We start from the raw sequence: 56,382 nt of genomic DNA, 5'->3' as shown, positions 1-56,382 counted from the left end.
ACTACTGGCCGTACTGGGCGATCCTCAATGGCAACCTTATCTCGTATTTCCGGCCGAGTATTCGACGCCTGAGCGAGTCGTGCAAACAGTGGAGCCCATTCAGGGCAAGCGACCTTTATTCGTCCTGCTGGATGCTACCTGGACGGAGGCACGAAAGATGTTTCGCAAAAGTCCTTATTTGGATAGCCTGCCAGTACTCAGCCTAAGCCCTGAAGAGCTTTCCCGGTATCGGCTGCGACGCTCCACACGAGGCGAGCACCTCTGTACGGCAGAAGTGGCTGCGCTTTGTCTGGAGCTGGCGGGTGAGAATAGGGCGGCGGCGGCGCTTGATGCGTATCTGGATGTATTCAGCGAGCGTTATCTCAATGCCAAACAGAATCGCCAGACGGATCCGCTCAGCCTGGCTCATCAACGGCTGCAGCCCTTCGTTGCCGCATTCTTCTGATCAGTTGGTCACCTTGGGCTCGACCACGGCCTTTCTGGGCCAGAGCTGCGCAACCAGCATGCCGGCAAACATGAGCGCACAGCCCAGATAGCCGCGGACGGTAAGCGACTCGTCCAGCAGCCAGGCGCCAAAAAAGGCCGCAAAGACGGCTTCAAGTGAGAAAATGATAGCCGCATGGGAGGCAATGGCGTCGCGCTGTGCAACAACCTGCAGCGTATAACCGATGCCGGCAGCTATGATGCCACCATACAGCAGCGTGGGAGCAGCCTGAAGAATACCCTGGGTCTGAATCGGCTCGAACAGCAATGCCAGCGTCAGGCTGACCGCTGCACAGAATGCGAACTGAAGGATAGACAGTAGCATCGGATCATGGCGGCTCGCAAAATGCCCTACGACCAGCACATGCGCTCCCCAGGCAAAGGCGCCGGCCAGTTGCAGCCAATCGCCGGAAGCTACCTTAAAATTCTCGCCTATGCTAAGCAGGCACATGCCTGCCACAGCCAGGCAGGCGCCTAGCCAGGTGCCTCTGCCGGTGCGTTCGCCAAACAGCAAACCCAGAATGGGGACTACAATCACATAGAGTCCGGTGATGAAACCGGAGTTGGTCACGGATGTGAATAGCAGGCCCACTTGTTGGAAGTTGATGCCAATGGAAAGCAGCAGACCCATCAGGCAGCCGCCGACCACTACGCGACGGTCGAGGCTAATCGGTGTTCTGGCGCGGCGATGCAGCACCAGCAGGACTGGAATCAGAGTCAGTGCACCCAATGCAAAGCGAAGTCCCGTAAAGAGGAACGGACCGATGGAGTCCATGCCGGCGCGCTGTGCAATAAAGGCGCTCCCCCAAATCATGGCTGTGATCAGCATGAGAACATCGGCACGCAGGGCTTGGGTACGCATGACAGGCTCGCTTGGCAAAAGCCGCCACTCTGCCGGATGGCTGTGACTTTGGGAACCCTGTGATTATGGTCGCAAAGTGCCTTGACCCGTCGTCGGACGCTCGGCATTCTGAGCCGCTGAAATTACAGAATCATAATAAGGACCAATTTACCGATGGCCGCCTATCAGATCCTCATCGCGGATGATCATCCGCTGTTCCGTAGCGCCCTGCAGCAAGCCTTGACGCTTGGCTTGGGGCAGCAGGCACAGCTGGTGGAAGCGGCAAGTATCGCCGAACTCGAGGCTCAGCTGGCGCACAAGACTGACTGGGATCTGGTCCTGCTCGACCTCAACATGCCGGGCGCCTATGGTTTTTCCGGACTGGTGCTGCTGCGCGGGCAATACCCACAGATTCCGGTGGTCATGGTCTCTGCTCAGGAAGACGCCGCTGTAGTGCAGCGCGCACGGGAGTTCGGTGCCAGTGGTTTCATACCTAAATCCAGCGATCTGGAAACGATCCAGCAAGCCGTACGCCTTGTGCTGGATGGTGATACCTGGTGGCCGGCCCAAGGAGAGGGTGCTGCGAACCTCAGCGAAGAAGCCAAGGCTGCGAAGGCCGGATTATCCAGCCTGACGCCCCAGCAGTTCAGGGTGCTGACCATGGTATGCGATGGCCTGTTGAACAAGCAGATTGCCTATGAACTCAGCGTGTCGGAAGCCACAGTAAAAGCGCATGTAACGGCGATCTTCCGTAAATTGGGTGTGAGAACCCGAACGCAGGCTGCCCTGTTGCTGCAACAGCTCGAATCAACTCCAGGCTGATGAGTTTTCACGCTTTTTCGACACGCTACAGGCTAGTCTTCTATCGAGTCACTGCATGGAGCCTGGTGTGATTTCTCCCTATAAAGGCAAGACCGGCCTTAAACGTGTCATCAAGGCTACAGGCTATTCCCTGGCCGGTCTGAAGGTGGCTTTCAAAGGGGAGGCTGCCTTCCGCTCGCTGGTGCTGATGAGCTGCATCCTGATCCCGCTGGCCTTTTGGTTGGATGTATCGCGAGGCGAGCGGGCGATCATGGTGGGGGTCTGCCTGCTTTCGCTGATTGTCGAGCTGTTCAATGCTGCTATCGAAGCCGTGGTGGACCGCGTCTCGCTGGAGTGGCATGAGTTGTCCAAGAACGCCAAGGACTTGGGCAGTGCGGCTCAATTCGTGGCAATGTGGATGATTGCAGCCGTCTGGTCGATCATTCTGCTGGGGTAGCACGCTCCTTGAAGGGGGCCAGCAAGATCTGGTCGCTACGTGCAATACCCTCGGTAAGCTTGCGACACAGTGCCAGGAATTCGGTCATGGCTGCCGTCTGGTATTTCTGGCGGTGCCAGATAAAACAGAACTGACGACGCAAATCCAGGCTGGGAGTTTCGATTGGGACAAGACTGCCGCGCTCGAAGGCATCGCGCAGGGCAAGCCTCGAGATGCAACCAATACCTAGACCTGATTCCACTGCCCGAATAATGGCCTCTGTATGCTCCAGTTCCAGGCGAATATTCAGGGGCGCCGCATGATGACGCATGGCCTGATCAAACGTCAGGCGGGTACCGGAGCCTTGCTCCCGAAGAATCCAGGCCTGATCAATCAGCTCTTCCAGACCTACCGTTGGATGGTTGGCTAAAGAATGTTGCGGAGCACAAAAGATTACCAGCTCATCTTCAATCCAAGGGTGGACTTCAATATCCGCGTCCTGGCAATCCCCCTCAATCAGCCCTAGATCAATATCATGGTTAGCCACGCGCTGTACGATATGCGCCGTGTTGTGAACATGCAGGCGCACCCGGCAATCGGGATGACGTTGCATGAAATCACCCAGCAGAAGCGTAGCCAGATAGTTACCAATGGTGAGCGTGGCGCCAACCTCCAGTGAGCCGAATCCGGTCTTGCCCCGTAGCAGGTTCTCGATTTCATCGCTGCGGTCGAGCAAGGCAACTGCCTTGGGCAATAACTGGCGGCCCAAGGCATTGAGGGTCAGCCGTTTGCCTGCACGGTCAAAGAGTTTGCAGTCGAACTGACGCTCTAGCTCTCCCAAGGCCGTGCTGGTTGCCGATTGTGAGAGCGCAAGCGTCTCTGCCGCGCGGGAAACACTTTCCAGGCGGGCGACGCCGACGAAGACTTCGAGTTGACGCAACGTGAATCTCATATCTGCTCACTGGATAACCGATATCCGAATTATTCATTTTACGGATATTCTTGCGTTATATAAAATGCCGCGCAAATGCGCTTGGTCGCGTCCTTTTGTCAAACCCGATCCAGAGCGGTCACACGTGCAGGTAGTCCCGCCTCCGCGAGACAGAGCCGGGCATCAGCGTCTTTGGGCAGGTGATTAGGAGTTTTTCATGAGTAATCTGTACACCGAGCGCGTCCTGAGCGTTCACCACTGGAACGATACACTGTTCAGCTTCAAGACGACCCGTAATCCGGGGCTGCGTTTCGAGAATGGCCAGTTCGTCATGATCGGACTGGAAACCGAAGGCGGCCGTCCGCTGATGCGCGCCTACAGTATCGCCAGCCCCAACTATGAAGAGCACCTGGAATTTTTCAGCATCAAGGTTCCGGATGGTCCGCTGACCTCCCGCCTGCAGCACCTGAAGGAAGGCGATAACCTCATGGTTAGCCGCAAGCCTACCGGTACGCTGATTCTGAGCGACCTGAAGCCTGGCAAGCACCTTTATCTGCTATCCACCGGCACCGGCATGGCGCCGTTCCTGAGCACCATTCAGGATCCGGAAACCTATGAGCGTTTCGATAAGGTGATTCTGGTTCACGGTGTACGTTATGTAAATGAACTGGCCTATGCCGACTTCATCACCAACGTACTGCCTGAGCATGAATACTTTGGCGATATGGTTCGCGAAAAGCTGATCTATTATCCGCTGGTGACGCGTGAAGAATTCCGCAACATGGGCCGTCAGACCGACCTGATGCGCAGCGGCAAGTTATTTGAAGATATCGGCCTGCCTCCGATCAATCCTCAGGACGACCGTGCGATGATTTGCGGCAGCCCTAGCATGCTGGACGAAACCAGCGAAGTACTGAACGAGTTTGGTCTGACCATCTCTCCACGTATGGGTGATCCGGGTGACTACCTGATCGAGCGCGCGTTCGTCGAGAAGTAAGCGTTACCCGCGTTATCGAAACCCGCCCTGGAGGCGGGTTTTTTGTGTCTACGGTAAGGGCTGATCAGGCGCAGAAAAGCTGTTTGACCCAGACTCAGTCATTATCTGCACGCTCGATATCCAGAATACGGATGACATTGGGCTCCGGATAATGCCAATGGACGTCTACATCCCATAGGCGAACACCATAACGGCGGTCAGGCGGCGGGATTTGATAAGCCGGGCGAGGGTCCTGAGTCAGGCATTGCTCAATCAGAGCGGCCAATGGCTCGTTCAGACGCTTTCCATGCTGCTCCGCCTGCACGCGGGCTTCGTGTGTCCAGAGGACCGGAATCCCATCGGGAGGTGCACTGGCTATGGTATTAAAGGCAGTTGGAATTGCATCGGCGTAGGGCACGTAAGGCTTGATGTCCAGCACCGGGGTACCGTCCAGTAGATCGATACCTGACAGCATGAGCCGGCCCGGCTCGATAGCGTCCAGTGTTACCACAGATTGCCCAATACCATTGGGACGGTGAGTGGCACGCGTCGCAAAGACACCCAGGGAACGGTTCCCGCCCAGGCGGGGAGGACGTACTTTAAGACGCGGTTTCTCTTCCAATGTCTGGTGAAAGAGGAACAGCAGCCAGACATGACTGACGTATTCCAGCCCCTGTACAGCATCCGGGTGGTCGAACGGCGGCACAAACTCCAATACACCTCGGGCAGCCGGAGCCAAATGGGGCTGGCGAGGGATGGCGAACTTCTCCTTGAAACAAGAGCGGATATAGCCGATAGGGGAAACGCTATAAGTCATGGGGAGCGTCATAAGGGAGACAGGCTGGCTATTTTAGCCTGTCTGCCTCAAGTATGACTCTCACGCATAGCCTTTGAAGTATTAAGCTGGTTACGGCGAACACCACGGATATTCATGAATGCCAGCCCCAGTTGCAAAACGATCAAGGCATACGCCTGTGTATGCAGGCCCCAGGTGATCCATAATCCATTGCTGGCAAGAAAGCACCAGAATCCAAGGTTTCGGCGGTTTTCACGTTGGGAAGCAACCAGCCACGCCGCGATCAGGGTCACGGCCATGGCTGGCCATTGCAATAAATCGATGTAATCCATGAAACATTCCTGCTGATAGACCTTATGCAGAGCGCTCTTCGGCAGGTGAGTTCCAACAGCGTGTCGGCGGTCATCCATCAATGATGTCGAATCAGTCGCAGGCCGTTTGCAACCACAAGCAGGCTGGTACCCATGTCGGCGAAGACAGCCATCCAGAGCGTGGCCTCGCCCATGATCGTCAACGCCAAGAATATCGCCTTGATTCCCAAGGCTAGTGCAATATTCTGCATGAGAATGCGGTGCGTGCTACGGGAGAGGCGAATGAAGTCCGGTAGTTTGCGCAAATCGTCATCCATCAGTGCCACGTCTGCCGTTTCGATAGCCGTATCGGTACCGGCGGCGCCCATGGCAAAACCAATGTTAGCCCGAGCCAGAGCAGGGGCGTCGTTGATGCCATCGCCAACCATACCGATCACAGCACCGCTCCGTTGTTTTTGCTCCAAAATCGAAAGCTTGTCTTCGGGCAGTAACGAGCCATGCGCTTCATCGATGCCTACCTGACCGGCAATACGGTCTACGCTGTGAGGATTATCGCCACTGAGCACCAGGGTTTTTATGCCTAACGCATGAAGTGCTGCGACAGCGCTCTGGCTGGTTTCCTTTACTTGATCAGCAATGATGAATAGCGCCAGTACCTCCTGTTGATGGGCAAGCGCCACCACACTTTGACCTGTCTGCTCAAGCGATTCGATACGGTGCCGTAGATTCTCGGAGGCCAGCCCTTCGCGCTCCAGCAGGCGGCGATTACCCAGAAAGTAGAGCTGATCCTCTATACGGCCTTGCACGCCTTGTCCTGCCCAGGCCGAGAAATCCTGTACGTCCTTTAAGGCAGTACCTTCTTGCAAAAGAGCATGGCTCAGAGCCTGTGAAGCGGGATGGTCTGAGCGCGAGGACAAACTGGCCGCCCATTCCAATGCCTGACTCTTCAGTCCGGTGAGTACGATGCGGTCGACCAACTGCGGCTTACCCTCAGTAAGCGTGCCGGTCTTGTCGAGGGCAATCCACTCAAGCTGGCGGCCTTGCTCAAGAAATGTCCCACCTTTCACCAAGATGCCACGTCGTGCGGCAGCCGAAAGCCCGCTGACAATTGTGACCGGTGTTGAGATGACCAAGGCGCATGGGCAGGCAATAACAAGCAATACCAGCCCTTTATATAGCCACTCCAGCCAACCTCCCCAACCCAGCAGGGGAGGCAACAGGGCAACCGCAACGGCAATGAGAACAACCGCTGGCGTATACAAGCGAGAAAAGTGATCTACAAATCGTTGAGTAGGTGCACGGGCGCTTTGAGCCTGCTCTACGGCGTGGATAATGCGAGCCAGGGTACTTTCGTTGGCTCGATGGGTAACACGATACTCCAGGCTGCCCTCACCATTGATGGTGCCGGCAAACACGGTATCGCCGGGAGTCTTGTCGACTGGCAGGCTTTCGCCTGTAATAGGCGCCTGGTTGACACCTGACTGACCGGATTCCACCTCTCCATCCAATGCAATTCGCTCACCCGGTCTTACCCGGATGAGCGCGCCGGGTTGGACCTGTTTGGCTGGCAGTGTTGCCCAAGTACCATCTGCCTGTCGTACGGTTGCGTTTTCTGGTGTCAGTGCCAGTAATCCCTGGATGGCATTGCGGGCACGGTCCAATGAGCGTGCCTCGATCACTTCAGCGATGGCAAACAGTACGCTGACCATGGCCGCTTCAGGCCAGTGGCCAATTAACAGGGCGCCGGTCACCGCAATGCTCATCAATGCATTGATGTTAAGAGTGCGCTGCCTGATAGCGATCCAACCTTTGCGATACGCCGGTAGACCAGCTAGGGCAATGGCGGCCAATGCCAGGAATGCTATGACGAACTCAGGCACAATACCCAGCCACTCACAAACTTCGGCTGCCAGGGCGGTAGCCAAGCCCAGGCCCAGCGGCCACCAGGGTTTTGCCGCTGGTACTGCAGGGGCTTGCTCATCACCTTTCAGTTCAACAGCCTGCATGCCCAGCCGATTGATCTGGGTCTTTAGCGGTTCAGCATCGGGGTAGCGGTGGCGAACACGTAGGCTGCGCTGAATCAGGTTGAATTCCAATGCCTCGACCGCCTTCAGCTTGGCGAATGCATCACGGATCAGCTTCTCTTCAGTCGGACAATCCATGGCATCGATACGCAGGCTTGTCCACTTGGAGTGATCAAGCACCTCGGGCTCGGTAATATCCGGTAGAAGGTCGGACTCAAGCAAAGTCTTTGAGTGGCTGCTGCAGCAGGTCTTTGCCTGAGGCTTATAGCAGGACGATGGTTTGGGTCCGCAACAGGATGAATCATGCGCCATGACAACCTCCATTGACGTTAGGGTTGTCATTGCACACCCTGTAGCTACTACAGGGTCAAGGAGGCGTTATGAAAATAGGTGAATTGGCCAGCCGAACGGGATGTTCCGTGGAAACCATTCGGTATTACGAGCGTGAGGGACTGCTGCCAGCGCCTGTTCGCAGCGCGGGAAACTACCGTCAATACAGCGAGGCCCATCTGGAGCGATTGACCTTTGTTCGGCATTGCCGCTCTTTGGACATGACACAGGACGAGATCCGTTCCCTGTTACAATTGCGGGATCAGCCTGAGCCGGACTGCTGTCGGGTCAATGATCTGATCGAGGACCATATTCATCATGTGGAGGTACGCATTCGAGAGTTGACCGAACTGCGCAGACAGCTCATGGCGTTGCGTCAGCAATGCTCAGGCAAGGTATCCAGCGATGTATGCGGCATCATTCGGGAGCTGCAACAACCCGCCGGACCTTCAGCGATCGAGGAGGCCTGTAGCCATGCGGGGCATGACCATGTGCCAGGAGTGCACAGACGATAGGGTAGGCCGGTCGGCATAGGGCACCCATAAAAAAAGCCCTGCAATCGCAGGGCTTTTCGGGGTTATGGCTGCGTTACAGCGTCTCGGCCCACAGGTCGTATTCGTCTGCGTCGGTTACGCGTACCCATACCTTGTCGCCTGGCTTCAGGTCGTGTTCGCTATTGACATACACATTGCCGTCGATCTCCGGGGCATCGGCATATGAGCGGCCAATGGCGCCTTGTTCGTCGACTTCGTCGATCAATACTTCAATATCCTTTCCAACCTTCAATTGCAGGCGAGCCGCAGAAATGGCCTGCTGATGCGCCATGAAGCGCTCCCAGCGATCCTGCTTCACGTCATCCGGTACGGCACCTTCCAACTCATTGGCCGGTGCGCCTTCCACAGGGGAATACTGGAAGCAGCCCACACGATCCAACTGAGCTTCGGTCAGCCAGTTCAGCAGGTACTGGAAATCTTCCTCCGTCTCACCAGGGAAGCCCACAATGAATGTGGAGCGAATGGTCAGTTCCGGACAGATCTCACGCCACTTCTTGATACGGGCCAGGGTGCGGTCCTCGAAGGCAGGACGCTTCATGGCCTTGAGAACTTTGGGGCTGGCATGCTGGAAGGGGATATCCAGGTAGGGCAGGATCTTGCCCTCGGCCATCAGCGGAATGATGTCGTCCACGTTCGGGTAGGGGTAGACGTAGTGCATACGTACCCAGACGCCCATGCTGCTCAACGCCTCGCATAGTTCCAGCATGCGAGTCTTGACCGGCTGGCCATTCCAAAAGCCGGTACGGTACTTGAGGTCGACGCCATATGCACTGGTGTCCTGGGAGATGACCAACAGCTCCTTGACTCCGGCCTTGACCAAACGCTGAGCCTCATCGAGCACATCGCCGATCGGGCGGCTGACCAAATCGCCACGCATGGACGGGATGATGCAAAAGCTGCAGCGATGGTTGCAGCCTTCGGAAATCTTGAGATAGGCGTAGTGGCGGGGGGTGAGCTTGATGCCCTGCGGCGGTACCAGGTCGACCAACGGATTATGCTCGCGCTTTGGCGGCACTACCTCATGGACTGCGGTCACCACTTGCTCATACTGCTGCGGACCCGTTACCGCCAGTACGCTCGGATGTACATCACGAATCGCAGATTCTTCCACCCCCATGCAGCCGGTCACGATGACCCGGCCATTTTCAGCCAGGGCTTCGCCGATCACTTCCAGAGACTCGGCCTTGGCGCTGTCAATGAAACCACAGGTATTGACCACCACCACGTCGGCGTCCTCGTACGTGGGAACAACCTCGTAACCTTCCATGCGAAGCTGGGTCAGGATGCGTTCGGAGTCGACCAGAGCTTTAGGGCAGCCGAGGCTGACAAAGCCGACTTTGGGCGTGGCGGGGGTGGACATGGCTAACCTCAGGAGGTGCGCAGAACGCGCTGATGATCAAAAAACGCGCGATTTTAGCGGTGCGCGCCCGGACTGAGAAGAGGCATTTGGCGCTTTTACTCGGATTAACCTGCGCTTCGTCAGTTATCGGGTTTGGCTTGCCCGAGGCTGAACCGCTAGACAGGCATAACTAGTGATAGGGCGTTTATTATGTTATAAAGTAACAATAACGAGGTGGTTTATATGTCATCGAATTCTTCCCTTACGTTTAAGACGTCCTTTCTGACCCAGTCTGCCTGGGCCCGTTTAGGGGTGTCGATCGTGCTGCTTCTACTGCTATGGGCTGCTATCCACTGGGCGGTATCCATCCCATGAGTGCCTGTATTTCATTAAATGACTTAACGGTTGCCTACGAGCGTCATCCCGCCGTACATCATGTGTCGGGTTGCTTTGAAGCGGGCAGCCTCACCGCTATTGTGGGCCCTAACGGCGCAGGCAAGTCGACTCTGATTAAGGCCATGGTCGGCATGCTGCGACCAGTAGGGGGCGGCGTCGACCGAAAGGCCTTGTCTGCCTCGGCCATCGGCTATCTGCCCCAAGCGGCTGAAATTGACCGAACCTTTCCGCTGACGGTTCTCGACACGGTTGCCATGGGCGCCTGGAGACGTATCGGCATATTAGGTGGAATGAGCCGGGGCCAGCTGCAGCAAGCCCATGAGGCGCTGATTGCCGTCGGGCTGGAAGGTTTTGGGCACCGCCTGATCGGTTCCCTGTCGGCAGGCCAGTTCCAGCGCGTACTGTTCGCACGGCTCCTACTGCAGGATGCGTCAGTCATCCTTCTGGATGAGCCGTTCAATGCCATCGATGCACGCACGACCCGCGATCTGCTTGATCTGGTCCGGCGCTGGCATGGTGAGGGGCGCACCGTCATCGCTGTTCTGCATGATCTTGAGCAGGTAAAGCAGCATTTTCCCCGCACCTTACTGTTGGCTCGTGAAGCCATTGCCTGGGGTGACACCCGTACTGTGCTGACCCAGGAGAACCTGCGGCGTGCCCGGAATATGGCTGAGGACTGGGATGAACAGGCCGACGTCTGTGATGAGAGGCGCCGCGCATGATGTTGTATCACGCCTTGTTCGAGCCGTTTATCGAGTTCGGATTCATGCGTCGCGCCTTGGTCGCCTGCATGGCGCTAGGGCTGGGCTCAGGTCCGGTCGGTGTATTGCTCATGCTCAGGCGCATGAGTCTGGTAGGGGACGCCATGAGTCATGCGGTCCTGCCGGGGGCTGCTATCGGTTTTCTGGTCGCTGGGCTTTCCTTGCCAGCCATGGGCCTGGGTGGGTTGGTAGCCGGCTTGGCCGTAGCCCTGTTGTCTGGGTTGGTCAGTCGTTTTACTTCGCAGCGTGAAGATGCCAGTTTTGCGAGTTTCTACCTGACTTCTCTCGCCGCGGGTGTCTTGATCGTCTCGCTAAGAGGCTCGAATATCGACCTCTTGCACGTCCTGTTCGGTACGATCCTGGCAATTGATGATGCAGCGCTCTATCTCGTGGGCGGCATCGCCTCTGTGACGCTTCTCCTGCTGGCCATTATCTATCGTCCGCTGGTGCTTGAGTGTTTCGATCCTGGATTCCTGCGGGCCGTAGGTGGCAAGGGCTCGCTTTATCACTTCCTGTTTCTGCTGCTGGTCGTGCTCAACCTGGTCGCAGGCTTTCAGGCGCTTGGAACACTTATGGCGGTCGGCCTGATGATGTTGCCCGCCACCGTAGCGCGCTTCTGGGCTCGCTCGTTGCCTGGACTGATGCTGGTAGCGAGTCTGGTTGCCATACTGTCCGGCTTTATCGGCTTGGTTGTTTCGTACCACCTGGGCGTGGCCTCGGGTCCGTCCATTGTTCTGACGGCCAGTACGCTTTACATCTTCTCGTTAATTTTCAGCCCTCTGGGCGTCGTTCGCCGTTTCTTCCCTAAACCCCACCTATCCCGTTGAAAGGAGTCATGTCATGCGTCTCACGTTGTGGAGCGGGGCTGCTGCCTTGCTGTTGTCAGCGCTTTCCACTTTTGCCCAAGCCAAGCCGGTAGAAGCCGTTGCGTCATTCACGATCCTGGCCGATATGGTTCACCAGGTAGGAGGCGAGCGGGTTCATGTCATTTCATTGATCGGGCCCAACGGCGATCCTCATGCGTATGAGCCGACGCCTGACGATGCCAAAGCGCTCAAGGCCGCCGATGTGGTATTTATCAATGGACTTCATCTAGAAGGCTGGATGGATCGTCTGATCCAGGCATCAGGGTATAACGGTACCTCTGTCGAGCTGTCGGACGGTATCAAGACCCGTATGCGGCAGAAGAACGGCAAGACTGTAGTAGATCCCCACAGCTGGAACAGCGCTGCCAACGGTATTGTTTATGTTCAAAACATCATCAAGGCCCTCAAGCGCATAGACCCCGAAGGCGCTGATCAATACGAAGCCAATGGTCAACGCTACATCGATCAGCTAAAGGCGCTGGATGCGTATACCAAGCAGCAGATCGAAGCCGTGCCGAAGGCGCAGCGTAAGGTGCTTACCTCCCATAACGCGTTTGGCTATTTCGGTGATGAATACGGTGTGACATTCCTGTCTCCCCTGGATCTTTCTACCGAATCTGAGGCGTCTGCCCAAAAAGTGGCCAATCTGATCCGTCAGATCAAGGAGGAGCACATCACGGCTTATTTCATCGAGAACTCGAACGATCCGCGTCTGGTGCAGCAGATTGCCCAGGCAACCGGGGCTCGTGCCGGTGGCGAGTTATATGTCGAGTCGCTGTCCAAGGCGGACGGGCCTGCGCCTACCTACCTGAAGATGTTCCGTTACAACGTCAATAAGATGGTTGCAGCCATGAAAGGTGAGTAACGGGCTTCGTTTCATTCAGCCACGTAACAAGGCGTGGCAGATGGAACTCCTGAATCACAAGAGCCGTCCCTTTAGGACGGCTCTTGCTTGAATCCGGAGAAAACAATGACGACTCGCCGCCGCTTCATGCAATATTCTCTGTGCGCCTCGTCGGCGCTGCTCATGGAAGCCATTTTGCCTCGTCTTGTGCTTGCACAGGCTGGCATGCTGAGGCGGCAGATTCCCTCTACCGGCGAGCAACTCCCTGTCATTGGCCTTGGAACCGCCGATTCCTTCAATGTCGAAAGCACTCCACAAGCCTTAAAGCCGTTGGCTGACGTGCTTGACCGTCTATTTCAGGCGGGAGGCACTGTTATCGATACGGCGCCGAGTTACGAGAAATCCCAGGGTGTCATTGGTACGTTGCTGGCGCAGCAGGGACGTGCTGAAAAGGCGTTTCTGGCTACCAAGGTAGAAGGGCGCGAGAGCAGTATCGAAGAGATCCAGCAGGAAATGGCGGACCTCAAGGGCGCTCCTATTGATCTGCTGCAAGTGCATAGCATGATCAATTACAAGACGCTGCTCCCGTTGCTACGAGAGATGAAGCAGCAGAAAATGATTCGATATGTAGGGATTACCCATCACTCAGAAATGGCTCAGGATCAGATGATGGACCTGGTCGCTTCGGAGCCGATGGACTTCATTCAGATCAACCTCAATCCCCAAGATACCAAAGCCGAAGAAAGGCTCTTGCCTCTGTGTCAGGACAAGGGGGTGGCGGTCATGATCAATCGCCCGTTCCTGGACGGCCGTCTGTTCAACCAGGTAGCAGGCAAGCAGCTTCCAGCATTCGCGTCCGATATCGGCTGTGCTTCCTGGGCGCAGCTGATGATCAAGTACTCAATTTCGCATCCTGCAGTTACCTGCATTATTCCGGCTACTTCAAACCCGGCCCATATGGCGGAAAATGCACTGGCTGGAACTGGTGAGCTGCCCGATGAGTCCATGCGCAAGCGCATCGCGGAATATTTCCAGTAAAGTGTTAGGTAATCGCTGGACACTTTTAAGCAGGATTCAATACGCCGAGTAGGGTAATAACCATGCCTTGGTTGCGTTGTGCACACATATTCTTGGCAATCCGTACTTGATCCTGCCGCCACATCGGAGCAGGATGCGCCCGTTTCGATAAACCCGGAGTCTTGCATGAGTCAAGCTGCTTCCCAGGCCCATGGTGAAAAGGGAGCCTCGGCCATAGGTATGGCCATCGCGGCCGCGGGTATCGTCTATGGCGATATTGGTACCAGCCCGCTATATACCCTCAAGGAGGTATTTTCTCCTACGTATGGCCTGGTGCCTACCCACGATAGCGTTCTGGGTATCCTGTCCCTGATCTTCTGGTCGTTGATCTGGGTCGTGACGATCAAGTATGTCTTTTTTGTTCTGAGGGCGGATAACCAGGGCGAGGGCGGCATCATGGCCTTGACTGCATTGGCAAGGCGGGCGTCCGCACCGTTTCCAAAATTGCAAATGGTGTTGGTGCTGCTGGGGTTATTTGGTGCCTCGCTGTTTTACGGCGAAAGCATGATTACACCGGCCATTTCGGTACTGTCTGCTGTAGAAGGCCTGGAAGTAGCCTTTTCTGGGCTTGATCATATTGTGGTGCCAGCGGCAATCGTTATCCTGGTCGGACTCTTCATGTTACAGCGGGGCGGTACTGCCAAGATTGGCAAGCTGTTCGGTCCGGTTATGGTCCTCTGGTTCACCGTGCTAGGCGCATTGGGTATTTATGGCATTCTGCAGGCGCCTGAAGTCCTCAAGGCTTTGAACCCATGGTGGGCATTTAACTTTTTCATCGTACACCCCGGACTTGGCATCGCTATTCTAGGCGCTGTTGTGCTGGCGCTGACAGGGGCTGAGGCGCTGTATGCCGACATGGGCCACTTCGGCCGCAAACCTGTCGCGCGCGCCTGGCTCTTCCTGGTGCTGCCCGGATTGGTGCTCAATTACTACGGACAAGGTGCCCTGGTTCTGATCGACCCAGAGTCCGTACGCAATCCTTTCTACCTGCTCGCACCTGAATGGGCGTTAATCCCAATGGTTGTCCTGGCGACTTTTGCCACGGTCATTGCCTCACAGGCAGTCATCTCAGGTGCGTTCTCCATTACCCGTCAGGCAATCCAGCTGGGGTATGTACCGCGTATGCAAATCCTGCATACCTCAAGTCATGAACAGGGCCAGATTTATATTCCTGCCATGAACTGGGCCCTTTTGACAGGCGTTATCCTGTTGATTATCGGGTTCGAATCTTCTGGCAACCTGGCCGAGGCCTACGGCATCGCCGTCACGGGAACGATGCTGATCACGACCTGCCTGGTGTCCTCGGTAGCGCTGCTGCTATGGAAATGGCCTCGCTGGTTTGCCATTCCGATGCTCATTGGATTCTTCATTGTCGACTCGCTGTATTTTGCAGCCAATGTTCCAAAAATCGTGGCAGGCGGTGCATTTCCTGTCATTGCGGGCATCATCCTGTTCACGTTGATGACCACATGGAAGCGTGGTCGGCAGATTCTGGCTGAACGGCTGGATGAAGGGGCACTACCGCTACCGATCTTTATCGGCAGCATCCGTTCCAATCCGCCTTTCCGTGCCAAGGGGACAGCTGTCTTTCTAACGGCTCGACAGGATGCCGTTCCACACGCTTTGCTTCATAACATGCTGCACAATCAGGTACTGCATGAGCAGGTAGTGCTACTGACTGTTATCTATGAAGATACGCCGCGGGTTCCCGTCAGTCGCCGTTTTGAGGTGGACAGCTACGGGGATGGGTTCTACCGTGTTCTCTTGCATTACGGCTTTATGGACGAGCCCGACGTGCCGGCTGCGCTCGCACTGTGTCACCTGGAGGACCTCGACTTCACGCCCATGCGGACGACGTACTTCCTTAGCCGTGAAACGGTCATTGCCTCGAATAATCGTTTGGGAATGGCTCGCTGGCGAGAGAATCTATTTGCCTTCCTTATGAAGAATGCCAGCGGCAGCCTGCGTTTCTTCAATCTGCCGGTTAACCGGGTAATCGAGCTGGGTACTCAGATCGAGATCTAGCGGCCAAGTCTGCAGATGTAAAAAAGCCGCCTTGGGGCGGCTTTTTTATTGGGATCAGTTGAATACAGGTGGAGGCAGGGCATCCGGGTCGGTAATGAACGGCATCTCCCATGGGTCCAGCGATTGACCCTGCTGGGAAAGCTCTTGCCGAACATTCTCGATAAAGCCTTTAAGCTGCAGCGGATCGCTGTACTGTGCAGCAGTCACCTCAGGGACTGCCAAGACCTCCTCTCCTTCTTGCCCGATTACGCTGAAGCCAAAGCTGTCAGCCTGGGGGTTGGCTGAAATAACACAGCCCAGCGGAGTAAAAGCATCTACAACCAGTTTTTCAGCAGCATCTAGCGAAAGGGGAGTGGTCATGGGCGTCCTCGTTCAAAGGTTGAGAGCCGGTAGACTATTGATCGCACGCGTTCTTTCCAGCCATTCGTCTCCAGCCGCGGAGGTTATCCATCGGCTGGGCGTCCTGGTTACGGTGTGCGTGTACGAGCCTCGATGGCGTTTATCATGTGGCGTGCAAGCTTGTCGTAGTCATTATCGAAATGGTGACCACCGGGTAACTCAAGCTTTTCGAAATTGGCTCCAGGCTGCGTGCAACCGCTCTCGTCCTTTTCTTCCGCACCGTAAATGCAGTAGATCTTGCTGGCAGGCACCTTGACCATCTCCGGTCCGGTTTGCATCTCGTCACCAGCCTTGCCCAGCCAGCCCTCAACCTGGATTTCAAAATCACCGCTACGGGCAAAGGCCAGCAGCACCATGGCCGATACTTGTTCCTGATCTGTTGCAGGTAAACGGTTATAGACCGCCGGAAGCAGATCCGCGCCAAATGAGTAGCCGGCCAGGACGAAGCGTTTCGCGCCCCAACGCTCACGGTATGTCTGCATCAGATGGGACAAGTCTGTCGCTACCTGTTCCGGGCTTTTGTGTTCCCAGAAATAGCGCAAGGTATCGATACCTACAACTGGCCACCCGTTTTCTGCCATGGTCTGTGCCGAATCACGGTCAAGATCACGCCAGCCACCATCGCCAGAATAAAAAAACGTCACTGTATCCTTGTGCGCAGCCGGCTCTTCAGCCGGGACTTCTACAACAGGGACATCGCCACCCTGGCCGAGCAGCTGACGTTGAAGCTGAGTACGTAAAAGCGTAACCAGCGGTGTGCCGTAATCACTGATAGTGGTATCGGCATTATCCTGGCCGCGAACAAAACGAGCAGTTTCATCGCCTGGGTTATCGTTCCAGGCCAGATGCCATTTACCGTGTTCGGCTTTCTGCGGCAGCGGATCAGAGCAGTCGGGCTCGTCGAGCTTTGTACCGACCGACAGGGCGCTGACCTTGTCATCCTGTTGCCCGGCCAGCCAGCGCCAGGCCAATGATCCACCCGCATCGATGCCTGCCACCATGGTGGGTGCTCCGCCAAGATGGCTGATGGCGTCTTCCAGGCTGGCGCGTTGCGCGGCACATGCCTTGCTCTCGGGCAGCTCATACTGGACCAGCATGGCCTTGGTGTTTTTGGCCAGGGTTAGCAGGTCAGCATCGGATAGCTGCTGTTCAGCAGGGTTCGCAACAACGACTCGGGCCAGTGGCTTGCCGGCAGGCCTTGCGACGGTTACGACATTCTGATCGGCTTGTACGCGCACCTCAAGGCTGGCGGTACTGGGCCAGCGATGAAACCACCACCACAGTGCCGCTGCGGCAATGACAATGATCAACAGAAGAAAAAGCAACCCGCGTTTACGTCTAGTCATCAACGTTTTACCAGTCCTGTAATACCGCCCGCGATCAACGCAGCGGTGTCAGCCAAGGCGACCAAGGGATCAAGTCCTGCTGGAACGGCCAGATAGCGAGGCTCCCATTCCGGATCGAACTTATCTTTGAACCGTCTCAGGCCCTGAAAGTTATAGAACTGCTCACCACGTCGGAACACCATAGCCCCTAGACGCTGGGTCAGAGGAGCACCACGGCGTGGATGCAGTCCCGCCAATGGCACCATCCCCAAGCTGAAGCGTTCCAGGCCTCGCTCCTTGAAGTGCAGGATAAGGCCGAGCATGAGGAATTCCATGGTCAGTTTGGGCGCATCAGCTGTAACTCGCATCAGGTCGATACTGGCCAACTCAGGCCGATCGGTTTCCAGAAGATTAGCAAACGCTACCGCCTTCCCCTGAAACCGGACGACGGCAATGCGGAAGTGCTGCAAGTACTCCGGGTCAAAACGGCCAAGCGAAAAGCCCTTCTCGCGGACATGTTTACTCTCCAGCCAGATATCGGAGATAACTTTTAGCTCTTCGAGAGGTGCCTGACCCGGCTCATGGAACTCGATGAGCAGCCCATCCCGCTGGCCTCGGTTCCAGGTGTAGCGCAGGTCTTTCTTACCCTTGCTGTCCAGATCGAATGTCTTGAGATTGACGCGGGCTTCCTCACCCAACTTCAGCGCGGTGAGACCGATGTCCATGTAGAAAGGCAGGTTCTCGGCACGAACCTGATAGAACACAGGTCGTGCATGGTGCATGTCGCACAGATCGCGGAATTTCCAGATCAACTCGGCTCGTGTCTGAGCGGAGCCGATGGGATCAAACAGGGCGATCATGCTACGGCCACGACGGCCATACATCAGGAAAGCATTTTCCGTTTCATGAAACAGCAAGGCCTTGTCGCCTGTCATGGCCAAGCCGCCATCAGGCTGCTCAGATGCTTTGACGGCGTCCAATGCCTTTTGCAGATCTTCTGTGGTAGGCAGCGTAATTTCTGGCGGTGCAGCCCGCAAGAGCCAGCCGAGTGACAGGGCCAGTAGTAGCACCACGCTGCCCATGGCTGCTCGTGCACCTCGCGGGGCGCCTTCCTCCAGCGTAAATTGCCACCAGAGCTGGTTGTCGTAGGACGCATCCTGGTAAACAAACAGGAGCAACCAGATAGATGCCGCCACGACGCACAGGCTTGCAACGACGTACAGGGGTGAAAAGGGCAGCTCTAGCAGGCGGCTCCGGCGGTAGAAGGAGCGGCGGAACGTAGCCAGGAGGGCAGCCGTAATCGCCAGAATCGATGCTTCCTCCCAGTCAAAGCCCTTCAGTAGAGAAAGCAGGGAGCCTACCAGCAGCAGCACCAGGGTCAGTACCCAGGCGGCCGAGAGCCGCCGCCGCAGGCCTTGAGCCAAGAGTAGGCAGACCACTCCGATCAGACTGGCTCCCAGATGCGAGGCTTCAATAAGACGCTGTGGCAGCAGGAATCCGATACCCTTCAGACGCGTATCGATCTCTGGCGTAACGCCTGAAAAGAGCAGTACGACCCCTGAGAAAAATACCAGGACTGACAGAACGGGGGCTGCAAGGCCAGAGGCAACGCGGATGGCCGAGCTGCCAGATAGAAAGCGCTTTCCCTCGGTCAGCAGCAGGACAAGGCAAGCGATGACCAGGGGAAGCAATACATAAATGATCCGGTACAGCAGCAGGGCCGCTGCCAGGGGAGCTGTCCCGATCTTGTCCGAAAAAGCGGCTAGCAGAACGGCTTCAAATACCCCAACGCCGCCCGGAACATGACTAAGGACGCCTGCTGCGAGTGCCAGCAGGTACACCAGCATGAATGCACCCAGCGGTGGTGCCTCGGGCAGTAATAGATACAGCACTGTGGCGGCAGCCATGACGTCCAGGGCTGTGATCACCAACTGCAGGGCGCTTAGCTTGAAGGTGGGTAAGCGCAGGGTCTTACGGCCCAGGCGGAACAGGCGACTATCAGGCGAAGGCTGCTCGTCCAGGGCTCGCTTGCGAAGGAATACAATGCCTATGGCATAGATCGAGAGAATGGCAATCGCAATGCCAGCTACCAGAGTAGGTGAAAGACGCAGGGCTGTGGAGGCCGAAGGCAAATCACTTAATGCTGCAACCGCAGCCAGAGGGGGCAGTGCCGTTCCCAGCGACAGGCTGGCAAAAAAAGTCATCTGGGCCACTTCAATGGCGCTCAGGCCTTGGCGGGCATAGAGACGATAACGAACCGAGCCGCCAGACAGCATGGACAGGCCAACTGCATTACCAATGGCGAAGGCGGTAAGTCCACCCAGCGCCAGGGTCTTGCCTGGTAGATGAACGCCGGCGAAGCGACTGGCAGACCATTCGTAGCCAAGCAGAATGAGAAAGCCCACAGCCGTTGCCGTGACGGCCCCCATAATAGCGTGCGAGGGGATACCCAGCAGTGCAGTGTGGAGAGAGGGTAGATCAATACTGCTGACCAGATGCCAGCACACAAGCAGGGCGACGCCAAACAGGAACAGTGTTAGGCCCAGCTCAAGAGGTTCTTTATAGGCCGTAATGCGCTCTAGCAGGCGCCAAGGCAATGCTTGCGGAGGAGAAGAAGGTGAAGATGAAGACGAAGAATCGGATGAAGAAACAGCAGATTTGTTTACAGGATCGTTGGCGCTCATGAAAGCCCCTCAGGGAAACTGCGCGTCAGATTAGTCACATACAGACTTTTGCCAAGCCCCATGTATCAAAAAAATGGAAACTCTTTGAATATTGAAGGCTAAAAGGAATAAAAATTCGACACAAACAAAAAAGCCACTCGATTGAGTGGCTTTTTAAATTTGGTTGCGGGGGCAGGATTTGAACCTACGACCTTCGGGTTATGAGCCCGACGAGCTACCAGACTGCTCCACCCCGCTTCTGATGTGGCCAGTATACGGGTTTAAAAAATGATGTCAACAAAAAATTCAATGCTGACAATGATTTGCTGAAAGCCTTATCACGAGGACTTATGAATGCACCTTTATAGGTAGCGCATTGCCTAAAGAGGGTATCCCTTCATCGGAGTGCCGAAATGAAACCGCAATGGCTGATAAATACCTCTATGGCACTGGCTTTACTGTCACCGCTAGCCATGGCCCAAACGGCTGAATCAGGCCGTACCCCTCAGGACACCGAGCATGATCCACAGCATGTCGAAGTTATTTCACCAGATGCGCAGGAGGCCGAGCAAAACCAGCGGGGCGTTGAGCTGCCGGAAAACAGGGTCAATCAAGGAGCTACTCGAAGCGATCCGCTCGCTCGAGAACGGCAAAAAATCGACAGCGATATGGAGCTTGATCGCAAGCAGCCGCTGAACAACTGAAATGAGGCCTGTATCCCGTTGCCTGGACGAGCGCGATGAACGGCGGCCAAAAAAGGATTTTTTGCATTGCTAAGGTGGTCATTTGAATAGGCTCTGGTTATTCCAGTGTCTCCCTGGCGGTTTCAACGTCGCTGTCGGCCGCCAGGGCTTACCTCTGCTCTAAAGCATAGGCGCATTTGGTAACCTTTTTACCATTAAAGTTATCACGATAACGGTCGATAAGATCTGGACCTTCATGCCATTTCAACGGCTTGCCGAAATTGTTGTCCAGAGGCTGCGCTATGCTCCAACGTTTGAAATTTAGCCATAAGATATTGGCGACGGCCTCTATTATGCTGATCGTCGCCTTCTCATTATTCATGAGCTATAACGATTACCTGCAGCGAAAGACGATTACGCAGGACCTGTCGTCCCGCCTGGACGAGCTGGGCACCAGTGCATCAGCAAATATCGTTAACTGGCTCAATGGGCGAATCACTCTGCTTGAAGGTGAAGCCCAGGCTATCCAGAGCAATACCTCTCCTGAAGGAGTGTTTTCCATCCTTGAGCAGAAGGCCTATCTCTCCAGCTTCGAGTTCACCTATCTGGGACATACCGATGGTCAGTTTTCCATCCGTCCTTACGATGAAATGCCTGCCGGTTACGATCCCCGTACCCGTGATTGGTATGTTGCCGCTCAGTCGCAGGGCCGCTCCTTGTTGACGGAGCCTTATGTTGATGTAGGTAATGGAAAGCTGGTCATGACGCTGGCTACGCCTGTCATGAAGAACGGCGCCTTGGCGGGTGTTCTGGGAGGCGATCTGAGTCTGCAGACGATGGTGGGTATCGTCAATTCGCTCGACCTGGGCGGTATCGGTCATGCAATTCTGGTGAATAGCGAAGGCAAGGTACTGGTCAGCCCCAGAAAAGAGGAGGTGATGAAAAGCCTCGCTGAGCTGTTTCCCGCCGGTGCGCCTGCACTGGATGGCGCGCTCAAGCGGGTCGAGCTGGACGGCAAGCCTCAGCTTATGGTCTTCAAGCCGGTCACCGGTCTGCCATCGGTCAACTGGTACCTGGGCCTGATGGTTGATGAAGAGAAAGCCTACGCCCCGCTCAAGGAGTTCAGAACCTCGGCCGTGCTCGCCATGGTGATTGGCGTTGTGCTGATCATGCTGCTCCTGGGCGTGCTGATTCGTGTACTGATGCGTCCGCTCACGACTATGAGCCAGGCGATGCAGGATATTGCACAAGGAGAGGGCGACCTGACCCGGCGTCTGGCCATCAATAGCCAAGACGAGTTTGGTGTGCTGGCCGCTGCCTTCAACCGCTTTGTCGAGCGTATCCATGGCTCGATCAGCGAAGTATCGGCCAGTACCCGCCAGCTCAACGAGGTCTCCCGTCAGGTGCTGGCGGCCTCCAACTCCTCGCTGCACAACTCGGACAATCAGGCCGGACGTACTGGAAGCGTGGCGGCAGCTATCAACCAGCTGGGGGCCGCCACACAGGAGATCGCCCGCAACGCTGCCGATGCGTCCGTACAGGCTACCAGTGCCCGGCAGCAGGCCGAGGAGGGTCGCCGCGTACTGGGCCAGACCCTGACGGCAATGGAAACCCTGTCCGCCAACATCAGCGCCTCCTGCGGCCGTATCGATGAGCTGAACCAGAAGACCACCCGCATCGGACATATCCTGGAAGTGATCCAGGGCATTTCCGAGCAGACCAACCTGCTGGCGCTCAACGCTGCGATCGAAGCTGCACGGGCAGGCGATGCTGGGCGTGGTTTTGCGGTGGTAGCGGACGAGGTGCGTGGTCTGGCACATCGTACCCAGAGTTCGGCCCGAGAGATCCAGAGCATGATTCAGGAGCTGCAAACCGGGGCGAGCGAAGCGGTTTCCACCATGACCGAAAGTCAGCGCTTCAGCGAGGACAGCATGACCATCGCGCAAAAGGCCAACGAGCGGTTGGGCTCGGTAGCCGAGCGCATTACCGATATCGATGGCATGACCCAGTCGGTGGCGGCCGCTACGGAAGAGCAAAGCGCGGTGGTGGAGTCGCTTAATGTCGACATTACCGAGATCAACTCGCTCAACCAGCAGGGCGTGGAAAACCTGAACGCGACCCTGGGCGCTTGCCATGCCCTGGAGCAACAGGCCAATCGCCTCGATCAACTCGTTTCAAGCTTCAGAATCTAACGATAGAGAAGCGGGCAGGTTTCCTTGCCTGTCTCTGATCGTTATTGCGACGCCTCGACTATTGAGGCGCTGCTATTTATATGTGCCGATTCAAACCGTTCATGGTCTTAGCTTTCAAGACGCTCTATGCCGCTACATTCATCTATTCGAGAGGCTGACCATGTACCTGATCCAATTGCTGCTGCCCCTTTATGACAACGATGGCCGCGATCTCCCTAAAACGCTATTTAGTGAGGTGCGCAATGAGCTTGTTGAAAAGTTTGGCGGGTTGACGGCATTCAGCCAGGCACCGGCGAAAGGACTATGGCAGGAGGACGAAAGCCATACGGTACGGGATGAATTGATCATTTATGAGGTGATGGCCGACGCGCTGGAGCAGGTGTGGTGGCAGCAGTACCGGGCCTCGCTCGAGACCCGGTTTCGTCAGGAGACGGTGGTGGTCAGGGCCCACACTATCAGCCTATTGTAAAGTTTATTTATCCAGCTTTTTCTCGACCTCGTCCAGCTTACGGTTCAACTCACCGACCTGGCTGTCCAGCTCCTTGTTCGATACCGGAGTGATGACCTTATCGATGGTATGAGTGCCAGGCTCAGGACTTTCCAGATCGCTTACCGCCTCTTCGGGTAGCTTGCGCTGTGCATGAGCTTCGTCGCGTTTAGCGACCTGATCATGGTCATGGGACTTGTCGAGTTTATCCGTACGATCAGTCATGGCGGCTCCTGGTTATCGTAATGTTCTAGAATTCCGAGTGTCGCGAGGCCGCTAAAGTTTCGGAGAACTGCTGGGTGGGTAAGGGCGTATAGCGCATAATACAGGCGCAGCGGTGTTAGCGAACCTGTCGAGCATGAGGGTATGACGCAGAGAAAAATCATCCATATCGATTGCGACTGTTTTTATGCCGCTGTCGAGATGCGTGACGACCCTCGCCTGGTAGGCCGGCCAATCGCCGTGGGTGGTACTCCCGATCGGCGAGGCGTGGTCGCAACCTGCAATTATGAGGCGCGCGCATACGGGGTGCGTTCGGCAATGGCCTCCCATCAAGCCCAGCGGCTGTGCCCCGACATCATCTTTGTGCGCCCGCGCTTTGATGTCTACAAGGCGGTATCGCGTCAGATCCATACGATATTTCGTGATTTTACCGACTTGATCGAACCGCTTTCCCTGGATGAGGCCTATCTCGACGTTTCGGACAGTCCGCATTTTTCCGGCAGCGCAACCCGAATTGCGCAGGAGATTCGCCGACGTGTGTGGGAAGAGCTTCATATCACTGTTTCAGCTGGTGTGGCGCCAAACAAGTTTCTGGCCAAGATTGCGAGCGACTGGCGCAAGCCGAACGGGCTGTTTGTTATTACCCCACCGGAAGTGGCCGCGTTTGTGGCTACTCTGCCTGTTGCCCGGTTGCATGGCGTAGGCAAGGTGACGGCTGAAAAGCTGACGCGCCTGGGGATCGAGCGGTGCGAGCAGTTGCTCGAGTGGGGACGCCTTGCATTGATCAAGGAGTTTGGTCTGTTTGGCGAGCGGCTGTGGAATCTGGCTCAGGGAATTGACGAACGATCGGTCCAGGTGGATAGCCGACGTCAGTCGGTCAGTGTTGAAAACACCTTCGAGCATGACCTGCCTGATCTGGCGGCCTGTACGGCCCAGCTGCCCGCTTTGCTTGAAGAGCTGGCCGGGCGGCTTGGCCGACTGGATACCCATTACCGGCCGGAAAAACCTTTCGTCAAGGTCAAGTTTCACGACTTTACCCAAACCACCCTTGAGCAGGCCGGGGCTGGGCGGGATATCGATAGTTATCGACGGCTTTTGACCCAGGCTTTCATGCGGGGAGGCAAGCCGGTTCGCCTGTTGGGCGTAGGGGTAAGACTGATCGATCTGCGGGAGGGCGCTCGGCAATTGTCACTCTTTGAAGAGTAACCCGGGCGCCAAATACCGCTCGGTCAACGTGGACGCATCGACCGGACGGGAGAACAGGTAACCCTGGTAGAGATCGCATCCCAGGCTATCCAGGAGCGCCAGTTGTTCATTGGTTTCCACCCCTTCGGCAACGACTTTTAGATCCATCAGGCGCGCCAGGGCGATCAAGGTCTTGATCAGCGTTTCCTGGCGCTCGCTGCCAGGAACGTCGGCCAGGAAGGATCGATCAATCTTCAGGCTCGAAATAGGCAAGTGGGTCAGGCGGCTGAGTGACGAATAGCCAGTGCCAAAGTCATCCATGGTGAGTCGATAGCCGCTGGTTTCGAGGGTCTTGAGGTTGGTCAGCGTGGTTTCGTTTTCATGAAGCAGGCTGCTTTCAGTGATTTCGATTTCCAGGTCATGAGGGGTCAGCCCGTATCGTTGCAGGCAGCCGGAAAACTTTTCGGCCAGACCTTCTGTTGCGACTTCCTGAGCGGAAAGATTGACTGCCACCAGTGGTGCGGTACCCAGGTCGCGTTTCCAGCGTGCAATCTGGGCACATGCCATATCGCGAACATAGGCGTCCAGCGTATGGATCAGTCCACTTTCCTCGGCTATGGCGACAAACTGATCGGGTGGAACGGGACGGCCGTTGGGGTCCGTCCAGCGTACCAGTGCTTCCACACTGTGAAGGTTGCCTTGAGCATCGACCCGAGGTTGATAGTGAAGAAAAAGGGCGCGGGTTTCGATGGCTTTTCTCAGCTCCAGCAACAGCTCGGTTCGCTCGAACGTGCGCTGCGCCAGGGTGGAGTCATAGGTGGGTAGCAGCGTATCGCCATGGGGATTCTTGAGCGCATGACTGCTACGCTCGATCAATTGCAGCGCATTGGTCGCATCCTGAGGATAGAACGCGGTTCCAAGATCAGGCGCCACATCAATAAGATGTCGGTCGATCTGCAAATGCGGAGGTAGGCTGCTCTTGAGTTCATGTAGCCGATCAAGGCCGATTTCGATGCTGTCTAGCTCGGTGAGAACCACCAGAAACGTGGCGCCCTTGAGGCGAGCTACTAGATTCTTTCGTGGCAAGCGACTCAAGTGGTGCGCAAAGGCCTGCAGGTACTGATCGCCGACGTCCAGGCCATACTTGGTATTGATGTAGGTCAGGTGAGGAAGGCGAATGGTCAGCGCGGCCAGTGGCTTCGAGCCCGCCTGGCCAGTTGCCTGCTCCAGTCGCTTGATGGCGCCGCTGCGGTTCAGTACGCCTACCAGCGGGTCCAGAATGCTCAGGCGCTCGGAGTTACGCAGCTCGCTTTGCAAAGTATGCAGATGGGTAATGTCACGCAGTTTTACCAGTACATTCTGATTGGATGTCGGCTGACTGATACGAAGATTGAGCCAGCGAGGTTTAGTTCTACCCTGGACCTGCCATTCCTGCAGGGAGTCGTCTGGAACCAGCTTGACCGGCTCACCTTGTTCATTGCGTACTAGATTGCCCAAATAAACCTGACTCTCGATTACCCGCACTGGCAGCCCCAGCAAGGCAGCCGCTTCGTCATTGAGTTTGAGGATCAGTCCATCGCTTCGGCAGAGCAGAAATGCGCCGAGGTGGGAAAACACCTCGTTGTAGAGTTGCTGGCTGTATTGAAGCGCCTGATTGAGCTGATGCTGGTGTCGCTGTGCATTGGCCAAGGTGGTTATGAGACGAGCAATGGCAAGCGGAATACACACGTTGAACAGCATGAACAGAAGCAAATGCAGGTAGTTGCGCGTGTAGCTCAACGACAGGTTGATGCCAAACAGATGAGGTATGGGGGTGTCGCTCAACAAGAGGTAAAGAGGCAGCAGATTGGCGACGCACAGCACCAGATAGACGCGCCAGTTGAAAAAGATCAGCGCCAGCAGCGGTGTGGCATAAATGATGAGGATGCCAGCCTTGGCCTGCTTGTAGTCGACGAAGAACAGGCTACACAGACCGAGTGCGTATAGGACGAAGATCAAGACCGTACCGCTAAGCCGATAGGAGCGTGATCTGAAAGCGAAGAGGCTGAAGAAGGCGCCAAGAAAGACGGCTTCCATTATCAGGACGTAAGGGCGACCGGCCTCTAGTGCCTGATAAGTACAGTGAATGAAAATAAGGGCAACCAGCACGATACTGCTGAGCGCCAGTACACGCAGCGTGCTGGTTTTCCAGATAAAGTCAGGTGTTGGGGTTTGTCTGGATTCATCCAACAATAAAAAACGTCGGAGCCGATGAATCACTATAGATAGCCTGTCTGACAGTTAAGCGGCGGCGAATATCGCATACCGGATTTAAGGTGTCACGATAATGGCGCCACGGAATGGACGCCGTTTATCGAAAAGATAGCTGCCTACTATATAGTGTTTACAAAGGAGTGAAACCTTGAACACTGAGTTGGCCTATTGGCACCACTCCGTTAAATAGGTGTTTTGGACATGGTCGAAAGCTGCACGATAGCGGCATCAAGTTCATCCAAAATGGGCGATGAAGTAGGGGCGCCTTGTTTGAGCAGTGTCTCGCTCTGGTAGCACGCGGCTCGTAACTGAGGAACTCCACAGTAGCGGGTTGCGCCATGCAGGCGGTGGATCCGCTCGATCAGACCGATGCGGTCACCATTCTCTCGGGCCGAGCGGATGGCTTGCCGGTCAGCTGCCAGCGAGGCGAGCAGCATGGTCAACAAGTCACTGGCCAGATCGGCCTTGCCTGCGGCCAGCCGCAGCCCTTCGTCTTCATCCAATATGGCCAGATTGGCAATGTCTGCCCCGGAAGAGGACAGCGGGCTCATCTCCTGAGTATCGTTTTGCTGAAGGCGCAGACCAGTCCATTTGAGCACCACCTGGGCGAGCTGCCGATCACTGATGGGCTTGGTTAAGTAATCATCCATGCCTGCCTGAAGCAGGGCCCGCTTCTCGTTGGACATGGCGTGGGCAGTCAATGCCACGATAGGTACCGGCGGATGTTCGCTTTCCACCTCCCAGGCGCGAATCGCTTCAGTGGCCTGTCGTCCATTCATGCCAGGCATCTGTACGTCCATGAAGATAAGGTCGTAGCGCTCCCTCTGCGCCGCTTCGACAGCGGCATAACCACTGTCGACACCCGTGACCTCAGCGCCAAGGTCGGTAAGAAGCGTTTCGACCAGCAGCAGGTTGGCGGGGTTATCGTCAACACAGAGCAGGCGAGGTGCGCGGTCAATTCGGGTATGGGCAGTATTTTCAGGACGAGTCGGCCGCTGATTGAGCAACTCACCGACGGCGCGTTCCAGTTTACGGCTGCAGGCAGGCTTGGCCTGCAATTGGCAATGCACATCTGGTAAGGCTGCATGGAACACGGACTGATCGGTCGTGGGGCAGAAGATCAACGAGTTACAGTCCAGCCGCTCCAGCTGCCAGACGCGCTCAGTCAGTAGATCAGGTGGCAGGGTGCTGGAGCTTACCCCTAGCACGGCCAGCGTGATGGCGGCCTCGCTTTTCCGCTGCCTGGAAACGGCTTCCGTCAGCTGCTCAAGCGTCTCGAACTCGACCACATCCAAACCGCAATCCTCCAGCTGATGGCGTAGCGATTGGCGTGTCAGCTCGTGTGGTTCCACAAGGCCTACGCGGCGGCCGGCAAAGGCCAGTCGGCGATGGGTTTCCAACGGATTGCGCGATTTGGGTAGGTTGATGGTGATCCAGAACTCAGATCCTTCCTCGGGCTCGCTCTCCAGTCCAATTTCGCCGCCCATTTGCTCGACGAGACGTTTGGAGATGACCAGACCCAGGCCGGTGCCCCCCGCCTGTCGGGAGAGTGAATTGTCTGCCTGGGTAAAGGCCTGAAAAAGCATGTCTCGATCTTGCTCGGAGAGACCAATGCCTGAGTCCTGAACACTGATCCGTAGCTGGGCATGGTCATCATCTTCATCTTCCACCATGGCGCGGACAGCAATAGTGCCTTCGTGAGTGAACTTGATGGCGTTGCTGACCAGGTTGGTCAACACCTGCCGCAGGCGCTGGGGATCACCTACCAGATGGACCGGAGTGTCACGGTAGATCAGGCTGACCAGTTCCAGCTGCTTTTCATGCGCAGCTGGCGCCAGAATGGTCATGGTGTCCTGAATCATGTCGCGCAGATTGAAGGGAATACTTTCCAGAACCAGCTTGCCGGCTTCGATCTTGGAGAAGTCCAGGATCTCATTGATGATGCCCAGCAGGCTTTCAGCAGAGTTCTGAATAGTGCCGAGATAATCTTGCTGCCGGGGCGTCAGCTCGCTTTTTTGCAGCAGATTGGTAAAGCCAATGATGCCATTGAGGGGCGTTCTGATCTCATGACTCATATTGGCCAGGAATTCGGACTTGATCCGGCTGGCTTCCAGGGCTTCCTTGCGGGCGAGATCCAGCTCGATGTTCTGAATTTCGATGGTTTCCAGGTTTTGCCGTACATCTTCCGTGGCTTGGTCGATGTTGTTCTGCATTTCCTCCTGGGCGTTCTGCATGGCTTCGGCCATACGGTTGATCCCGTCCGCCAGGGTATCCAGCTCGTAACTGCCAAGGTCTTTGGGCAGGCGGGTCTCCAGCTGACCGTCCTTGAGATGACCTACGCCATCGCTGATGATGCGCAGGGGATGATTGATGCTGCGACCGATACGGACAGCTACCACGGCTGTCAGGCAGAGACCGAAGATGATCAAAAGGAGGCTGATCACCAAATTGCGGTAGCCGCGCAGGAGGGTGGCGTGGTGAGACAGCTCGATATCGATCCAGCCCAGCAGGTGCGAGCTGGGCATGTTGACCTCACCGGTAATGAGCTTGAGATGCCGGGCCTGAACGGGTAGATGGAAGTGTGTGACATCCAGGCCGCTGCGCAGGCTGGCGGTCTCGCCATCGTCGTTACGAATGGCGATTGTCATACGAGGGCCAGCATGGGCCAGGATTTTCTGGTCGGCACTGATGAACTCAACAGCCCGTACATCGGCCTGATCAAGTACATCTTGGGCAATGCGCTGGAGCAGGACCCGGTCATCCCGGAGCAGGGCAGGCGCGGCCAGCGGTCCAAGCTGTTCGGCGATCAGTTGGCCGCGCTCTTCCAGCACCGTCCGCATGTCGGATAGCTGAACCCAGCTGAAGTAACCGCCCAACACCATCGCCATGACACACGTCGGTAGCAGGCTCAGCAGCAGGATGCGGCCCTTGATTCCCAACTCGTTCAGCACTTACCCGTCTCCAGAGCAACAATGGGGGAAGTGTAAAACACTTGTTTCGATTGCCGGGACGATTTTGTGGCGGATGGTCGCTAAACGGTTCTCCGCGGGAGCAAACAGGCCGAAAATGCTGGAGTCGTGGTGTCAGCTCACGGCCAGAGGCTGCGGAAAAGACGACCTGATATCGCCTTTATTCATCCCGCGCATCATGGGATTAGGGAACGCCCCTCATTTGCCGGTATCATAGAGGCCTATTCAAAGGCAGCGGAACCGAGCGAATTCCATGAGCGTGCAGTATCCGACCATTGCCGACTGCGTCGGCAATACACCGCTGGTGCGTTTGCAGCGCCTGCCCGGTGAGACATCCAATACCCTGCTGGTCAAGCTGGAAGGCAACAATCCGGCCGGATCGGTAAAGGATCGGCCAGCCTTGTCGATGATCACGCGTGCCGAGTTGCGCGGTGACATCCAGCCGGGCGATACACTGATCGAGGCGACCTCGGGCAATACGGGCATTGCCCTGGCGATGGCCGCAGCCATCAAGGGTTATCGCATGGTTCTGATCATGCCGGATAACTCCAGCGCCGAGCGCAAGGCGGCCATGACGGCTTATGGCGCCGAGTTGATCCTGGTCAGTCGCGAAGAAGGCATGGAGGGTGCGCGTGATCTGGCGACCCGTATGCAGGCCGAGGGCAAGGGCAAGGTACTGGATCAGTTCGGCAATGGGGACAACCCTTCTGCCCACTACAGCTCGACCGGCCCTGAAATCTGGCAGCAGACCGGCGGTAGCATCACGCACTTCGTCAGTTCCATGGGTACGACCGGTACCATCATGGGCGTGTCGCGCTACCTGAAGGAGCAGAATCCTGAGGTGCAGATCATCGGACTGCAGCCGAGCGAAGGTGCCGCCATTCCCGGTATCCGCCGGTGGCCGCAGGAGTACCTGCCAAAGATTTTCGATGCCACGCGTGTGGATCGTATCGTCGACATGAGCCAGGAGGAGGCGGAAGACGTGATGCGCCGTCTGGCCCGGGAAGAGGGTATTTTCTGCGGCGTATCGTCGGGTGGTTCCGTAGCGGCTGCGCTGCGTATTTCCAAAGAAGTTGAGAATGCAGTCATCGTGGCGATCATTTGTGATCGTGGTGACCGTTATCTTTCTACTGGTGTTTATGATCCGCGTTAAACGCGGGTTTGATTCAAGAGAACAGTATGCGTGCAAAAGGGCTGCGTTTTCAGCCGAGCGGCGGTAGCCGGGCCTCGTCGGTTCCGGTCGGCAAGAAACAGCGCCTGACCATTGAGAAGATGGCCAATGATGGCCGGGGTATCGCCTATCTCGAAGGTCGGACCTGGTTCGTTTCGGGTGCCTTGTCATCGGAAATGGTTGAGGCACGTGTGTTGTCTGCCAAAAGCCAGGTGGTTGAGGCGCGTGTGGAGCGGGTGCTTGAGCCTAGTGGCGAACGACGCCTGCCTTCGTGTGCCATGGCCGGTCGTTGCGGTGGCTGCACCTTGCAGCATATTCCGCATGAGGCTCAACTGGCCCTCAAGCAGCGTACGCTGGCCGAGCAACTACAGCGATTTGCCGGCGTGACGCCCAATGAATGGGCTGCGCCACTGCATGGCCCAGAGCTGGGCTATCGGCGTCGTGCACGCATCGCGGTGCGCTGGGATGCCAAGGCTCGCCGCCTGGATGTTGGATTTCGGGCGCTTGCCAGCCAGGATATCGTTCCGCTGGAGGCCTGTGGTGTGCTGGTCGAGCCATTGCAGCCTATCGCCAGAGCGCTACCGGCTTTACTTGTCGGGTTGGAGCAGCCACAAGCCATTGGTCACGTCGAGCTGTTTCAAGGGACGGCCTGCGCCATGCTGGTGCGTGCCACGCGTCCGCTCTCGCCGCGTGACAGCGATCATCTGCGCCATTTCTGCATGGAGCACTCGGTTCAGCTCTGGTGGCAGGCCGAAGGTGAGCCGTACCCCGACGAGCCCGAGGCAGCACTTAGCTACCAACTGGAGCCATGGAACCTGACGATTGCTTACCGTCCGGGTGATTTCGTACAGGTCAATGCATCAGTTAACGAAGCGATGATTGCACAGGCGCTCGACTGGCTTGCGCCGGAGCCGAATGAGCGGGTGCTCGATCTGTTTTGCGGACTTGGCAATTTCGCCCTGCCATTGGCGCAGCATGTGCATGCCGTGGTTGGCGTAGAAGGCGTTTCCGTCATGGCGGAGCGCGCGAGTGAAAATGCCCGGGCCAATGGCCTGGATAACGCGCACTTTTTCCAGGCAGACCTGTCGAAGCCGCTTATCGATGCGCCATGGTTTGGCCAGACCTTTTCATCCGTATTGCTGGACCCGCCACGTGATGGCGCGTTGGCCGTAGTGCAGCAGATGAAGCAACTGGGTGCACAGCGTGTGCTCTATGTGTCCTGTAATCCCGCTACATTGGCACGGGATGCAGGCGAACTGGTTCGTCAGGGGTATGTTCCTGTGCGGGCTGGAATCCTGGACATGTTCCCGCAGACGGCGCATGTCGAGGCGATGGTTTTGTTTGTAGCGAGGTAGGGGCAGGTCTAGCGAAAAGTAATGAATGAGGGTGAGTCCGGTGTGACTGTATTCGGGACTGTAATGGCCTTTTACATTCCGAGCACTCGCAGATCACCTGAATACGTGTTTTTTCGTTTAGCCTGAACCTCGCGTAATCGGCCAGTTGATGGCTGGACTTAAACGGCGCAATAAATAGCGCCGAGGAACGTAAGATGGTACAGGTCAGAGCGCATCAACCCGTCAATAATGATGGCAGCATCAACATCGAGGCATGGCTCGATCACGTCCAGAGCATGGACCCGAACTTCGAGCGTCAGGCCTTGCTGGAAGCATGCGAATTCGCTCGTGCGGCCGAAGCAGAGGCCGCACCCTCCGAACACTTGTGGGCTCCGGGTACCTCCAGTTTTCAGACGGGGCTGGAGATGGCGGAGATCCTGGCAGATCTCAAACTGGATCAGGACTCCCTTGTCGCCGCGCTGATCTACCGCGCCGTACGCGAGGGCAAGGCGAGCCTGGAAGAAGCTGGCAAGCGTTTCGGCCCGGTTGTGGCCAAGCTGATTGAAGGCGTGCTGCGCATGGCGGCGATCAGTGCCAGTCTCAATCCGCGGCAATCAATGGTGCTGGGCACCCAGGCCCAGGTGGATAACTTGCGCCGCATGCTGGTAGCCATGGTGGACGATGTCCGCGTGGCTTTGATCAAGCTTTCCGAGCGTACCTGTGCGATCCGGGCGGTCAAGAACGCCACGGATGAACGCCGCAACCGCGTCGCGCGTGAAGTGTTCGATATTTATGCACCGTTGGCGCATCGCCTCGGAATCGGCCACATCAAATGGGAGCTGGAGGATTTGTCCTTCCGCTACCTGGAGCCGATTCAGTACAAGCAGATTGCCACGTTGTTGCACGAGCGCCGGCTCGATCGCGAGCAGTACATTGCCGATGTCATGCAGCAGCTCAAGCAGGAGTTGGCTGCAACGGGCGTCAAGGCGGATATCAGCGGTCGTGCGAAGCATATCTACTCGATCTGGCGAAAAATGCAGAAAAAAGGTCTGGATTTCAGCCAGATCTACGACGTTCGTGCGGTTCGTGTGCTTGTTCCTGAAATCCGCGACTGTTATACCGCCCTGGGGATCGTCCACACCTTGTGGCGCCATATTCCCAAGGAATTTGACGACTATATTGCCAACCCCAAGGAAAACGGCTACCGCTCGTTGCATACGGCGGTGATCGGCCCTGAAGGCAAGGTGCTTGAGGTGCAGATCCGTACTCATGCCATGCATGAGGAGGCGGAGCTAGGGGTGTGCGCTCATTGGCGTTACAAGGGGACGGATGTCAAATCGGCATCCAGCCATTACGAAGAGAAAATCTCCTGGCTCCGGCAGGTGCTGGAATGGCACGAGGAGCTGGGTGATATCGGTGGCCTGGCCGAGCAGCTGCGGGTAGATATCGAACCTGACCGGGTCTATGTGTTTACACCGGATGGGCATGCTATCGATTTGCCCAAGGGCGCTACTCCACTCGATTTCGCCTATCGTGTGCACACTGAAATCGGGCATAACTGTCGGGGCGCCAAGATTAATGGCCGCATCGTGCCACTCAATTACACGCTGCAGACAGGTGAGCAGGTAGAAATCATTACCGGCAAGCAGGGTTCACCCAGTCGTGACTGGCTCAACCCGAACTTGGGCTATGTAATGACCTCGCGTGCCCGGGCCAAGATCGTTCACTGGTTCAAGTTCCAGGCCCGTGATCAGAATGTGGCTGCCGGGAAGGCCATGATCGATCGAGAGTTGCTTCGTCTGGCGCTACCGCCGGTGGACTACAACACGCTCGCCGAAAAGGTCAATTACAAGAATGCAGAGGATATGCAGGCTGCCCTGGGAGCAGGTGACCTGCGTCTTGCCCATGTCATGCATGCGGCTCAGCAGCTGGTCGAGCCAGAGAAGGAGACCGATCCACTTGATCTCCTGCAGCGCAAGCCGTCTCCGCACAAGTCGGGCAAGCGGGGCGATGTACAGATCAATGGTGTGGGCAATCTGCTGACTCAGATTGCCGGCTGCTGCCAACCGGTGCCGGGTGATCCTATTGTCGGCTACATCACGCTGGGCCGTGGCGTCACCATTCACCGTCAGGATTGCCAGAATGCGCTGCAGCTTTCCAGCCGTGAGCCCGAGCGTATCATTCAGGTCAGCTGGGGGCCGGTGCCTGTCCAAACCTATCCGGTGGATATCCTGGTCAAGGCCTACGACCGCCCGGGGCTGCTGCGTGACGTCTCGCAAGTGCTGCTCAACGAGCGCATCAACGTCTTGGCAGTCAACACGCGTTCCAACAAGGAAGAGAACACGGCCAACATGCTGCTTACCATCGAGATTCCTGGATTGGACGCGTTGGGAAGGCTCCTGGGGCGTGTCTCCCAGCTGCCCAACATCATAGAGGCCCGCCGTAATCGTGCCACCTGAGCCCCGCCGGAGCCGTGTATGACCATGAAAGGGTGAGCGTAAGCTCGCCCTTTTTATTGACCGTATTTCGATTGTAAGGACGACCTATGTATAGCCTCGACGATCTGCTTCATCTCATGGCCCGACTGCGTGATCCGCAGCATGGGTGCCCTTGGGATCTCAAACAGACCTACGCCAGCATCATCCCGCACACGCTCGAGGAGGCTTACGAGGTGGCCGATGCCATCGAGCAGGGCGACTATGCGCAGCTGCGTGATGAGTTGGGGGATTTGCTGTTTCAGATCGTCTACTACAGTCAGCTAGCCAAGGAAGAGCACCGGTTCCTGTTTGCAGACGTCGTGGACAGCATTACCCGCAAGCTCGTGCGGCGCCACCCGCATATATTCCCCGACGGCGATCTCTATGGCCCTCTGGATCAGCCCCGTCTGAGTGAAGAAGCCATCAAGCAGCGCTGGGAGGAAATCAAGGCGCAAGAGCGTGCCGAAAAGGCCGAGGCGCCAGAGCAGCTCTCTCTGCTGGATGACGTTCCTGCTGTGCTGCCAGCGCTGTCTCGTGCGGCCAAGCTACAGAAGCGTGCAGCTGGAGTAGGTTTTGACTGGCCGGCCGCAGAGCCCATCATCGACAAGCTGCACGAAGAGCTGAACGAAGTTATCGAGGCCATGGCCGAGCAGGATCATGAGCACATTACTGAAGAGGTTGGTGATCTGCTCTTTGTGGTGACCAACCTGGCCCGCCATCTCAAAGTCGATCCGGAAAATGCCTTGCGCGGTGCCAACAGCAAGTTCGAGCGGCGCTTCCGCTTTATCGAGCAGGCGTTGCGCGAGCAGGGTAAGCGTCCGGAAGCATGTGAGCTGGAAGAGCTTGATGCGTTATGGGATGCTGCCAAGGCGAAGGAGCGAGCGGCCAAAGCGCCCCGTTAAGCGCTTTGGCACAAGATAGATCAGCCGAAGATCCACTTCAACAGCAGGGCAAAGACCAGGATGGCCAGTACAGGCTTGAGGACCTTATATGCCTTGGGGTGGCGACGCTTGAAGCTGCGAACCATGCCACCAAAGGCGTCACCGAAGCGCTTGCTGAAGGCATAGGCCTGGTTGATACCGCCTACGCGTTCTCCATCAACGTTCTGAGGCGCAGTGGCGCTGCCCAGGAAATGGCTGACGCGACGGTTGATGGAGGTCAGCAGGCGCGAGCGGAGCGGACGTTCGATATCGCAGAACAGGATGACCCGAGTCTGCTCCGTTTCGTTCTTGACCCAATGCACGAAGGTCTCGTCGAACATGACGTCCTCACCATCCCGCCAGGCGTAAGGCTCGCCATCTACGTAGATCCGGCAGGCATCCGAATTGGGAGTCGAAAGTCCCAGATGGTAGCGTAGGGAGCCAGCGAAGGGATCACGGTGCGGGTTCAGATGGCTGCCGCCGGGCAGCAGCGCAAACATGGCACCTTTTACATTAGGGATGCGACTGACCAGCTCAACGGTCTTGGGGCAGAGCGTCTGGGCTGAAGGCAGCGGCTCGCCATACCAGGTCAGGTAAAAACGCTTCCAACCCTTCTTGAAGAAAGAGCCAAAGCCCGCATCGTTGTTTTTCTCGGCGGCGCGAATATAGCCTTCGTCGAACAGGTGCATGGCCTCTTCACGAATGACCTCCCAGTTGTCCTTGAGCACATCCAGTTCCGGGAAACGCTCACGATCAAGGTAAGGCTTGGAGGGTACGCTAGAGAACAGATACATCAGGGAATTGTAGGGCGCGAAGACCGCAGAATGATTGACCAGCTGACGCAGGAATGGCAGGCGTGAGCGGCCGCGCAGATGTACGAACAGTACGCTGGCAACGAATAGGGCAAGAATAATAAAGGTAATCATGGGGCTCGGCTTTTCAGGTTGAGCTGGTTAGCAGGCTAAGCATTTCAGCGGCGTAGTGTGCCAATATTAACGCGCTGACTGTATGGTGGTGATTATTTCACTCTATACCCATGCTTGCACTGCGCAAAATCAATGCACAGGATGGTTGGCGAACATTGACGATTCCGATTGTCGGCTGGCCTAGGGGCCGACCGTCCGGGTACTATGCGTCTTTTAACGTAACATGCCCGCCCGACGGGCTTTAGAACGAGTTGCACCCATGAGTATGTCTTTGCGCGACCAGCTCCTGAAGGCGGGTTTGGTCAACGAGAAACAAGCCAAGCAGGCTACCAAGCAAAAGCAGAAGCAAACCCGTATGGAGCACCGCGGGCAGGCTGAGAAGGATGAGTCCCAGAGACTGGCTGCCCAACAGGCCCAGGCTGAAAAGCTTGCCCGGGATCAGGAGCTTAATCGTCAACAGGAAGAAAAGAAGCGGCGCAAGGCTGAGCAGGCTCAGATCAAGCAGTTGATCGAAGGGAGTCGTCTGCCAAAGCTTGAAAGCGACGATTACTATAATTTCGTTGATGAGAAGAAGGTCAAGCGCGTCCCGGTCAATGCCTTGATGCGTGAGAAGTTGAGCAAGGGTAGCCTGGGGATCGTGCGACACGAAGGCCGTTATGATGTAGTACCCCGCGCAACGGCTGAGCGCATCCAGGAGCGTGACCCGCGTCGGGTCGTGCTGCTCAATGTGCAGAATGAAGCGCCAGATGCGGACGATCCATACGCGGCGTATCAGATTCCTGACGATCTGATGTGGTAATGCTTGAGTCCGGCCGCATAGGCGGCCGGATAACTTTTTACGCTAGGCAGACAAATACCGTATAGCGTCCCTCGATTTCCTCGAACGCGATCAGCCTATCATTCGAAGGCAGTGTCAGCGCCTTACCTTCGCTCAAGAGCAGCATGCCGTTATGCATGTGAACATTGCTCCAGGAAGCTGCTCGCCGCGACATACTCTACGTGCGCGCGAGGCCAAGCCTCATCTGTATGGAAAGACCTGCGTTAAGATAGCGGCCGTCTGGCTTGAGCTTTGATCGGCTCAAGACGAACGGTCAGCCATCATGAACAGGCGAAATATGGCGATCGAAGAGATGAGTTGGAGCAGACCAGACAGGCTCTGCAAAATGATTTGCAGAGCTGACGTATCGCTAAATTGACTGCTGATCCAGGCATCCAGCAGCCAGGCGGGTAGAAGCGTGATTAGGATCAGCGGCAGCAGGGTCAGGAAATGTCCGCGAGTCTTCTGGAAGCTTGCGCTCATGGCCTCCAGCGGGGCCATGCCACGCAGGACCAGCATGGGCTCGGCAAAGGCAAACTTCACCATGACCAGAAAACCCGGCACGATCATCAGCGAAAAGCCAAATACGACCAGCGAGGCAACCAGACCCGCCATGATGGCGAAGCGGGGCCATAGACGAAGGGCATGACCCCACAGCTCGGTAATTGGAGGCATATGGCCATGGCTACGGGCATTCAAGAACAGGATGAGTGAGCCGGTGTAGATCGGATAGAACATCACACCAACCAGCAGCTCCCAAAGGCCTCCTTCAGTGCCGAAGTGCTGAACCACCTGCCAGCGTGCCACGCTTTCTATGACCAGCCAGGGCAGGCAAAGGATCAGCAGCGAAACCAGGTGGCGGGAGAAAAAATACAGTGCATCGCGCAGGATATTAAAAGGCGTCATGACTCGCTTGTCCGATAAGAACGGAACGGCTTTTATCTGCCGTTTTCTGACAGGGTAAAACCGAGGCCTGACAGCAGCTGGGCTGTCGTCATGACGTCGGCATATTCTTGTTGCAGGTTGGACATGGCCATGGCGTGAACCTCTTCGGCGCTTCGGGGAGTGCCATAAAAGTCCGTCTTGGCAAAGGTGTAGCAGGCATCCTCCACTACACGCGTGGCAAACCCCAGGTTGCTGGCCGTCCGGGCAGTTGCTTCCACCGAATTCTCGCTGGCTACGCCGGTAATCACAACCTGCTTGATGCCGCGGGTATGTAGCCAGCGCTCAAGGCCGCTATGGATAAAGGCATCGGTAACGTTCTTCTCAAAGACCATTTCCTGGGGCAACGGGCACAAGCGCGGCTGAAACGCTGCCCCTAGCTGGCCCGGTGCGAAAACAGATTGCGGATCACGTGAGATATGACGCACATGAACGATCGGCCAGTGTTGTTCACGCCAGACCGTGAGCAGGGCCGCGATCCGCTGCTCAGCTTGGGGGTGGTTACGTGGTCCCAGCACGGGTGACTGGATACCTTGTTGCTGGTCAATGATCAGTAGGGCGGCGGGCTCTGTGGTCATGAAAGTGCTCTAGGATGGGGAACGGGAGACTGTACACGCCCTTGGTCGGTTGTCCATGTCTTGTAACAAACGCGAGGAACTTGCGCGTTTCGCAGGCCTTCTGAACACAAAGCCTACTTTCAGGAGAGCCTTATGAGCAATGCGTCAGATGGTCTGGGCGGACGTCGTAAATTTCTCATGTATGCCGGACAGGGTGCGGTAGCAGCCGGTGTGCTTGGTCTGGCCAGCAACAGTGCCTGGGCCCAGAATACGGCTGGCACTGCCCAGGCGGTGCCTACGGGCGGGGCGGGCCAGCCGGCGGAGCAGTTGCCCAAGCCCATTACACTGCCGCATATGCAGGAAGGCAAAAGCGACAAGACGGACATGCCGGTTCAATTGGGACGTGACCAGCGTGTCGGGGTTGCAGTTGTGGGCCTGGGAAGGCTGTCGCTTGAGGAGATCCTGCCAGCCTTTGCATCCTCCAAGCGATGCAAGGTGACCGCGCTGGTCAGCGGAGATCGCGAAAAGGCAATGCGTGTCGCCCAGATGTACAACGTGCCCGAAAGCGGTCTCTACAACTACCAGAGCTTTGATCAGATCCGTGATAACCCGGACGTGCATGTCGTCTATATCGTATTGCCCAACAGCATGCACCATGAGTTTACGCTGCGAGCCGCCAAGGCGGGCAAACATGTCCTGTGCGAGAAGCCCATGGCCAATTCCGTAAAGGAATGCCAGGAAATGATCGAGGCCTGCGCTCAGGCCAATCGGTTATTGATGGTGGCTTATCGCATTCAGTATGAGCCGCGTAACCGCCAGGTAATGGAGTGGCTACGCAACGGAACCGGGCTTGGTACTGTGAAGCTGCTGGAGATGGCGAACTGTCAGAATCAGTCCAAGGAAAATGTGAACCAATGGCGGCACAAGAAAGCCTTGGCCGGTGGTGGGGCCTTGCCGGATATAGGCCTGTATTGCCTGAACACCGCGCGCTTTCTGTTGGGCGAAGAGCCGGTCGAGGTGTTCGCCACGCAGTACAGCACGCCGGATGACCCGCGCTTCAAGGAAGTCGAGGAGGCCATGCTCTGGCAGATGCGATTCCCTAGTGGTGTACACGTGCAGTGCATGACCAGCTACTCCACATTCAATTCCAAACGCTATCGGGTCGTAGGAGACAAGGGATGGGTAGAAATGGACCCTGCGTTTTCCTACCGGAGCCTTCAGCTCAAGCGCAGTCAGGAGTCGCAGAGCACGACGGAGTTCGTCGCGCCGGTGGTGGAACAGATCAATGCTCCGGACAAGAACCAGTTTGCTATCGAGATGGACCATTTCGCCGAATGCGTCGTAACCGGCAAGAAGCCTTACACCCCAGGTGAGGAGGGGCTACAGGATCAGCGCATCATGGAAGCCTTGTATGAATCGGCGCGAACCGGTCGGCCTATAAAGCTGGATGAGGTCAAGCAGAAAGATGCCTTCCGCGGCACGCCGCCTAGCAAGGAGGTGTCGAGCTGAACCGAATCTGAATGGCTGCAGGGACAGGATTGAAATGTCCGGGACTGATCGGCATTTATAGAAGGCCGGTCCGCTGGTAGAAACCGACCTGCCAGCGGACCATAACTCGATATTCACGAACACCTGTGCAGGTCTACGGCGCCTGGGTTTTCGTTTCTTGGCCGTCTTCGGGAGGTCACATGCAATCTGAAGAGAAACAACTGATCGAAGGCCTGTTTACGCGCCTTAAGGATGCGGAGTCTCAAACCGCCAGCCGCGACGCTCAGGCTGAAGCTTATATTCAGGAACGCCTGCATCAACAGCCCGCCGCACCGTACTATATGGCTCAGGTCATCCTGGTTCAGGAGGCGGCACTCAAGCGTCTGGATCAGCGGGTACGCGATCTGGAAGCGCAGGTCACACAGATGCAGCAGAACAAGCCGAGCAGCGGTGGCTTTCTGTCCAACCTGTTTGGTGGCGGCTCCCAGCAGGAGCAATCGCGATCGCAGAGTCAGGCACAAGCTCAGGCACCTCGTGGTGGCTGGACCGACCCGGGCTCGCGTCAGGCGCCTTCCTATGGCCAGGCGCCTGGGTATGGTCAGCCTAATCCAGGGTATGGCTACAATGCCGCACCGGCTGCGCCCTCTCGAGCGGGTAGCTTTTTAGGGGGAGCAATGCAGACTGCGGTGGGGGTGGCTGGCGGTGTATTGCTGGCGGAAACTATTTCCAGCATGTTTCACGATTCCCAGCCGCAGGAAATCGTCAACATCATCAATGAAGAACCTGCGGCAGACTTGGCCAGCGATACTGGGGGCCAGGACAGTGGTTTGACGCCGGCCAGCGACGCTGGCGGCTATGATGATGGCTACGGTGGCGGCGGCTTCCAGCAAGCCGACTACGGAAGCGACGACAGTGGCTTTTTTGACAATGGTGGGGATGACGATCAGTTCATCTAATCGACCGTTCGAAAGCAAAGGCAGCCCAATTGGCTGCCTTTGTCGTTTCAAGTGACCTATTCTGTAAAAATGGCTTCAGGCCGGTGGTAGAGGAGCGTATCGGGGCGGAGTGACCCGGGCAGAAATGACCTTGATGTACGCGACGTTAGTCGATGGGAGTGTTGTGAAGAAGATTGCTGTGTTCGTCGATGTTCAGAATATCTATTACACGGTTCGCCATACGCATGGCTGCCACTTCAATTACGCGAACTTCCTAAAGGAAATTTCGCAACGGGGCGAACTGGTGTTTGCGTCAGCCTACGCTATCGAGCGAGGAGACAGCCGGCAACAACAGTTCCAGCAGATCCTGCGTAATCTGGGTTTTACGGTAAAGCTCAAACCCTATATTCAGCGCAGTGACGGCTCCGCCAAAGGCGATTGGGACGTAGGTATTACGATCGATGTGCTCGATGCTGCGCCCAAGGTCGATGAAATCGTCCTGGCTTCAGGAGACGGTGACTTTGACCTCCTGCTGGAGAAGGTCCGTGAATGTTACGGCGTTCATACCCGCGTCTATGGGGCTCCTGGTCTCACGGCGCATGCCTTGATCCGGGCAGCGGACGAATACGTCGTCATCGAGGACGGTTTGCTGTTGCGCTGAACATCAGGCGCGGCGGATGGATCGAGCGTCCTCGACTGCCGGATACAGTTTGGCTGGAGTCTGTCTTTCGAAAGGCGTCGATAGAATGATCGACGTCTTGCTCATGCCGTAGCGCATCAGCCGATCGATGAGCGCCTCCAGTTCGGCCATGTCTGCCACGGCTGCCCGCAGCACGATACAGGACTCACCCGTTACGCGATGGCAGGCGATAAGCTGCGGAATCGCGGCCAGCTCATCGAACAGTTTGTCGCTGCTGGTTTTGGTCAGTGTTACTGAAATCAGACATTCGATTGGTTGGCCAAGGGCTTTGAGATTGACCGACGCGTGATAGCCGGTAATGACACCGCTGGCTTCCAGTTTTGCGACACGTTCTGCTACCGCAGGAGCCGACAGATTAACTCGCCGCGCCAGGTCGGCAAACGAGGCTCTGCCATTTTCCAGTAAGGCATTGATGATCTGTCGGTCATAGTGATCCATATGTCCTCCTGTGACGGTTTGGAAACCGCGCCTGTTTTATCAAAAGACCTTTGAAACGAAGGCGGGGGGGCAGAAAAAACAAGCTTATCGCATTAACGCGCTTGCTTGCTCTTTCTAAACTAATAGTCTGGTTCGTAAGCTGCTGATTGACTCTGACCGTATTCAGGATTGCACGCTGCGCCTGGCCGAGAGGGCCGCTTCCTATAGCAAGGAGCCTGCTGCTTGAATACGTTTTCCGGTTCTTGATCACCTGTACGACTCAGCTACCAGGATTTCAACCATAAGAGTTGCCACCATGCCTGCCCGGGATAGCCGTTCGCTGTTGCTTTTGTTGTGTGCTTTTTTCGCGCTCTACGTTATTTGGGGCTCGACCTATCTGGTCATTCGCATCGGTGTTGAGTCGTGGCCGCCCTTGTTGATGGCCGGTTTACGTTTTCTGATTGCTGGCAGCCTGTTGTTTGTCTGGCAACTTTCCCGAGGAGCCCCCATGCCGACACGGCGTGAGTGGGTAGGTGGCGGCTTGGTCGGGTTTCTGCTGCTCAGTTGCGGAAATGGCGGTGTGACCCTGGCCGAACACTCGGGGGTTGCCTCTGGAGTGGCCGCGCTGGCCGTGGCTACGGTACCGCTCTTCACCTTGTGCTTTGGCCTGTTCTGGGGACAGCACAACACCCGGCTCGAATGGGCTGGGATTGGCTTGGGGTTCATTGGCATTCTGCTGCTGAACCTGGGCGAGAACATGCAGACGACCCCCTGGGGGCGGTGATTACCCTATTTGCAGCTGCCAGCTGGGCTTTCGGTTCAGTGTGGAGTCGTCATCTGCCACTGCCGGCAGGGCCAATGGCCAGTGCCGTCGAGATGATTGTGGGCGGAGGCATTCTATTCATTGGCAGCCGTCTCAGCGGTGAGCCGTTGACCACACCGTCGACCCTGGATGGCTGGTTGGCGTTGGGGTATCTCATCGTGTTTGGCTCGATCATCGCGTTCAGCTCCTACATGTATCTGCTAAAACATGTACGACCGGCCGCAGCGACCAGTTACGCCTATGTCAATCCGGTCGTGGCGGTGCTACTGGGGATTGTGTTTGCTGGGGAAAGGATAGGTCAGGCGGAATGGATGGCCATGATAGTAATCGTGGCGGCCGTGATACTGGTCGGGCTTCCACAGTGGCGGGCGAGAGGCAAGGCTCGCAAAGCGAACCTTGCCGAGGCGGAAGTCAAGCCGCAGGCTTGAGCACCACTTTGGTCCAGCCATCGTCCCGGGCATCGAAATGCTTATAGGCGTCCGGGGCCTGGTCCAGCTTGAGACTATGGGAGATGATCTTCGAGGGGGTGGCGCGTCCAGCATGAATCAGGGCGCTCAGGCGACGGTTGTAGGCCTTTACGTTGGCCTGACCTGTCCGAATCTGCTGACCCTTGAACCAGAACTGACCGAAGTCAAAGGCCATTTTGCCTTCCTTTGCCAGTTCATTCTGTGCGCCTGGGTCCTGCGGTATGAAAACACCCACTACGCCGATGCCTCCAGTCGCCTTGGTCGAGGCAACCAGATTATTCATGGTGAGGTGATTGGCTTCATGACCATGGCGGTCGCAGCATTGATAGCCCACACACTCGCAGCCGCGGTCCGTACCTCGGCCATTGGTCTTATTGAGAATCTGTTCGACCGCCTCGCCTTCTGCACCGTTGATGGCAATTGCTCCCAGGCGCTCGGCCAATGCGAGCCGGTCAGGGTGCGTGTCGACCACGAAGACCTGCGAAGCCCCTTTGATCATGGCCGAGTGAGCGGCCATCAGCCCTACAGGACCGGCCCCGTAGATGGCGACTGATTCGCCCGGTAAAAGGCCTGCCAGTTCGGTCGCATGCCAGCCGGTGGGAAAGATGTCGGAGAGCATGACGTAATCGTCCTCTTTCTCTTGGGCATCTTCGGGCAGTACCAGGCAGTTGAAGTCGGCGTAGGGAACGCGCAGCAGCTCAGCCTGGCCGCCTTCATAAGGGCCCATTTCCGCAAAGCCATATGCAGCACCCGCACTACCGGGGTTGGCGGTTAGACAGAATCCGGTCAGGCCTTTTTCGCAGTTCTCGCAAAAGCCGCAGCCGATGTTGAAGGGCAGGCATACATAATCACCGACCTTGACGCGATCAACACCCGAGCCGATTTCGACTACCTGACCCAGATTTTCGTGGCCCAGGATGCGGCCTTGTTCAAAACTGGTACGGCCTTCATACATGTGAAGGTCAGAGCCGCAGATGTTGGTAGTAGTGATACGCACCAGAGCATCTGTAGGTTTTTCGATCTTGGCATCGGTGACATTCTTGATGCTGACATCACGAGGGCCGTTATAAACGACAGCTTTCATGGAGTCTCCTTGCTGGATTGTTCGATATCTGGCTGTGCCAGTCGAATTCATCAGATCCTTGATCGGTAAGGCCATACATGAGGGTTACCGCCTGAGACGTCCAGGGCATCCTTTAAGAATTGGTCTACACGAATAGCTGAGCGTTCAAGAAAAGATCCATTAAAGCGGCGTATCCCTCAAAACGGAGTGCAAAAGCGTTCATTCGGCAGGGCAGGGGTCGGCGTTTGTCTACCGCTCCGATGGCCGCGCTCGACGCTACGTTGCTTGGCGCCTACAATTTCGTCCTTTTCTTCATTGCGGTTAGCGTCATGACTTTTGCCGAACTCGGCCTGATCGAGCCTTTGTTGCGTGTGCTCGACGCGCTGGAACACACCACCCCGACTCCGATCCAGGCTCAGGCCATTCCTGCGGTACTCAAAGGCCGCGATCTGCTTGCCGCGGCCCAGACGGGTACAGGCAAGACAGCTGGCTTTGCTTTGCCGACACTGCAGCGCCTCGTTCAGGAGGGCCCGGCAGTCACGGCGAATCGAGTCCGTGCATTGATTCTTGTGCCAACCCGCGAACTCGCTGAGCAGGTTCACACCAGCGTACGTGATTACGCGCAGCATTTGCCGCTGCGTACGGCGGTGGTGTATGGCGGCGTCAGCATCAATCCGCAGATGATGAAGTTGCGTAAAGGGGTGGATGTGCTGGTCGCCACGCCAGGTCGTTTGCTGGATTTGTTCAACCAGAACGCTGTGCGCTTTGATCAGGTACAGACGCTGATCCTCGACGAAGCTGATCGAATGCTGGATCTGGGCTTTTCCCGCGAGCTGGGCGAGATTTTTGTCATGGTGCCCCAGCGTCGGCAGACACTTCTTTTTTCCGCCACGTTCTCTGAAGCCATTCGTGATCTGGCCAAGCCACTGCTGCGCGATCCGTTGACCATCGATATCAGTCCGCGCAACACGACCACCAAGAGCGTCAAGCAGTGGCTGATTCCCGTGGACAAAAAGCGTAAGGCGGAACTGTTCTGCCACCTCTATGCGCAAAAGCGCTGGGGGCAAGTACTGGTATTTGCCAAGACCCGTAAGGGTGTCGACCAACTGGTGGAAACGCTGACGCAGGAAGGTATCCGTGCCGAGTCGATTCATGGCGACAAGCCTCAACCGGCTCGTCTGCGTGCGCTGGCTCGGTTCAAGGCGGGTGAAGCGGATGTTCTGGTGGCGACTGACGTGGCCGCACGAGGTCTGGATATTCAGGACTTGCCGCTCGTGGTCAATCTGGATCTACCCATCGTGGCGGAAGATTACGTCCACCGCATTGGACGTACAGGACGTGCCGGTGCGACCGGGGCGGCCGTTTCTCTGGTAGCTGCCGATGAGGTCGACCACTTGGCAGCCATTGAGACGCTGATTGGACAAACCATTGCGCGACGGGACGAGCCGGATTTCATCCCTGATCACAAGGTGCCGCAAACCGGTCCTGGTGGCGTTGTGATGAAAAAGCCGAAGAAGCCGAAGAAACCCAAGGTAGGCTCAGTAAGCGACGCTAAAAGCGGGAAGCCTCTGGGGCGCTGGATCGAGAACGACAAGCCGTCGGTAAAGCCGGTTCGCAAGATGCCTGGGTTCGGCAAGAAGAAATAGATGATCGTGCAGTCTCTGTAACACCGTCCGGCGTTACAGAGACTGTCAGGGCTCAGGCCGCTTTGCGTGCGTTGAGCTCTTGCTTGAGCGACTTTTTGCGCTCCTGCATTTGTGTGCCTAGCTCGTCCAGTTGGGACGCCAGCAATTCCTGAGCATCCTTGAACATCTCTTCTTCTTCCTCTTCGATGTGATGCTCAAGCAGTTCCTTGGCCACTTTCACGCGACCAGAAAACTCCAGGCTATCAGGCGCTGTGGCTTTGATATGCGGCAGCACCAGCGAGTCGACTGCCCGATGCTCTTCAATCGCTTCGTAATACATCTTTGCTTCTTCTTTCTTGCCCGCCGCCTTGAACGCCGGATAGAAAATCTCTTCCTCGATATGCGTATGCAATGTCAGCTCGTGTTCAAGCTTTTGCACCAGATCCTGACGCTTTTTAACAGCGCGCTCGGAGGTGCTGCTCAGCTGCTCAAGAATATCGAGAATGGTTTTATGATCGTTTTTCAGGAGGTCGATAGCATTCATGGTCAGGCTCTCTCATCATAAGGATAAGCACGGTAGTAAGCCTCGTCACGGGCTCTATGAGAGCTGACCATGGGCATGACGAGGCGGTTCGGGGTATCCGACAGGAGGGCTGTGATCAAGGCTGCACAATAAGCGGTTTACTGCTGCAGCCAGGCTGCAGCACCCAGGCCGGCGGTACGGCCAGTAGCAAAGCAGGCCGTCAGCAGATAGCCTCCCGTAGGCGCTTCCCAATCCAGCATTTCACCGGCACAGAACACGCCCGGCAGGGCATTGAGCATGAGCTGCTCGTTCAGCGCTTCGAACGGTACGCCGCCAGCCGAACTGATGGCTTCCTCGATAGGACGGGGGCGGGTTACAGTCAGGGGTAACGATTTGATCGCGGCTGCCAGATGCTGCATGTCATCAAACGCCTTGGCGGGAGCCAGCTCCCGCAGCAAGGCAGAACGAGCGCCTTCCAGCCCGGCATGGGCACGCAGGTGATTGGCCATGGACTTGCCTTTGCGCGGCTTGCTTAGCGCCGCGGCAAGCGCGCTCTGTTCCTTGGTAGGCGCAAGGTCCAGGTATAGGGTGGCGGAGCCGGTACGAAGCAGTTCGGCGCGAATTTCAGCCGACAGGGCATAGATCAGACTGCCCTCAATGCCTGTCTCAGTCAGCACGAATTCGCCTTGGCGGCGAGTACCGTCTTTAAGCATCATGACTACAGGCTTGATAGGCGAGCCGGCAAACTTGCTGCGTAAATGATCGCTCCACTGAGCGACCTCAAAACCGCAGTTGGCTGGTTGTAGCGGGGCAAGGGCAATACCCTGTTCCTCAAGATATCCTGTCCACACCCCATCGGAGCCCAGTCGCGGCCAGCTAGCTCCACCCAGGGCCAAGACTGTCGCTTCGGCGCGCAGGCAGGTTTCCCCAGCCGGAGTGGAAAAACGCAGGGCGCCATGCTCGTCCCAGCCCAACCAGCGGTGCCGCGTATGAATGCGAACGCCTGCTTCCCGTAAGCGATGCAGCCAGGCTCGGAGCAGAGGAGCGGCCTTCATGTCTGTGGGAAAGACGCGGCCTGAGCTGCCGACAAACGTCTCGATGCCCAGCCCATGAATCCAGGCTCGCAAGGCAAGACTGTCGAATCCGTCGAGGCAGCGGGAAAGGGCAGTTTCACGCTCGCGGTAACGGGAGCGAAAGGCGGGTTGGTCTTCGGCGTGGGTAATGTTCATGCCGCCTACCCCGGCCAGAAGAAACTTGCGTCCGACTGAGGGCATACCGTCATATACGTCTACTGTTACACCAGTACCGGCCAGAACTTCGGCAGCCATAAGGCCGGCAGGCCCACCGCCGATAATGGCGGCGGTACGGGAATGAGTAGGCACGTGTGGGGACATGACAGCCATCGCAGGTAGAGAAAGCCCGCCAGTTTACCGCGAAGTACCAGCAGAATCCCGCTGGTGTACGATTGAACAGGGCATGGCTCTTGCGTGACTAACTGATTATCGATGAACGGAGCGTGGTGGATGGGACCCGAGGTTGATCTAGTCAAGGCGGATAAGGCGCTACCAGCCAAGGTTCAGGTCGTTGTGATCGGCGGAGGCATTGCCGGGACCAGCGCGGCATTGGCGCTGGCGCGGGAAGGCATTTCCGTGGTGCTCTGCGAGAAGGGTTATATCGCTGGAGAACAGTCCAGCCGCAACTGGGGGTGGGTGCGCAAGCTGTACCGTGACCCCCGCGAGATTCCGCTGGCAGTTGAAAGCCTGAGGCTCTGGGAGGGTCTCAATGAGGTTGTACAGGGCGAAACCGGTTTTCGCCGCTCCGGCATTCTGTTTTCGTCCGAATCCGAGCAGGAGGAGGCCGACTACGAAAAATGGATCAGTGTGGCGCGTCAGCATGATATAGACGTGCGCATGGTATCTGGCAGCGAGCTCAAGCAGTTGCTGCCAGCCGGCGAAGTCAGCTGGAAAAGCGGTATCTATTGCCCTACCGATGGGCGCGCCGAGCCCCAGAAAGCAGCACCTGCGATCGCAACGGCGGCCCAGCGGTTCGGGGCTGTCATTCTGACCGACTGCGCCGTGCGGGGGCTGGAGCTGTCGGCGGGGCGGGTCAGTGCAGCCATTACCGAACGAGGCCGAATTGCCTGCGAGTCCGTGATTCTGGCAGGTGGGGCCTGGTCGAGCCGTTTTCTGAAGGACCTTGGCGTGCGGCTGCCACAACTCAAGGTACGCAACAGCGTACTGCGGACGGCGCCACTGGAGGAGGGGCCTGACTGTACGCTCTGGACGCGCGACGTGGCATTTCGCAAACGCCTGGACGGTGGCTATACCATTGCCAATGGCAGCGTGAATATCGCTTCGCTGGTACCCGACAGCTTCCGCTTCTTTCTGGACTTTTTACCGACCTTGAAATCGGAATGGTCGAGCCTGCGGATCCGGTTTGACGAGCGCTTCCGCCAGGAATGGCATGAAGGCAAACCTGTCCTGCTGGATCGCCCGTCTCCCTACGAATACATGCGCGTGCTGGATCCTTACCCGGACCCTCAGCAGAACCTGAACGCCATGAATCAACTGGTTCGTCAGTTTCCAGTGTTTGCCAAGGCACAGATCGCCCAGCAATGGGCGGGGCTGATCGACGTAACCCCGGATGCCGTTCCTGTTATCTCCGAGATTGATGCAGTGCCTGGATTGGTTGTGGCGACAGGGCTTTCCGGTCATGGGTTTGGCGTGGGGCCTGCGGTTGGGCAGCTGGCAGCAGACCTGGTAACAGGCGCCAGGCCGATCGTTGACCCTTATGAGTTCCGGTTTACCCGCTTTTCCGATGGCTCCAAGCCCAGACCCATGAAGCTCTAGCCCGGCGCAAGCCCACTGGCCCAGACCTTGGCGGCGCTGTGATGCAGGATGCCGTGCCGTCTGGCTAGCAGAGCTCGGTCCCGGTCGTAGCCGCCGCCAATCACGCCGACGACCGGGATGTCCCGGCTCAGGCAATGGCGGATGACGTATTCGTCCCGTGCAGCGATGCCTTCGTCCGTCAGCATGAGATAGCCCAGGGCATCGCTGGCATGCACGTCGACACCGGCGTCATAGAGCACAATGTCAGGCTGGTAGAGAGGTAACAGGTAATTCAGTGCTTCCTCAACGGTATGCAAATACCCTGCATCACCCATGCCCTTGGGTAATGGAATGTCCCAATCGCTCTGTGCCTTACGCGCCGGGTAGTTGGTCTGGCAATGCAGCGACACCGTGACGGCATCGGGAACATGTTCAAGAATTCGGGCAGTGCCGTCCCCCTGGTGAACATCGCAGTCAAAGATCAGAACGCGTCCCGCCTTGCCGCTTTCCAAGAGATACAGCGCCATGATGGCCAAGTCGTTGAAGATACAAAACCCAGCTGGGTAATCATGATGTGCATGGTGCGTGCCCCCAGCCATATGGCAGGCCAACCCGTGTTGCAACGCCAGCTCCAGCGTCAATAGCGAGCCGCCCACAGCGCGAATGGTTCGTCGTGCCAGCGCCTCGCTCCAGGGCAGACCCAGCTGGCGCTGCTCGGCATGGGACAGCTCGCCGCCCATGTAGCGCTCGACATAGACCGGATCGTGAGCCAGGGCCAGCACTTCTGGCACAGGTAATTCCGGGCGGTACAGGTTGTCAGCCGTCACCAGTCCGCTTTCGCTCAAGTGCTCATAGAGCAGGCGAAACTTCTCCATCGGAAACCGATGCTCGGGTGGAAAGGGTGGGCTGTAATCGTCGTGGTAAACCAGAGGAAGTGCTGTCATGAAAAGGCTGATGGCTAGAGCAGGAGACTGATGAGCAGCCAGACAATACCGCAACAGAATCCGCTGGCCAGCAGGAATATAAGTCCATCACGGGCGATCAACGAAATAGCGAACGCCGTCATGGCGGCTCCGGCCGTGGTATTGGCGAAGGGCACCAGATCCAGAACCGGCATGCATACCGCGACCCCAATGCAGAGCAGCGCCGTGATGTGCTGGAAGATACCCTTGGTCAGGAAGGTCAGACGTGGTTTCAAAAAGCGATCCACGAAACGTGCGGTAGGGTGCAGCATGCGCAGTGATTTTCGTAGTTTGCCACGCGGAACCTGACGTTTCAGTGCCCAGCGCGGCAGCCAGAAATGCTTGCGGCCGATGAGCAGTTGTACGCTAACCAGAACGACATAGATCGAGATGACGGTGGCAACGCCAGGAATGCCCGTCAGGGGAGACAGGGCAATGATGCCTGCAAGCAGAAGAAGTGGACCGTAGGAGCGACTCCCGATGGCATCGATCAAGTGGCCCACGGAAACCTTTTCCGGGCTGCGCCCGACCTCTTCGAGGCAACTGAGAAAGGCTTCCAGACTGGCTGGTGAGTCACTTGCGGCGCTGCACTCGTAGTGGTCGTCTTCCTCCATCACACCCTCATTGTCATTCATCCTGCTCCGTCCAGTATCTTCCTGACTCGACGCGCGAGTTCCAGGCGGCCGTAGGGCTTGCTCAGCACTTCGAATTCAGAGGTATCCGTCTGCCCACGTTCCAGCGTGGTATCGGCATAGCCGGTCGTGAGCAGGACGCGAATATGAGGCCAGCGTCGGCGGGCTTCCTGGGCGAGCATTACGCCATTCATGCCGCCGGGCATGATCAGGTCGCTAAAGAGCATCTGGATATCGCCATGCTGCTCCAGGGTAGCCAGCGCTTCCTTGCCATTGTAGGCGACCCGAACCGAATAGCCGAACTCCTCAAGAATCGCCTGCGCCAGCGCTGCCACTTCTTCTCGATCATCCACAACCAGGATAGTCTCGTTACCGGGCTCCTCGCTGGTGCCATTGGATTCGGCAGGCTGCTGGATGATTTCACTTTGTGTCGTCGGGAAATACAGGCGGACCGTCGTACCCATACCGGCCTCGGAGTACACACGAACCGCGCCGCCGGACTGCTTCATGAAGCCATACACCATGGATAGACCAAGACCGGTCCCTTTGCCTTCTTCCTTGGTTGTGAAGAACGGATCGAGGACCCGTCCAAGCACTTCTGTTGGAATGCCCTCTCCGGTATCGGTAATGGCGATGCAGGCATAGCGGCCAGGAGTCAGGCCTCCGTAGGCCATATCCTCTGGCGTTACTTCAATGTTGCGGGTTTCGATCGTGACACGACCTTCACCCCGCGATTCCATGGCATCACGTGCGTTCGCCAGGATATTGATGAGCGCCATTTCGGCCTGGGTCGGGTCTATCTTGCAATTCCAGAGCTCAGGCGCCAGCCGAGTCGTTAGTTGATAGGGCTCTCCTAGCGTTCGATACAGCAGGTCGAGTCGCTCTTCAATCAGCTCGTTGATGTTCAACGTTCGACCGGTCAGGCGCTGCTTGCGGGCAAACGCCAAAAGTTGTTGCGTCAGTGTGGCCGCGCGATTGACCGCTTCTCGGGTGTTGTCGACATGGCGCTTGGCCTTTTCCCTGTCCATTTCCGGACGATCCAGGTTGATCCGGAGAATGTCCAGATAACCCACCATGACTTGCAACAGATTGTTGAAATCATGGGCAATGCCGCCGGTGAGCTGACCCAATGCCTCCATTTTCTGGGATTGCCGCAAGGCCTCTTCGGCGTCATGGCGGCGGCTGACATCCAGTTGCGAGGCAAAGAAATACACCAGCTCGCCTGCTTGGTTGTAGACCGGAGAAATATACAAGGCATTCCAGAAGGTCGAGCCATCTTTGCGGTAATTCAACAACTCGGTATTGCATTCATGACGGGACTCGACGCTTTCGCGGATCTGCCGGATGGTCTCCCGGTCCGTTTCCGGGCCTTGAAGAAAACGGCAGTTGCGTCCCAATACTTCATGCTCTTCATAGCCGGTCGTTTTCAGGAAGGCGTCGTTGGCAAAAATAATGGGATTATCGTCCTGCCGTGGGTCGGTCACGACCATAGGCATGCGAGTCATTTTAACCGCAGCGAAAAAGATATCGCCGTGCTGGCTACGGACTTCATCTGGCATACCTTTTGCCACTTTATTGTGGTCATTAGTGGTGAAGTTGTCCGAATTCTTGGAAGTCATGTGTGTGCAGCAGCCTGAAAAGAACGCATTAATGATGTAGGACCATTCGCCGGCCATATTGCTCAGTGAAGGTCAATACATTGGTCGAATTTAGAGATGTAGTTGTTAGGATGCGGCTAAATGCCAAGTTTCGGCAGATACAGGCGATGCTGCCGACTGGCGCTCATGATGACGATTCCTGCCGATCTCGCCAAGCGGTAGCCATTATCAAAAAACCGAACCGGCTTTACGGAATACTCTGGCTTCACAACAGTCCCAACATCAAAGGACCTTAAAAGAGGGTGGAGATGAGCCAGGCCTATCCCAAGGTGTTACGTACCGAACGTTTGATTTTGCGCCCTTGGCGCAATGAAGACTATACGCCTTTCGCTGCACAAAGCGCTGATCCACGGGTAATGGAATTTTTCCCCAAATGCCTGAGTGAGGCTGAAACGCAGGCGCTGACCGAGCGTATCCAGGCGCATTTCCACGATCATGGCTATGGCTGGTGGGCCGTGGAGGTCAGGAACGGTCCGCCTTTCATTGGGTATGTCGGGCTTGAGCATTCCAATTTCGACGCACCTTTTACGCCAGCGGTCGAGATCGGCTGGCGGCTGGGTGCCGAATATTGGGACGAAGGCTATGCCCATGAAGCTGCCGAAGCCGCGCTTGCCTTTGGCTTCGAGCAGGTAGGCCTGGAAGAGATCGTGGCGTTTACCGTGCCTGAAAACGAACGCTCCCGCGGCCTGATGGCACGATTGGGTATGCAGTACGATCCGGCCGACGACTTTGAACATCCAAACCTGCCGGAAGGCCACCCCTTGCGCCACCATGTTCTGTATCGACTCAGCCGCCATCAATGGATTAGTAGACTGGAAACTGGCGACAGCATGAATGCCTGTTAATGACAAAGAGGACTGCATGACCCCAGAAGACATCGTCAGAGCCTATCATTCGCTCAGCATGCACCGTCGTGAGGGCTATGCCCGCGGACCCGATGCGCTCGATTGGGCTAACCAACCTGCGCCATTCCGCCGGTATCGGGGATGCGAAGTCATTCCGTTACTGCGCCGCATGCTAGAGGATTCGCCTCTGTACGATGAGGTTTTTGCAGGCCCTGTAGGCGAGCCGGCCCCGCTGGATCCTGCCAATATCTCTCGGCTGTTTTATGACAGTTTGGCCATTTCTGCCTGGAAAGAGTCGGGCAGCAGCCGCTGGGCGCTGCGAGTGAATCCCTCCTCCGGTAATCTGCATCCCACCGAAGCCTATGCCTTGCTGCCACCGGGTGTACTGAACGATCGTGCCTTGATGACACATTACACGGCCGATCTGCATGCCCTGGAAGTACGCACCGAGCTTCCCGAAGTGCTGGATGAAGACATCGTTGGCGCCTTGCCGCCGGGAAGCTTTTTGGTCGCACTGTCCAGTATCTATTGGCGTGAGGCCTGGAAATATGGCGAGCGAGCCTGGCGCTACTGTCAGCATGATATAGGCCACGCCTTGGCCGCCATTGCCATTGCTGCCGCCGCGCAAGGTTGGGAAACACGACTGATTCACGACGTGGCGGATGAAACGCTCGACGCGGCGTTTGGAGTTGATCGAGACGGCTTTGGTGAGCAGGAGCAAATGGAGGCGCTGCTCTGGATCGGTCCGCCGCAATCGGCCGAGCCTTCCTTGCCCGATAGTCTGTTCAAGCTGCTGAGTCAGTTGCAGCTCGCCGGCACGCCTAATCGACTTTCGCGAGAGTACGTAGAGTGGCCTGAGGTTGGGCGGATCGCTGCCGCATGCCGTGCGCCCAAGCGCTTGCCTTACGACATGCCTATTTCCCGGGGCGTAGTTACCCAGGAAAACGACCAGCTACTGCTGCGGCCATTGCTGCATCAACGGCGTAGCGCGCAGTCCATGGATGGTCGGACGGGCATTCTGTCTGATCTTTTCTTTGCCTGGCTAAGGCGCACATTGCCGGAGCAGGCACCGGTGCCTTTCCTGACGTTGGGCAAGCCTGCCCAAGTCGATCTTCTGATCTTTGTAAATCGCGTAGTGGGGCTGGAACCGGGGTTATATTGGCTGGCGCGCAGTGAAGGAGAGCTCAATATCACCGCCCGAGCGGACTTACTCTGGGAGCGGGTAGAGGAGGCGGAGGGGCTCAGGTTGTTCCGGTTGCTCAAAGGGGATGCCAGTGAGCTGGCTGGCTTGCTTTCCTGCGGCCAGGACATTGCGTCTGACGGTTGTATTAGTATCGCAATGATGGCTCGTTTCGATGATGCCCTTGCCCAGGGGGCCTGGTGCTATCCGCAGCTATTCTGGGAGACCGGACAGATTGGACAGGTGCTTTACCTGGAGGCAGAAGCGGCAGGGCTTTCAGGCACCGGTATCGGTTGCTATTTTGACCCGCTGGTGCATGACTTGATAGGGCTTGCGGATACAACCTGGCAAAGCCTTTATCACTTCACCATGGGACGCGCGACCGTGGACATGCGCCTGACCTCGCTGCCAGCTTATCCCGCGCCTGAGAACGACTTTGCCTGATGGGTGGCGGAGTCCTGGAGGGACATCCTGCCGCTGCCGTTTCCTCATCATGGGGCTACGGCTTCACGACTGACTTGCGTATGATTTGGCCATTATCAAAACGACCACGGAAAACGTGATGAGCACAGTGCTGGATGATCTTGTTGCCTTGTTAAGCCTTGAGTCCATCGAGGAAAACCTCTACCGCGGTCGTAGTCAGGACCTGGGCTTTCCACAATTATTCGGTGGGCATGTGCTCGGTCAGGCCCTGTCAGCGGCGAGCCAGACGGTGGATGCGTCGCGTCAGGTGCACTCGCTGCATGGCTACTTCTTGCGGCCTGGCGACGTGACGATTCCGGTGGTGTATGAGGTGGATCGCGTCCGGGATGGCGGCAGCTTTACGACCCGTCGCGTCACGGCCATCCAGAAAGGCAAACCGATTTTCTTCTGCAGTGCCTCGTTCCAGGGTCTGGAACCCGGTTTTGAACACCAGAGCGAAA

49 protein-coding genes, 1 tRNA gene and 2 pseudogenes (2 of these 52 running past the window's edge) are annotated in these 56,382 nt (G+C 56.8%); 29 read left to right on the top strand and 23 right to left on the bottom strand.

All coding sequences use genetic code 11. The annotated features are described in order from the left end of the window. Positions 1 to 445, top strand: partial view of a tRNA-uridine aminocarboxypropyltransferase gene (locus EAW52_RS16260; RefSeq protein ID WP_122044831.1) — the 3' portion only. The gene continues 314 nt to the left of window position 1, outside the view; the window shows 445 of its 759 coding nt (coding positions 315-759); its start codon lies off the left edge, out of view; it ends in the stop codon at positions 443 to 445. On the opposite strand, the gene EAW52_RS16255 is transcribed toward EAW52_RS16260, so the two are convergent. Continuing rightward, positions 446 to 1,345, bottom strand: a complete 900-nt coding sequence (locus EAW52_RS16255) for a DMT family transporter (protein ID WP_122043229.1) — start codon at positions 1,343 to 1,345, stop codon at positions 446 to 448. A 153-nt stretch (positions 1,346 to 1,498) separates the two neighbouring features. Between EAW52_RS16255 and erdR the strand changes: the two genes are divergently transcribed. Further along, the gene (erdR, locus tag EAW52_RS16250) at positions 1,499 to 2,146 is read left to right on the top strand and encodes a response regulator transcription factor ErdR (protein WP_010797431.1); all 648 of its coding nucleotides are present in this window, start codon (positions 1,499 to 1,501) and stop codon (positions 2,144 to 2,146) included. Between the two features lie 55 nt (positions 2,147 to 2,201). Next, entirely contained in the window at positions 2,202 to 2,582 is a 381-nt protein-coding gene (locus EAW52_RS16245) for a diacylglycerol kinase (protein WP_010797432.1), read from the top strand. Here the strand turns inward: EAW52_RS16245 and EAW52_RS16240 are convergent. After that, positions 2,566 to 3,513, bottom strand: a complete 948-nt coding sequence (locus EAW52_RS16240) for a LysR family transcriptional regulator (protein ID WP_019364472.1) — start codon at positions 3,511 to 3,513, stop codon at positions 2,566 to 2,568. The two genes, EAW52_RS16245 and EAW52_RS16240, sit on opposite strands and share 17 nt — an antisense overlap. Before the next feature lie 196 nt (positions 3,514 to 3,709). Between EAW52_RS16240 and fpr the strand changes: the two genes are divergently transcribed. Beyond that, the gene (gene fpr / locus EAW52_RS16235; RefSeq protein WP_122043228.1) at positions 3,710 to 4,489 is read left to right on the top strand and encodes a ferredoxin-NADP reductase; all 780 of its coding nucleotides are present in this window, start codon (positions 3,710 to 3,712) and stop codon (positions 4,487 to 4,489) included. 94 nt (positions 4,490 to 4,583) lie between these two features. Here the strand turns inward: fpr and tsaA are convergent, their stop codons facing one another. The 3 genes from tsaA to EAW52_RS16220 all read right to left on the bottom strand — a co-directional run bounded on the left by tsaA (position 4,584) and on the right by EAW52_RS16220 (position 7,911). Beyond that, positions 4,584 to 5,285 carry a tRNA (N6-threonylcarbamoyladenosine(37)-N6)-methyltransferase TrmO gene (gene tsaA, locus EAW52_RS16230; RefSeq protein WP_122043227.1) on the bottom strand — a complete coding sequence of 234 codons (702 nt, stop codon included), beginning with the start codon at positions 5,283 to 5,285 and terminating at the stop codon, positions 4,584 to 4,586. Positions 5,286 to 5,332: 47 nt separating this feature from the next. After that, positions 5,333 to 5,596 carry a hypothetical protein gene (locus tag EAW52_RS16225; protein WP_010797436.1) on the bottom strand — a complete coding sequence of 88 codons (264 nt, stop codon included), beginning with the start codon at positions 5,594 to 5,596 and terminating at the stop codon, positions 5,333 to 5,335. Positions 5,597 to 5,673: 77 nt separating this feature from the next. Beyond that, positions 5,674 to 7,911 (bottom strand): heavy metal translocating P-type ATPase, encoded by a 2,238-nt coding sequence (locus EAW52_RS16220; RefSeq protein ID WP_256680614.1) that lies wholly within the window; start codon positions 7,909 to 7,911, stop codon positions 5,674 to 5,676. A 68-nt stretch (positions 7,912 to 7,979) separates the two neighbouring features. Between EAW52_RS16220 and cadR the strand changes: the two genes are divergently transcribed. After that, positions 7,980 to 8,444, top strand: coding sequence for a Cd(II)/Pb(II)-responsive transcriptional regulator (gene cadR / locus EAW52_RS16215; RefSeq protein WP_019364477.1), 465 nt, complete (start codon positions 7,980 to 7,982; stop codon positions 8,442 to 8,444). 73 nt (positions 8,445 to 8,517) lie between these two features. On the opposite strand, the gene rimO is transcribed toward cadR, so the two are convergent. Continuing rightward, positions 8,518 to 9,843: a 30S ribosomal protein S12 methylthiotransferase RimO gene (gene rimO / locus EAW52_RS16210; RefSeq protein WP_010797439.1), complete on the bottom strand. Its 1,326-nt coding sequence runs from the start codon at positions 9,841 to 9,843 to the stop codon at positions 8,518 to 8,520. Positions 9,844 to 10,193: 350 nt separating this feature from the next. On the opposite strand from rimO, the gene EAW52_RS16205 reads away from it, so the two are divergent. The 5 genes from EAW52_RS16205 (at position 10,194) to EAW52_RS16185 (ending at position 15,791) form a co-directional block, all read left to right on the top strand. Continuing rightward, complete coding sequence (locus EAW52_RS16205; RefSeq protein WP_122043226.1) at positions 10,194 to 10,940, top strand: metal ABC transporter ATP-binding protein; 747 nt, start codon at positions 10,194 to 10,196, stop codon at positions 10,938 to 10,940. Then, a complete protein-coding gene (locus EAW52_RS16200; protein WP_122043225.1) occupies positions 10,937 to 11,806 on the top strand; it encodes a metal ABC transporter permease in 870 nt (289 codons plus the stop codon). Before EAW52_RS16205 ends, EAW52_RS16200 begins: the two co-directional genes overlap by 4 nt. A 13-nt stretch (positions 11,807 to 11,819) precedes the next feature. Continuing rightward, positions 11,820 to 12,710 carry a metal ABC transporter substrate-binding protein gene (locus EAW52_RS16195; RefSeq protein WP_122043224.1) on the top strand — a complete coding sequence of 297 codons (891 nt, stop codon included), beginning with the start codon at positions 11,820 to 11,822 and terminating at the stop codon, positions 12,708 to 12,710. A 105-nt stretch (positions 12,711 to 12,815) separates the two neighbouring features. Continuing rightward, complete coding sequence (locus EAW52_RS16190) at positions 12,816 to 13,727, top strand: aldo/keto reductase (protein ID WP_122043223.1); 912 nt, start codon at positions 12,816 to 12,818, stop codon at positions 13,725 to 13,727. Between the two features lie 165 nt (positions 13,728 to 13,892). Next, positions 13,893 to 15,791, top strand: a complete 1,899-nt coding sequence (locus tag EAW52_RS16185) for a potassium transporter Kup (protein WP_122043222.1) — start codon at positions 13,893 to 13,895, stop codon at positions 15,789 to 15,791. A gap of 54 nt (positions 15,792 to 15,845) precedes the next feature. Here EAW52_RS16185 and EAW52_RS16180 read toward each other — a convergent pair whose 3' ends face one another. From EAW52_RS16180 to EAW52_RS16165, 4 genes are all read right to left on the bottom strand, one after another. Beyond that, a complete protein-coding gene (locus EAW52_RS16180) occupies positions 15,846 to 16,151 on the bottom strand; it encodes a hypothetical protein (RefSeq protein ID WP_122043221.1) in 306 nt (101 codons plus the stop codon). A gap of 107 nt (positions 16,152 to 16,258) precedes the next feature. Beyond that, positions 16,259 to 17,536: a virulence factor family protein gene (locus tag EAW52_RS16175; RefSeq protein WP_074828175.1), complete on the bottom strand. Its 1,278-nt coding sequence runs from the start codon at positions 17,534 to 17,536 to the stop codon at positions 16,259 to 16,261. Further along, entirely contained in the window at positions 17,536 to 20,199 is a 2,664-nt protein-coding gene (gene mprF, locus EAW52_RS16170; RefSeq protein WP_122043220.1) for a bifunctional lysylphosphatidylglycerol flippase/synthetase MprF, read from the bottom strand. The genes EAW52_RS16175 and mprF overlap by 1 nt, the downstream gene beginning before the upstream one ends. 160 nt (positions 20,200 to 20,359) lie before the next feature. Further along, positions 20,360 to 20,436, bottom strand: a tRNA-Met gene (locus tag EAW52_RS16165). Positions 20,437 to 20,591: 155 nt separating this feature from the next. Between EAW52_RS16165 and EAW52_RS16160 the strand changes: the two genes are divergently transcribed. The 4 genes and pseudogenes from EAW52_RS16160 to EAW52_RS16150 all read left to right on the top strand — a co-directional run bounded on the left by EAW52_RS16160 (position 20,592) and on the right by EAW52_RS16150 (position 23,522). After that, positions 20,592 to 20,882 (top strand): hypothetical protein, encoded by a 291-nt coding sequence (locus tag EAW52_RS16160; protein ID WP_122043219.1) that lies wholly within the window; start codon positions 20,592 to 20,594, stop codon positions 20,880 to 20,882. A 281-nt stretch (positions 20,883 to 21,163) separates the two neighbouring features. After that, a pseudogene (locus tag EAW52_RS26880) lies at positions 21,164 to 22,195 on the top strand (cache domain-containing protein); the annotation flags it as partial. Between the two features lie 69 nt (positions 22,196 to 22,264). Beyond that, on the top strand, positions 22,265 to 23,053 hold the full coding sequence (locus EAW52_RS26875) for a methyl-accepting chemotaxis protein (RefSeq protein WP_372238925.1): 789 nt from the start codon (positions 22,265 to 22,267) through the stop codon (positions 23,051 to 23,053). 160 nt (positions 23,054 to 23,213) lie between these two features. Then, complete coding sequence (locus EAW52_RS16150) at positions 23,214 to 23,522, top strand: hypothetical protein (protein WP_010797451.1); 309 nt, start codon at positions 23,214 to 23,216, stop codon at positions 23,520 to 23,522. A 3-nt stretch (positions 23,523 to 23,525) separates the two neighbouring features. Here the strand turns inward: EAW52_RS16150 and EAW52_RS16145 are convergent, their stop codons facing one another. Further along, positions 23,526 to 23,765 carry a hypothetical protein gene (locus EAW52_RS16145; RefSeq protein ID WP_010797452.1) on the bottom strand — a complete coding sequence of 80 codons (240 nt, stop codon included), beginning with the start codon at positions 23,763 to 23,765 and terminating at the stop codon, positions 23,526 to 23,528. Between the two features lie 141 nt (positions 23,766 to 23,906). Between EAW52_RS16145 and dinB the strand changes: the two genes are divergently transcribed. Continuing rightward, the gene (gene dinB / locus EAW52_RS16140; RefSeq protein ID WP_010797453.1) at positions 23,907 to 24,968 is read left to right on the top strand and encodes a DNA polymerase IV; all 1,062 of its coding nucleotides are present in this window, start codon (positions 23,907 to 23,909) and stop codon (positions 24,966 to 24,968) included. Here dinB and EAW52_RS16135 read toward each other — a convergent pair. Together EAW52_RS16135 and EAW52_RS16130 are read right to left on the bottom strand one after the other, a co-directional pair. Beyond that, positions 24,951 to 27,206, bottom strand: a complete 2,256-nt coding sequence (locus EAW52_RS16135) for a bifunctional diguanylate cyclase/phosphodiesterase (RefSeq protein ID WP_122043217.1) — start codon at positions 27,204 to 27,206, stop codon at positions 24,951 to 24,953. The two genes, dinB and EAW52_RS16135, sit on opposite strands and share 18 nt — an antisense overlap. A 176-nt stretch (positions 27,207 to 27,382) precedes the next feature. Next, complete coding sequence (locus tag EAW52_RS16130) at positions 27,383 to 30,151, bottom strand: ATP-binding protein (protein ID WP_122043216.1); 2,769 nt, start codon at positions 30,149 to 30,151, stop codon at positions 27,383 to 27,385. A 271-nt stretch (positions 30,152 to 30,422) separates the two neighbouring features. On the opposite strand from EAW52_RS16130, the gene cysM reads away from it, so the two are divergent. The 4 genes from cysM (at position 30,423) to mazG (ending at position 36,053) form a co-directional block, all read left to right on the top strand. Then, positions 30,423 to 31,322 (top strand): cysteine synthase CysM, encoded by a 900-nt coding sequence (gene cysM / locus EAW52_RS16125; protein WP_122043215.1) that lies wholly within the window; start codon positions 30,423 to 30,425, stop codon positions 31,320 to 31,322. A 26-nt stretch (positions 31,323 to 31,348) separates the two neighbouring features. Then, complete coding sequence (gene rlmD, locus EAW52_RS16120) at positions 31,349 to 32,695, top strand: 23S rRNA (uracil(1939)-C(5))-methyltransferase RlmD (RefSeq protein WP_122043214.1); 1,347 nt, start codon at positions 31,349 to 31,351, stop codon at positions 32,693 to 32,695. 194 nt (positions 32,696 to 32,889) lie between these two features. Then, the gene (relA, locus tag EAW52_RS16115; protein ID WP_010797458.1) at positions 32,890 to 35,133 is read left to right on the top strand and encodes a GTP diphosphokinase; all 2,244 of its coding nucleotides are present in this window, start codon (positions 32,890 to 32,892) and stop codon (positions 35,131 to 35,133) included. An 86-nt stretch (positions 35,134 to 35,219) separates the two neighbouring features. Beyond that, positions 35,220 to 36,053, top strand: coding sequence for a nucleoside triphosphate pyrophosphohydrolase (gene mazG / locus EAW52_RS16110; protein ID WP_074827801.1), 834 nt, complete (start codon positions 35,220 to 35,222; stop codon positions 36,051 to 36,053). 20 nt (positions 36,054 to 36,073) lie between these two features. Here the strand turns inward: mazG and EAW52_RS16105 are convergent, their stop codons facing one another. Next, positions 36,074 to 36,997: an aspartyl/asparaginyl beta-hydroxylase domain-containing protein gene (locus EAW52_RS16105; RefSeq protein WP_122043213.1), complete on the bottom strand. Its 924-nt coding sequence runs from the start codon at positions 36,995 to 36,997 to the stop codon at positions 36,074 to 36,076. Positions 36,998 to 37,256: 259 nt separating this feature from the next. Here EAW52_RS16105 and EAW52_RS16100 point away from each other — a divergent pair, with 259 nt between their 5' ends. Further along, complete coding sequence (locus tag EAW52_RS16100) at positions 37,257 to 37,796, top strand: DUF2058 domain-containing protein (RefSeq protein WP_010797461.1); 540 nt, start codon at positions 37,257 to 37,259, stop codon at positions 37,794 to 37,796. A 279-nt stretch (positions 37,797 to 38,075) separates the two neighbouring features. Here the strand turns inward: EAW52_RS16100 and EAW52_RS16095 are convergent, their stop codons facing one another. Continuing rightward, the gene (locus EAW52_RS16095) at positions 38,076 to 38,720 is read right to left on the bottom strand and encodes a YciC family protein (protein ID WP_122043212.1); all 645 of its coding nucleotides are present in this window, start codon (positions 38,718 to 38,720) and stop codon (positions 38,076 to 38,078) included. A 32-nt stretch (positions 38,721 to 38,752) separates the two neighbouring features. Beyond that, positions 38,753 to 39,334 (bottom strand): cysteine hydrolase family protein, encoded by a 582-nt coding sequence (locus EAW52_RS16090; RefSeq protein WP_122043211.1) that lies wholly within the window; start codon positions 39,332 to 39,334, stop codon positions 38,753 to 38,755. 132 nt (positions 39,335 to 39,466) lie between these two features. On the opposite strand from EAW52_RS16090, the gene EAW52_RS16085 reads away from it, so the two are divergent. The 3 genes from EAW52_RS16085 to EAW52_RS16075 all read left to right on the top strand — a co-directional run bounded on the left by EAW52_RS16085 (position 39,467) and on the right by EAW52_RS16075 (position 42,397). Further along, positions 39,467 to 40,822: a Gfo/Idh/MocA family protein gene (locus EAW52_RS16085; protein WP_122043210.1), complete on the top strand. Its 1,356-nt coding sequence runs from the start codon at positions 39,467 to 39,469 to the stop codon at positions 40,820 to 40,822. A 179-nt stretch (positions 40,823 to 41,001) separates the two neighbouring features. Beyond that, entirely contained in the window at positions 41,002 to 41,757 is a 756-nt protein-coding gene (locus tag EAW52_RS16080) for a DUF2076 domain-containing protein (protein WP_122043209.1), read from the top strand. A gap of 133 nt (positions 41,758 to 41,890) precedes the next feature. Beyond that, complete coding sequence (locus tag EAW52_RS16075; RefSeq protein ID WP_112297893.1) at positions 41,891 to 42,397, top strand: NYN domain-containing protein; 507 nt, start codon at positions 41,891 to 41,893, stop codon at positions 42,395 to 42,397. 3 nt (positions 42,398 to 42,400) lie between these two features. Here EAW52_RS16075 and EAW52_RS16070 read toward each other — a convergent pair whose 3' ends face one another. Then, positions 42,401 to 42,874 (bottom strand): Lrp/AsnC family transcriptional regulator, encoded by a 474-nt coding sequence (locus EAW52_RS16070; RefSeq protein ID WP_074827783.1) that lies wholly within the window; start codon positions 42,872 to 42,874, stop codon positions 42,401 to 42,403. A 295-nt stretch (positions 42,875 to 43,169) separates the two neighbouring features. Between EAW52_RS16070 and yedA the strand changes: the two are divergent. Beyond that, positions 43,170 to 44,104, top strand: a pseudogene (gene yedA / locus EAW52_RS16065) (drug/metabolite exporter YedA). Here yedA and EAW52_RS16060 read toward each other — a convergent pair. Beyond that, positions 44,088 to 45,227, bottom strand: a complete 1,140-nt coding sequence (locus tag EAW52_RS16060; protein ID WP_074827779.1) for a glutathione-independent formaldehyde dehydrogenase — start codon at positions 45,225 to 45,227, stop codon at positions 44,088 to 44,090. The pseudogene yedA and the gene EAW52_RS16060 sit on opposite strands and share 17 nt — an antisense overlap. A 308-nt stretch (positions 45,228 to 45,535) precedes the next feature. Here EAW52_RS16060 and EAW52_RS16055 point away from each other — a divergent pair, with 308 nt between their 5' ends. Next, positions 45,536 to 46,852: a DEAD/DEAH box helicase gene (locus EAW52_RS16055; RefSeq protein ID WP_122044829.1), complete on the top strand. Its 1,317-nt coding sequence runs from the start codon at positions 45,536 to 45,538 to the stop codon at positions 46,850 to 46,852. A gap of 52 nt (positions 46,853 to 46,904) precedes the next feature. On the opposite strand, the gene EAW52_RS16050 is transcribed toward EAW52_RS16055, so the two are convergent. Together EAW52_RS16050 and EAW52_RS16045 are read right to left on the bottom strand one after the other, a co-directional pair. Beyond that, positions 46,905 to 47,375 (bottom strand): hemerythrin domain-containing protein, encoded by a 471-nt coding sequence (locus tag EAW52_RS16050; protein ID WP_122043208.1) that lies wholly within the window; start codon positions 47,373 to 47,375, stop codon positions 46,905 to 46,907. A gap of 137 nt (positions 47,376 to 47,512) precedes the next feature. Next, complete coding sequence (locus tag EAW52_RS16045; protein WP_122044828.1) at positions 47,513 to 48,748, bottom strand: TIGR03862 family flavoprotein; 1,236 nt, start codon at positions 48,746 to 48,748, stop codon at positions 47,513 to 47,515. A gap of 129 nt (positions 48,749 to 48,877) precedes the next feature. On the opposite strand from EAW52_RS16045, the gene EAW52_RS16040 reads away from it, so the two are divergent. Further along, the gene (locus EAW52_RS16040) at positions 48,878 to 50,203 is read left to right on the top strand and encodes an FAD-binding oxidoreductase (protein WP_122043207.1); all 1,326 of its coding nucleotides are present in this window, start codon (positions 48,878 to 48,880) and stop codon (positions 50,201 to 50,203) included. Here EAW52_RS16040 and EAW52_RS16035 read toward each other — a convergent pair. Genes EAW52_RS16035 through EAW52_RS16025 form a run of 3 tightly spaced genes read right to left on the bottom strand, consistent with a single transcriptional unit; the run spans position 50,200 to position 53,395 of the window. Next, positions 50,200 to 51,126, bottom strand: a complete 927-nt coding sequence (locus EAW52_RS16035; RefSeq protein ID WP_122043206.1) for a histone deacetylase — start codon at positions 51,124 to 51,126, stop codon at positions 50,200 to 50,202. The genes EAW52_RS16040 and EAW52_RS16035 overlap by 4 nt on opposite strands. A 14-nt stretch (positions 51,127 to 51,140) precedes the next feature. Next, positions 51,141 to 51,779, bottom strand: coding sequence for an exopolysaccharide biosynthesis protein (locus tag EAW52_RS16030; protein ID WP_256680610.1), 639 nt, complete (start codon positions 51,777 to 51,779; stop codon positions 51,141 to 51,143). Continuing rightward, positions 51,776 to 53,395, bottom strand: a complete 1,620-nt coding sequence (locus EAW52_RS16025; RefSeq protein ID WP_122044826.1) for a histidine kinase famiy protein — start codon at positions 53,393 to 53,395, stop codon at positions 51,776 to 51,778. The genes EAW52_RS16030 and EAW52_RS16025 overlap by 4 nt, the downstream gene beginning before the upstream one ends. 287 nt (positions 53,396 to 53,682) lie before the next feature. Between EAW52_RS16025 and EAW52_RS16020 the strand changes: the two genes are divergently transcribed. The 3 genes from EAW52_RS16020 to tesB form a co-directional block, all read left to right on the top strand. Next, positions 53,683 to 54,279, top strand: coding sequence for a GNAT family N-acetyltransferase (locus EAW52_RS16020; RefSeq protein WP_010797479.1), 597 nt, complete (start codon positions 53,683 to 53,685; stop codon positions 54,277 to 54,279). 16 nt (positions 54,280 to 54,295) lie between these two features. Beyond that, positions 54,296 to 55,903: a nitroreductase family protein gene (locus EAW52_RS16015; protein ID WP_122043205.1), complete on the top strand. Its 1,608-nt coding sequence runs from the start codon at positions 54,296 to 54,298 to the stop codon at positions 55,901 to 55,903. A gap of 118 nt (positions 55,904 to 56,021) precedes the next feature. Then, on the top strand, positions 56,022 to 56,382 hold the 5' portion of the coding sequence (gene tesB / locus EAW52_RS16010) for an acyl-CoA thioesterase II (RefSeq protein WP_074827763.1). Its footprint extends 500 nt past the window's final position; the window shows 361 of its 861 coding nt (coding positions 1-361); it begins with the start codon at positions 56,022 to 56,024; its stop codon lies off the right edge, out of view.

This window comes from Pseudomonas sp. LTJR-52, assembly GCF_003691465.1.
Lineage (GTDB): Bacteria > Pseudomonadota > Gammaproteobacteria > Pseudomonadales > Pseudomonadaceae > Chryseomonas > Chryseomonas luteola.
Note: the sequence above shows the minus strand (reverse complement) of the source record. Positions and strands in the feature narration are given on the sequence as shown.

Excerpts from the sequence above, each read along its gene's own strand:
- EAW52_RS16175 (WP_074828175.1), bottom strand. The coding sequence starts at position 17,536 with ATGACTAGACGTAAACGCGGGTTGCTTTTTCTTCTGTTGATCATTGTC.
- EAW52_RS16090 (WP_122043211.1), bottom strand. The coding sequence starts at position 39,334 with ATGACCACAGAGCCCGCCGCCCTACTGATCATTGACCAGCAACAAGGT.
- EAW52_RS16075 (WP_112297893.1), top strand. The coding sequence starts at position 41,891 with ATGTACGCGACGTTAGTCGATGGGAGTGTTGTGAAGAAGATTGCTGTG.
- EAW52_RS16080 (WP_122043209.1), top strand. The coding sequence starts at position 41,002 with ATGCAATCTGAAGAGAAACAACTGATCGAAGGCCTGTTTACGCGCCTT.
- EAW52_RS16255 (WP_122043229.1), bottom strand. The coding sequence starts at position 1,345 with ATGCGTACCCAAGCCCTGCGTGCCGATGTTCTCATGCTGATCACAGCC.
- mprF (WP_122043220.1), bottom strand. The coding sequence starts at position 20,199 with ATGAGCGCCAACGATCCTGTAAACAAATCTGCTGTTTCTTCATCCGAT.
- EAW52_RS16245 (WP_010797432.1), top strand. The coding sequence starts at position 2,202 with ATGGAGCCTGGTGTGATTTCTCCCTATAAAGGCAAGACCGGCCTTAAA.
- EAW52_RS16160 (WP_122043219.1), top strand. The coding sequence starts at position 20,592 with ATGAAACCGCAATGGCTGATAAATACCTCTATGGCACTGGCTTTACTG.
- EAW52_RS16225 (WP_010797436.1), bottom strand. The coding sequence starts at position 5,596 with ATGGATTACATCGATTTATTGCAATGGCCAGCCATGGCCGTGACCCTG.
- EAW52_RS16145 (WP_010797452.1), bottom strand. The coding sequence starts at position 23,765 with ATGACTGATCGTACGGATAAACTCGACAAGTCCCATGACCATGATCAG.
- cadR (WP_019364477.1), top strand. The coding sequence starts at position 7,980 with ATGAAAATAGGTGAATTGGCCAGCCGAACGGGATGTTCCGTGGAAACC.
- EAW52_RS16055 (WP_122044829.1), top strand. The coding sequence starts at position 45,536 with ATGACTTTTGCCGAACTCGGCCTGATCGAGCCTTTGTTGCGTGTGCTC.
- fpr (WP_122043228.1), top strand. The coding sequence starts at position 3,710 with ATGAGTAATCTGTACACCGAGCGCGTCCTGAGCGTTCACCACTGGAAC.
- EAW52_RS16085 (WP_122043210.1), top strand. The coding sequence starts at position 39,467 with ATGAGCAATGCGTCAGATGGTCTGGGCGGACGTCGTAAATTTCTCATG.
- tsaA (WP_122043227.1), bottom strand. The coding sequence starts at position 5,285 with ATGACTTATAGCGTTTCCCCTATCGGCTATATCCGCTCTTGTTTCAAG.
- EAW52_RS16050 (WP_122043208.1), bottom strand. The coding sequence starts at position 47,375 with ATGAATGCTATCGACCTCCTGAAAAACGATCATAAAACCATTCTCGAT.
- EAW52_RS16040 (WP_122043207.1), top strand. The coding sequence starts at position 48,878 with ATGGGACCCGAGGTTGATCTAGTCAAGGCGGATAAGGCGCTACCAGCC.
- EAW52_RS16150 (WP_010797451.1), top strand. The coding sequence starts at position 23,214 with ATGTACCTGATCCAATTGCTGCTGCCCCTTTATGACAACGATGGCCGC.
- EAW52_RS16195 (WP_122043224.1), top strand. The coding sequence starts at position 11,820 with ATGCGTCTCACGTTGTGGAGCGGGGCTGCTGCCTTGCTGTTGTCAGCG.
- EAW52_RS16205 (WP_122043226.1), top strand. The coding sequence starts at position 10,194 with ATGAGTGCCTGTATTTCATTAAATGACTTAACGGTTGCCTACGAGCGT.
- EAW52_RS16015 (WP_122043205.1), top strand. The coding sequence starts at position 54,296 with ATGACCCCAGAAGACATCGTCAGAGCCTATCATTCGCTCAGCATGCAC.
- dinB (WP_010797453.1), top strand. The coding sequence starts at position 23,907 with ATGACGCAGAGAAAAATCATCCATATCGATTGCGACTGTTTTTATGCC.
- EAW52_RS16025 (WP_122044826.1), bottom strand. The coding sequence starts at position 53,395 with ATGACTTCCAAGAATTCGGACAACTTCACCACTAATGACCACAATAAA.
- EAW52_RS16035 (WP_122043206.1), bottom strand. The coding sequence starts at position 51,126 with ATGACAGCACTTCCTCTGGTTTACCACGACGATTACAGCCCACCCTTT.
- EAW52_RS16030 (WP_256680610.1), bottom strand. The coding sequence starts at position 51,779 with ATGAATGACAATGAGGGTGTGATGGAGGAAGACGACCACTACGAGTGC.
- EAW52_RS16190 (WP_122043223.1), top strand. The coding sequence starts at position 12,816 with ATGACGACTCGCCGCCGCTTCATGCAATATTCTCTGTGCGCCTCGTCG.
- EAW52_RS16105 (WP_122043213.1), bottom strand. The coding sequence starts at position 36,997 with ATGATTACCTTTATTATTCTTGCCCTATTCGTTGCCAGCGTACTGTTC.
- EAW52_RS16095 (WP_122043212.1), bottom strand. The coding sequence starts at position 38,720 with ATGACGCCTTTTAATATCCTGCGCGATGCACTGTATTTTTTCTCCCGC.
- mazG (WP_074827801.1), top strand. The coding sequence starts at position 35,220 with ATGTATAGCCTCGACGATCTGCTTCATCTCATGGCCCGACTGCGTGAT.
- rlmD (WP_122043214.1), top strand. The coding sequence starts at position 31,349 with ATGCGTGCAAAAGGGCTGCGTTTTCAGCCGAGCGGCGGTAGCCGGGCC.
- relA (WP_010797458.1), top strand. The coding sequence starts at position 32,890 with ATGGTACAGGTCAGAGCGCATCAACCCGTCAATAATGATGGCAGCATC.
- EAW52_RS16240 (WP_019364472.1), bottom strand. The coding sequence starts at position 3,513 with ATGAGATTCACGTTGCGTCAACTCGAAGTCTTCGTCGGCGTCGCCCGC.
- EAW52_RS16060 (WP_074827779.1), bottom strand. The coding sequence starts at position 45,227 with ATGAAAGCTGTCGTTTATAACGGCCCTCGTGATGTCAGCATCAAGAAT.
- EAW52_RS16220 (WP_256680614.1), bottom strand. The coding sequence starts at position 7,911 with ATGGCGCATGATTCATCCTGTTGCGGACCCAAACCATCGTCCTGCTAT.
- erdR (WP_010797431.1), top strand. The coding sequence starts at position 1,499 with ATGGCCGCCTATCAGATCCTCATCGCGGATGATCATCCGCTGTTCCGT.
- EAW52_RS16180 (WP_122043221.1), bottom strand. The coding sequence starts at position 16,151 with ATGACCACTCCCCTTTCGCTAGATGCTGCTGAAAAACTGGTTGTAGAT.
- EAW52_RS16045 (WP_122044828.1), bottom strand. The coding sequence starts at position 48,748 with ATGTCCCCACACGTGCCTACTCATTCCCGTACCGCCGCCATTATCGGC.
- EAW52_RS16200 (WP_122043225.1), top strand. The coding sequence starts at position 10,937 with ATGATGTTGTATCACGCCTTGTTCGAGCCGTTTATCGAGTTCGGATTC.
- EAW52_RS16020 (WP_010797479.1), top strand. The coding sequence starts at position 53,683 with ATGAGCCAGGCCTATCCCAAGGTGTTACGTACCGAACGTTTGATTTTG.
- rimO (WP_010797439.1), bottom strand. The coding sequence starts at position 9,843 with ATGTCCACCCCCGCCACGCCCAAAGTCGGCTTTGTCAGCCTCGGCTGC.
- cysM (WP_122043215.1), top strand. The coding sequence starts at position 30,423 with ATGAGCGTGCAGTATCCGACCATTGCCGACTGCGTCGGCAATACACCG.
- EAW52_RS16070 (WP_074827783.1), bottom strand. The coding sequence starts at position 42,874 with ATGGATCACTATGACCGACAGATCATCAATGCCTTACTGGAAAATGGC.
- EAW52_RS16100 (WP_010797461.1), top strand. The coding sequence starts at position 37,257 with ATGAGTATGTCTTTGCGCGACCAGCTCCTGAAGGCGGGTTTGGTCAAC.
- EAW52_RS16185 (WP_122043222.1), top strand. The coding sequence starts at position 13,893 with ATGAGTCAAGCTGCTTCCCAGGCCCATGGTGAAAAGGGAGCCTCGGCC.